The following is a 55353-nucleotide window of genomic DNA, read 5'->3' as shown; positions in this document are numbered from 1 at the left end:
ATAAGATGGATCGAAACGTTCGAGAAATTGGAAATGTCAGATCCCGGCACCCCGACCTTCGATCAGCTCCGCGTTTTCCTGACCGTGGTCGATACCGGCAGTTTCGCCGGGGCGGCGCGCAAGCTGGGGCGGGCGACCTCCGTCATCAGCTATTCCATCGCGAACCTGGAGATGCAGCTGGGCGTCTCGCTGTTCGACCGCGAGACCACCAAGCGGCCGCAGCTGACCGACGCCGGCCGCGCCGTCCTGTCGGAGGCGCGGACCATCGCCAACGGCATGGGCAGCCTGCGCGCCAAGGTGAAGGGCCTGATCGAGGGGCTGGAATCGGAGGTGCATCTGGTGCTCGACGTCATGCTGCCGGCCTGGCGGGTGGTCGATGCGCTGAAGGCCTTCCGGGAGACCTACCCGACCGTGACGTTGCGCCTGCATGTCGAAGCGCTGGGAGCGGTGACCCAGATGGTGCTCAACCGTGCGGCGACGATCGGCATCAGCGGGCCGCTGGACATGGAGATCGACGGCATCGAGCGGATCGGCGTCGGTTTCGTCGAACTGGTGCCGGTCGCCGCCCCCTCCCATCCGCTGGCGCTGGCCGGGCGCAATCCGCCCGGCGCGGGGCGCGAGCATGTGCAGTTGGTGCTGACCGACCGCTCCACCCTGACGCAGGGCTGGGAGTTCGCGGTCATCGGAACGCGCACCTGGCGGCTCGCCGATCTGGGATCCAAGCACATGCTGCTGCGCGAGGGGATCGGCTGGGGCAACATGCCCCTGCCGATGATCCAGGAGGATCTGGACACCGGACGGCTGGTGCGGCTGGACATGCCCGACTGCAAGGGCGGTCCCTATCGGCTGCAGGCCGTCCATCGCACCGACAGCCCGCCGGGGCCGGCCGCCTCCTTCCTGATTTCCCGCTTCGAAGGCCAGATGGCGGAATGAGGAACCGCCGTTGATTGTTCCTGATGTTGATTGTTCCTGATCGTGCAACGGATTTCTTCGATCTGCTTGGTTTATCGTTCGCGTAGGAACGTTTAGCGTCCTTGCATTGACCGGCACGGCAATCCGTTCTCGTCCGGCCTGATCCCGATCTCTCCCAAAGATCCAAGGACGCGGATCATGAGCCAATCCACCTCCCTCTGCGTCGCCGCCGGCGATGTCCTGTCGACCCTTTCCTGCAAGCTGCACAGCGCCGGCTGCTCCGTCGTTCGCGGGGTGCTGGACCTGTTGATGATGCCGTCGGGAAATCAGCGCCTTCTCGGCTGGCTCGGCAATCGCCTGCTGTCGATCGCCGGTCAACTCGGCAGCGGTGCGTCGGCCCTGATTCCGCTCCATTCCGACCTCCATTTCGCTGCCGTCGGCTCGTTTCTGACAGCAATCGGCTGTGCCGCGATTCTGGCGCTGCGCTCGCTCGGCACCGCGGTCGTGCTCCCGGCGTAACCAGCGAGGGCTTGCCGCCCGAGAGCGCCTATGCCGCGCTGGCCCGCGACCTGAAGGCCGCCTATGGCGAGCCCCGCCTGGGCGAGGCGAGCCGGCGCCTGACGCGCGCTGCTGGCCAAGACCGCCCGCCATCGATGCACGCTGGGGCGAAACCGCCACCTGGGCGGCGTTGCGGCGGGCCAGCCCGCCGCTGGCGGACGGTCCGGCCGCCGGGCTGATCGCAAAAACTCCCAACAACGCCGATCACCAGCATGTGCGTCCGGGCGGTCGTTATCAGGTGGAATGGGAACCGACCGACGCCATCGCGCTGCCGGTGGGTCACTGATCGACAGGACATCCGGCCGGCGGGGGAGGCGCTTTGGCGCCTCCGCACCGGCGGGCAGTTTGTTCAGCGGCGGGCATCGAGGCTGAAGCGGCCGGCACCGAAGGCGACGATCTGCAACAGGCCGCCGGCGATCGAGATGTTCTTGAAGAAGTGGAAGTACTGGTCGAGGTCGGCGAGGTTGTTGTGGAAGGTCACCGCCGTCGCGACCGTGAAGACCGCCATGGCGAGCGCCACGAGCCGGGTCTGGAAGCCGACGACCAGGGCCAAGCCGCCCGCCAGCTCGACCAGCAGCGCCATCATGTAGGACAGTTCGGGCACCGGCAGCCCAACCGCCTGGATGTAGCCGATGGTCATCGTCGGTGCGATCAGCTTGCCATAGCCGGAGACCAGGAACAGGCCCGCCAGCAGGACACGGCCGGCCAGCGGAGCGGCGTCGGCGGCGATCGAGGCCATCGGCAGGGACGAGGTCGAAGCGGTAGGAGCGGAGATGGTCATGTCAGTCATCCTTCGTTGATCGGGTTTTGGTGGTCGGGATTTCCGGATCAGCGCTCGGTCTTTTCGTCGGCGCCGGGGATGACAGAGATCTACGCATCTTCTACGTTCAGGAAAACCGGGATAAAACAGGTCGTAACGTTCGATGAAACTGAAAAGTGGCCGAGCGCTACCACCCTTGCGGAGATTGCCCGGCCGCGCCGGGCTGCGTCATACCGGAGGCTCCGGCGGAACATTGGTCGCGGAACCAGCCGCCTCAGGCAGAAAGGGGCGGCCGCTCATGGCATTGTTCGAGAGTACGTTGATCCTGCTTCTGATTGCGGTCCTGCTGCTCCAGTTCTCGCGCCGGCTTTCCGTTCCTTATCCCACCATCCTGTGCTTGTCGGGCGTGGCGGTGGCGGCGCTGCCCTGGGCGCCCGACATTCCGGCGCCCGACATCACGCTGGATCCGCAATTGGCGCTGGCGCTCTTCGTGGCGCCGGCCCTGGTCGATGTGGCTTATGACACGCCCTTCGCGGCGCTGCGGCGCAACTGGGCGCCGTTGCTGGCCCTGGCGGCTGTGGCGGTCATCCTGACGACCGTGGCGGTTGCGTGGGTCGGCATCGCGCTGGCGGGACTTCCCATCGCCGCCGCCATCGCCATGGGCGCCATCGTGGCGCCGCCCGATGCCGCGGCTGCGGCGGCCATGCTTGGGCGCTTCGCCCTGCCGCGCCGCACCGTCACCATTCTACAGGGCGAGAGCCTGCTGAATGATGCGGTCGCCCTGCTGATCTTCAGCGCCGCCGTGGCGGTCCAGTCCGGCATGGCGGGCGGCGCCATTCCGGAGCACCTGCTTCCGCAGCTCGCTTTGGCGGTGCCCGGCGGCTTGCTTGTCGGCGTTCTGATCGGCCGCATCTATGTTCTGCTGGCGCCCCGGCTTGCCGGGACGCTCAGCGGCACGATCTTCGAATTCCTGACCACATTCGGCACTTGGGTGATCGCGGAGCGCCTGCACTTCTCGGCGATTCTCGCCACCGTCGCCTTTGCCATGACGGTGGCGCAATCCGCGCCGGAGCGGCAGCCACCCCGCGACCGCGTCCATTCCTATTCCGTGTGGGAGGCGGTGGTCTTCCTGCTGAACGTCCTGGCCTTCCTTCTGATGGGCCTGCAGGCGAGGGCGATCATCGGCAGGCTGGAAGGCGACCGCTTCTGGCAGGCGGCCGGGGTTGCGGTGGCGGTGTTCCTGGCGGTGGTGGCGGTGCGCGTGGTCTGGGTGCTCGTCTACAACCGTGCCGCCGCCTTCATCCTGCGGCGCCGAGGCGGGCAAGACGTTCCGACAGTGGGGCAGGGGCTGGTGGTCGCCTGGTGCGGCATGCGCGGACTGGTGACTCTGGCGACCGCACAGGCCCTGCCGTCCGCCTTCCCCGAGCGTGACCTGATCGTGCTATGCGCCTTCGCCGTTCTGCTCGGCACCCTGGTGCTGCAAGGCTTGACTCTCGGGCCGCTGATCGTCCGCTTGCGCTTTCCGCAGGACCATTCATTTGAACGGGAGTTGTCCGCCGCCCGTATCGTCCTGGTGGATGCCGCCGTCGCGGCGCTGGAGGGACGAGACGACGAGGCCGCAAGGGCGCAGCGGGAAACCTACCGGGCGGAGCGTGCGGCCGCCGCAGCCGGACAGCATCCTCGGGAGGTCAGCGTGCGCGACCGCCTGAGGCGGGATATGATCGCCGTGAAGCGCTGCAGGCTTGCCGAGATGCGCCGTGCCGGCGCCATCGACGACGACGTGTTCCACGCGCTGGAGCAGGAACTTGACTGGGCCGAACTCGCCTCTTCCCCGCCCGAGCGTCTGCAACTGGTGGAGGGGTGAGGGAGCTCGACGTGTGCGGGGAAGAATACCGTACGGTTCCGGCTCGCTGCATGCGACAGATCGGAACCGAGATGCCGTTCAATCCGCTCTGGCGACCTCCCGGGTCTCGGCGTGATGGCGAAAATCGGGCTGTCAGCCGAGGTGGCAGCGCATGATGGCCTTTGCCCGCTCCACCACCGGACGGTCGATCATGGACCCATTGAGAGACGTGGCGCCTTGGCCTTTCTCCTGGGCTTCGTTCCACGCTTTCAGCACTTGCTTGGCCCACTCGGCGTCGCGGGGCGAGGGAGCGAAGGCTTCACGGACGACCGCCAACTGGGCAGGATGGATGCAGAGCACGCCGGACATTCCAACCGTGCGCGCCTGCGCGACCAACGCGCGATAAAGCTCCAGGTCGCGATACTCCGCCAGCGATCCCGGCACGCCCAGCGCGGCCAAGCCATGGGCTGCGGCGGTTAGCGCGACTTGGCGGCAGGGAAGCGCCAGTACCGCCTCGGTCGGTTCGACGCCGAGTGCCAGCGAGAAATCTTCGCCTCCCAACGCCAATGCCACCATCCGCGGAGTCCGGGCAATGTCCGCCATCCGCTCCAACCCCAGCGGACTTTCGATCAGGGCGACCAGACCGACTGTGCCCGGTCTCAGCCCACGCTCCGTTTCCCATTCACCGACCATTGAGGACAGCACCCGCAGAGCCCCGGCGTCCTCCACCTTGGGCACCATCAGCGCCGTCACGCCCGGACGGACGGCAGCTTCCAGGTCGGCGGCCACATCGCGCCATGCGCTGTTGATCCGGACCAGCACCGGCATGCCGAACCCGTGCAGACGATTGATCTGCTCCGACAATCCAGTGCGGCCCTCCGGCTTTCTTGCCGGCAGGACCGCGTCCTCAAGGTCAAGGATGATGGCGTCAGCACCGCACTGATGGGCTTTGGCCAGCAGCTTTGGATTGTCGGCAGGAACAAAAAGGAGGGACCGGCAAGGAAGGGACATCAGACGCTACCTCCGGTCTTCGCCGCGTTGAAATCGTCAAACTCCATGGTCAATCCTCCCGGTTTGGCAGGTTGTCAGTCGGCATCCAGTTCGGCCGACATGGCGACCGATCCCGCATGATCCGTCACCCAAAGCCGTGCACCGGTTGCGGTCGGAACACCGCACAGAGTCAGCGGATGGATGTCGAACAGCGGCCTTATCCCGCGGAAACGAAAGCCCTTCACCCGCGCCCCCGTGTGGCGCAAGAACAGGTCAACCAGCAGGGTGGCGCTGAGCGGCCCGTGAACCACCAGCCCCGGATAGCCTTCCACCTCGCGGCTGTAGGCCCGGTCGTAATGGATGCGGTGTCCGTTGAAGGTCAGCGCGGAGAAGCGGAACAGCAGCACCGGATCGATCATGAGCGGACGATGCCAGGCCGGCTGCTCGGTCGGCGGCTCGCCCGGCGGGGGGACTTGGCCGGGCGCGGCGGCTTCCCGATACACGATGTCGTCGCCTTCGGTGATGGCAAGGCCGGAGCCGGTGGCGATCTCGTGCCGGACCTTCACGAACACCATGCGGCCCGACCGTCCCTCCTTCGACACGACGTCATCGATGACGGAGCGCCGGGTGATCGCCTCACCCTCGGCGATGGGACGATGAAAGATCAGGCTGCCGCCAGCCCACATGCGCCGGGGCAAGTCGACGGGCGGCAGGAAGCCGCCCTTGTGCGGGTGACCATCCTCGGCGATGTCGCGCTGCCGGGCTCGGGGCAGAAAATAGAGCCAATGGCCCAGCGGCGGCACCTCGCCGTCACGCCATGGTGGCGTGTCATGATCGAGGATCGCCGCAAGCCTTTCGAGCGCCGCCGGGGCCGCGATATCCGAAACGCTTTCCGACCGGCCAATCCAGTCACGCAGATGCTCGAAGGTCATGCTCAAAGCTCCTGGTCGATAGGGCAGGGTGGATGGCGCCGCTGTGTGGGCTCCGCCATGCCTCCAGCTTCAGCGACTCGGCCTGCTGTGGAACTGCGCAATGCGATCCGGTGGGTCTATTGGGGCGAAGCCGGAGCGTCGGAGGACGCATCTTTGACGCTGTTTGCGGTGCCGAAGCTCGCCTTGCGGCGGCTGACGATATAGGCCTTTATTTTTTCAACGTCGGCAGGCAGAAGATACTTGCCGAAGTTCGGCATTCCCTGATCCTCGAGCGCGCCTCCAAGAACGATGGCTTCCATGGAGTCGTAGATGGTGGGATCGACCTTGCGGAGATCCGGCATCAGTCCACCGCTTACTGCCCCGACGCCGTGGCACACCAGGCAGTTGTTCGCGTAGATCACCGCACCTTCATCAACGTCTTCCTGGCGGGTGCTAGCATTAATCGCCATGGACAGCCCACTGCCCGAAAGGTCGGCGCTCTCGATCGACTTGGCTTTTGGGGGAAGAGACGCCGTTCCGCCGATCTTGAAAATCAGCAATCGGCTGATGTTTCGCCGCCCCTCGACTTGAGCCGCTTCACCCCCGACCGTGGCTGCCGCACCGCCCCAGCCTGCCATGACCGCCAGATATTGTTCTCCGTTCACCTCATAGCTCATCGGGCCGGCCACGATGCCGGTTTGGGCATCGAAATCCCACAAGGCCTCTCCCTTGTCGGCGCTGTAGGCAACCAGATGGCCGGCCGCAGTGCCTTGAAACACCAAGTTCCCTGCGGTGCTGAGCACGCCCCCGTTGTAGTGGCTCTTGTGCGGAACCCGCCAGCGCGCCTTCTGGGCAACGGGGTCCCAAGCCAGCAATGCTCCGCTGACCGCCTCCTTGGGGAATTCTCGGGCGTCAGAGAACCCATTGCCAGTGTTCAGGCGATGCGGGCGAAAAACAAACTCCTTGGCCTGGTTACGCAGGGCGCCGGGGACTTCATGGTATGGAATGTAGACCAAGCCGGTGAGCGGACTGTAAGACATGGGGTGCCAGTTGTGGGCGCCGAAACCGCTTGGCCATTGCACCACAGGTTTGTCCAGATAGCGCGCTTCCGGATGCTCCACAGGCCTTCCCGTCTTCAAATCGATGCGGTCCGCCCATGTCACTTTTCCGAATTTCTCGGCCGAGAGCAGTTCACCGGTGGCGCGATCCAAAACATAGAAGAATCCATTCTTGGGGGCGTGAAGCAGAGTGCGTCGCTTTCTGCCGTCGATCTCCAAATCAGCCAGCGTGATCTGCTGCGTGGAGGTAAAATCCCACGAATCGCCAGGCGTCTCCTGATAATACCAAACAAGTTTTCCCGTGTCGGGGCGGACGGCCAATATGGAGGAAAGATACAGATTATCGCCACCGCCAGGACTACGGACCTCGCGGTTCCAGGGGCTGCCATTTCCGGTTCCGACATACAGCAGGTCGAGGTCCGGGTCATAGGCGATGCCATCCCACGGATTGCCGCCGCCGCCATATTTCCAATAGACGTCGCCCGTCCAGGTTTTGGCCGCTTCGGCCAGTTCCGGATGCTCATAGGGCTTGGACGGGTCCCCCGGCACGACATAGAAGCGCCAGATCATCTCTCCGCTGGTCGCGTCGTAGGCGGAGAAGTATCCGCGTGTTCCGTAATCCCCACCACTGTTTCCAATGATGACCTTCCCCTTCACGACACGCGGAGCACCCGTGATCGTATAGGCCTGGGACGGGTCGGTGGTCTGCTTTTGCCAGATCAACTCGCCCGTCCTGGCATTGAGGGCGACGAGCCGCCCGTCAAGCGTCCCGATGAAAACCTTGCCTTCCCAGACCGCGACACCTCGATTTACGGAATCACAACAGGCATCGATGGCTTTTCCTTTTGGCACCTGAGGATCGTAGGTCCAGAGGACTTTCCCGGTGACCGCATCCGCCGCCATCACCTTGCTCCAGGACAGCGAGGTGAACAGCACACCATCGACCATCAGCGGCGTCGCTTCCTGGCCGCGGTTCTCCCCGAGATCGATGTAGCCTGTCAGGCCGAGCCGGCCGACGTTCGTCTCATCGATTCCTCGCAGGGGACTGAAGCGCTGTTCGGAATAATCGCGTCCATAGCTCAGCCACTCCGCACCTCCTTGCGAGAGCGCCTCGATCCGCTTCCCGGTGACGTCGAAACTCTCTGAAGCTGCGGTCGACGCGCCCCCGTAAAGCACAACAACGGGGATGATCCATTTCAGAGAAGAAAACGCGAAGGCGAGCGGTTCTTTGGTCGGCGTTCCGGGCATGTGCGTCCTCCCTGATTTGTTGGTCTGGTTCGTTGGCCTGAAAGCAGCATTCAAGGGGAATGGACGATCAGGCCCCATGCGTTCCCTCGACCGTGGCCCCTGAAGAAGGCGCTGTGCCTGTGGGACGTGAGTTGAACGCAGGCGCTGTTCTGATGAAAGAACTTAGTGCACCTATAGGAACAGTCTAGCGACTGCGCCTGGATGATGCAAGCGCTATGTCTGGCGAGGACCGTCGGCATGCGGTGCCAGCCTGCGGCCGCTTCACGAACATGCGCCGGCCTTCGCCCGATGACTTCTCTGGTTTTAATAGGTAAACTTAGTTCATAGATCGCGCAGGGCGCAGAGTGAGCGGAGCTTCGGCTCCAGCACGGGGATTGAAATGGCGAAGTCGGCATTGCGAGTTTTGGAAATCATGGAGTTTGTCGCAAGCAGCAAAAGCGGCAGCGCGACCCATACGGAAATTTCGCAGGCGCTTGGCATTCCCAAGAGCAGTCTTACTGGCCTGCTGCGGGATCTCCAGCGGCCGGGTTATCTGCAATTGGACCGGGAGACCGGGCGCTTTTCCATCGGGTCGCAGGTCATGTTTCTGGCACATGCCTACATCAAGAATCTGAACATCGTCCGGGTCGGGTCTCCGGTCGTGCACCAGCTGTTTCTCGATTTGAACGAATACACGACGATGGCCATTCCCAAGGGCGACGACGTTGTCGTCGTGTGTTCGGAAACGCTGCCATCGCCGCTGGCGCACTCCCTCAACATCGGGGAGCATCTGCCTATGCTGACCAGCGCTCTGGGGCGGGCGATCCTGGCCTTTGTCGAGGATGGCGAGCGTGAAGACTACCTGAAGCATCACAAGCCGGTTGCCCATACCGAATTCACCAAGACCAATCTCGATGACATCCGTCGGGAACTCGCGACAATCCGGGAAACCGGTCTGGCCTACGTACGCGAGGAATTTCGCCCTGGCATCACCGGCTATGCGGCGCCGGTGTTCAACATCAATGGACGCCCGATCGCCTCCATCGGCGTCGCGCTGCCGACCGGACGCATCGCGCCGGAACATGAGGCGCACATCCGCACACTCCTGCGGGAGCGGACGGCCGCCTTGTCAAAACGCCTGGGAGCCAAACTGCAAGCCTCGCCGGCGGAACTGTTCAAGGAAGACGAAGGAGACGAGGTGGAGGACGCCGAGGTGTAACTGCGGCGCCCATCCGGTCCTCAGACCAGCGGTTCGAAGCGCACCAGGGTCAAATCGGGCCGCACCGGATCGAAGCGGGCGCGGACCGGCAGGCCAATGCCGGGAGGCTCGCCGGGAGAAGCCACGAAATTGCTCATGAAACGAACCCCCTCGCGCAGTTTTACCTGAATCACGGTGTAGGGCAGCACCGCTTGGAAAGCCGGCCAGTACGCCTTGTGGAAAATGCAGAAGGACTCGATCACACCAAGGCCACTGGCCTCGATCCAGTCCCCACCGACATGGTGGCAGTGTGCGCAGGAGCGTACCGCGGGAAACCGGCATTGGCCGCATGCGGGGCAGCATTGAATCAGCAGCACTCCCCGCTTGGCCGCCTCCCAGTGCGGACGGTTTTCCGGATCGTCGGGAGGCATCGGGACGTCGATCATGCTGGTGTCCTCCCGTAAATCACTGAGGTCACCACCGGAGACGCGGCCATGTACTGGATGGTTTGAGGGTTGCTGATCTGCCGCTCGCCACACTGGCCGCGCAACTGCCGCACCGCTTCGACGTTAAGGCCCCACCCCTGCAGATAGGACTCCGACAGGTGGCCGCCGCTGGTGTTCGTCGGGAAGGCGCCCTCCAGCCGAAGGTGGCCGTCGGCGATCCAGCGCCCGCCCTCGCCGCGTGGGCAGAATCCGAAGCCTTCCAGGGTGAACAGCACCGTCGGTGTGAAGTTGTCGTAGATCATCAGTCCGTCCATGTCGTGGGGGCCGAGGCCGGCCATGGCGTAGACGTCCCGTGCCGCCTCTTGCATGGGCGCGGCCCAAAAGTCTTCAGGAGGAAAACTGGACCCGGTGAAGGACGAGGCCTGCGCCGCGCCGCGGATGTAGACCGGCGGCTGCCGCAGGTCCCGGGCGCGTTCGGCGGAGGTAATGATCATTGCCACGGCGCCGTCGTTGATCAGGCAGTAGTCGAGCAACCGCAGCGGTTCGCAGATGAACCGGGCCGCAAGATAGTCGTCGAGGCTGAAGGGTTGGCGCTTTACCGCGCCGGGATTCAGGCTGGCATGCCGGCGAAAGGTAACGGCGATCTCGCCGAGTTGTGCGGGGGTCGTGCCGTAAAGATGCCTGTGGCGCTGCATCATCAGGGCATGGAAGGCGCCCGGCGAGGTCATACCGTAGGGTGCCCAGTGCGCGTCCGTGCTGCCATACGCGCCCGCTGCACCCCCGTAGCCACTGGCGTCGCCGCCGTAGGTGGTGCCTGCCGAAGCGCCGTCATTGGCATAGACCAGCGCGACGGTGTTGACGGCGCCAGTCGTCACCAGCAGGGCCGCCGTCTGGATGCAGATGCCCGAAAAGCGGCCATGCCCGGGAGTCGCCAGCGTGTAGCGCGGGTCGAGGCCGCATAGTTCTGCGAAGCGGCCATAGCTGGGAATGCGATTGACGATCAGGCCGTCGAGGTCGGCGTAGGTGAGCCCGCTGTCATCCAGCGCCTCGCGCAAGGCCCATTGTCCGAGATCGTAGGCGTTCAGGTCTGGAAACTTGCCATAGCGTGTGGTGCCGACACCCACCACGGCGGCTTTGCCGGACAGGGTGCGACGGGAGGTCTCCGATTTGCTCATGGCCTTCGCTCAATAGGAAAGGGACGTTTCGGGCAGGCCGGCCACGTCGAGCCGAACGGCCCACAGTCCGCCGGCCTGTGGCGTGGGCCGGGCGTTTCCCTCGATGCCCCGTCGCGCGCTGGTGATGTATAGGACCCGCAGGTCGTCTCCCCCGAAGGTGCAACTCGTCGGGTGCTCGACAGGCAAGGTAATCCGAAGGTCCAGCGAGCCGTCAGGGCGGAAACGATGCACGGCGCCGCCGCCGAAGGCGGCGATCCAGACATGCCCGGCGGCGTCGACCGTCAGCCCGTCCGGAACACCATCACCATCGAGCGTCGTGAACAGGTGGCGTGTCCCGATGGCGCCGTCGACCGGGTCACGATCGTACCTGTAGACGTGCTTGGATCGGGATTCGGCAAAGTACAAAGCCCGCCCGTCCGGGCTCCAGCCCAACCCGTTGGACAGTACGAAGCCTTCGTCCATCGGCCGCAACCCGAAAGCCGGCCCGTTATCCGGCGTGAATTGGTAGAGTCGACCGATCGGGCTTTTCAGCGCGCGGTCCATGCTGCCAACCCACATCTTTCCATCCGGAGCAACCTTGCCATCGTTGAAGCGCTCGTCTCCGAGGTCGAGACCGTGTGTCTGCTCGATTGCGGCGCCGGACTGCGGTTCGTCGATCAAGGCATAGCCACGCCGGAACAGGATCAGCAGCCCGCCGGAGCGGCGCAAGGCGATGGCGGCCGGCGGCTTCGGCAAGGGCCAGTTCTCCGACGCTCCGGTGGTGGGGTCGAAGCGCCACAGCGCCGGCCGGGCAACGTCGATCCACCACAGCCGACCGGTGGTCGGGCACCAGATCGGGCATTCGCCAAGTTCGTTGTCGCAAGCGAGAACGCAGGTGGGTTGTGCATGCATAGCGGTCACCTGAGGGTAGGGATCTGTGGGAGCGGACGCTTCATTCCGCGGAGCCGGCGAGCGAGGGCGCCTCGCCGAGGCGTGCGTTCGTGATTGCGTGAGACTTGGTTCGGTCCGCGTGCCGCCCTTGGGCAAACATCGCCGCGGCGACGATCAGGGCCGGCGCCAGCAGGACGATGAAGACTTGGCTCAGCGACCAGCCCTGCGCCAGAAGCTCGCCGCCGATAAACGCGCTGATGATCGCGCCGATCCGGCCAATGCCAATCATCCAACTGGAGCCTGTTGCACGCGCCTCGGTGGGATAGACTGCGGCGGCCAGTGCATTCATGCCGACGCTGCCGCCGTTCATGCAGAATCCCACCAAGCCGGCGAACAGACAGAGAAGCACGAAATGCTGGGTGATCTGGCCGATGGCGACGACCGCCACAGCGCCGATCAGGAACACGCCGGTCAGGACACGGCATTTGTGCCAGCGGTCCATCGCCCAGCCGATGGACAAGGCGCCGACGGGGCCGCCGATCTGGAACATGGCGGTCGCAATAGCGGCCTTTGACACGCTGTAGCCGCCGCCTTCCTTGATCAGGGTGGGCAGCCAGCTGCTCAACAGGTAGACGAGGAACAACACGGAAAAATAGCCGATCCACAGCATTGCCGTGGCGAATCGGTACTGCGGCGACAGCACGATGCGGATGGCGGTGCGATCCTGCGCGGGCGCGCGGCCCAATGTGTAGCGCTGCCCCGGTTCGGTTGCACCGGGCGCCAGCTGCTCGATGATGGCGGTGACCCGCTTCGCCGGCGCACCCTGTGTGATCAGGAAGCTCACCGATTCCGGCATCTTCCATATCAAAACGGCGCCGACCAGGACCGGAGCCAACCCGCCGAGGAGCAGCAGGCTGTGCCAGCCGAACGCCGGGATCATCCAGGCTGAGATGAAGCCGCCGCCTGCGGCGCCGACGGTGAAGCCGGATAGGGTGACGGTGACCAGAAAGGAACGTGTCCGGTCTGGCGCATATTCGGAGATGAGCGTGCTCGTGTTCGGGATCGCCGCACCGAGCCCGAGCCCGGTCAAAAAGCGGAACGCAACCATCTGCGTTACGTCCGTGGCAAAGGCGGTGGCCAGCGTCCAGACACCGAACAGGATCACACTGGCGACGATGATCAGCTTGCGGCCGTAACGATCGGCCAACGGACCCGACAGCATGGCGCCAAGCGCCTGTCCGACCAAGCCGGCGCTGAGCACAGCGCCCAACGCCTGATGGCTGATGTTCCAATCCGTTTTCAGCTGGGGCGCAATAAATCCCATGATGACGGCGTCAAAGCCGTCAAGAACGATGATGATGAAGCCAAGCCCGATCAACAGCTTTTGAAAGGAACCAAGAGGCCTGCTGTTGATGAGGGCACGAACGTCAAGACAGCTTTCTTGGGGCATTCCGTTTCCTCCTTATGAAGGGCGGCCGCTTTCCCGGACTTCTGTTATCGGCACTTGCTGCTTTGGATATCCAGTCAACGGGCTGCCTGATGCGGCTGCCACGTTTTTGCGCAGTCATTGCGCTTGACGGTGTGAAGGAAATGTAGCAGCGTTAGTTCCGTTAGGCAAACTGATTTCTCATATGTGAACTACGCTCCCGATGTGAATCGGGGGAATGCGGCGATGGCAACTCTCCTCGCCACCGGGGCGCCGCAGCGGCGCGAGAAATCCAGGAGGAAAACCCGATGAACCAGATGCCTGAAAGCCGGACGCTTCCGAAGCTGGTCGGCGAACTGATCGCCCTTCATGGCGAACGGGAGGCCGTGGTCGGCAACGGTCAGCGTCTGACCTACGCGCAACTCGGCGCACAGGTTGCGACCGTCGCCCGGCGACTGATCCGGCTTGGTGTCGGCCATGGCGACAAAGTTGGAATTCTGATGGGCAACCGGCCGGAATGGATCGTCAGCGCCCTGGCGATCACGTCCATCGGCGGCGTCGCCGTTGCCATGAACTCCTGGGCGACGACCCGCGAACTGGAGCATCTGATCCTCCACTCGGATTGTCGCCTGCTGATCGCGGCCCCGCGCTTCCTGAAGCACGATTATGGGGCGATGCTGGACGGCATGGCGCCGCTGACGGAACGGTTTCCGCTGCTGCAAGGGGTGCTCGGAATCGGCGACGATCTACCGGCCGGATGGATGCCCCTGTTCGATGCGGATGGCTCCGACGCTGCGGCGGCGGATGCGGAGTTTCACCGGGCCGGCGACGCCGTCCGGCCTGAGGATCTCGCTTTCCTGCTCTACACCTCGGGCTCGACCTCAACACCCAAGGGGGTGCAGCTGGTTCATGGCTCGGTCATTGCCAACCCGTGGCAGATCGGCGAGCGACAGCATGTGGTCGCGGGCGACCGGCTATGGCTGGCCGTGTCGCTGTTCTGGGGCCTTGGCAGCGTCAACGCGATGATGAATCTGTTGACCCATGGCGGCTGCATCGTCCTCCAGGACTCGTTCGATCCCGGCGCTGCGCTGCGCCTCATTCAGGACGAACGCTGCACGCTTTTCTACGGTACGCCGAACATGGCCCAGGCGCTGCATGACCATCCGGACCGGAGCCGCTATGACCTGAGCACCCTGCGCGGCGGCGCCACGCTCGGTACGCCGGAACAGGTGATGCGGGTCGTCGAACTGGGCGCCACCCGGATCTGCAACATCTACGGCTTGACCGAAACCTACGGCAATTCGCACGTCACCGACGCCGACGACCCCCTGGAGCGGCGGCTGACATCCTGCGGCCGGCCGTTGCCGGGCGTCGTGCAGCGTATCGTGGCGCCCGATGGCGCGGATCTGCCCCCTGGCCGGATCGGTGAAGTCCGTGTGAAGGGGCATGTCACCGCCGGCTATTACAAGGACGAGGCGCTGACCCGCCAGAGCATCGACGAGCAGGGTTTCTTCCGCACAGGCGATCTCGGGTATGTCGACCAGGATGGATACCTGTATTTCTGTGGGCGTCTGAAGGAAATGGTCAAGACGGGTGGCATCAACGTGGCGCCGGCCGAAGTCGAGGCTGTGCTGATGGACCATCCCGGCATATGCGTTGCCTATGTCGTTGGCGTCCCGGACGACTCCCGCGACGAAATCCTGGGAGCCCTGGTCGTGCCTCATCCCGGCACGAACCTGTCCGTCGAACAGGTGGTCGCGCATTGCCGGGCGAATCTGGCCGCCTACAAAGTGCCGCGTGTCGTCCGTTTCGTCGAGGAAGCGTCTGTGCCGCTGACGGTCACGGGCAAGGTTCAGAAGAACAAGCTTGCCGAAACCTTCTTCGCCCCGGTGGCGGGCTGAACGCCAGTCTCTCCGCACTGGCCATCGCATGGATCACCGACATGACCACGCTTGTTGACGATCATCAGGACCTCCGCGACGCCATCCGTGCGCTGTTCGCGGATTTCCCGGACGACTATTTCCTTAAGATCGACGAGGCGCGCGCCTATCCCGAGGCCTTCGTCGATGCTCTGACCAAGGCCGGCTGGCTGGCCGCGCTGATCCCCGAGGAGTATGGCGGCTCCGGCCTTGGACTGGCCGAGGCCTCGGTGATCATGGAGGAGATCAACCGCAACGGCGGCAACTCCGGCGCCTGTCACGGCCAGATGTACAACATGAGCACCGTCTTGCGGCACGGGTCCGACGAACAGAAGGCCCGTTACCTGCCCAGGATCGCATCGGGGGAACTTCGCCTGCAGAGCATGGCGGTCACCGAGCCGACCACGGGCACCGACACCACCCGCATCCGAACCACCGCCGTCAAGAAATCCGACCGGTATGTCGTGAACGGTCAGAAGGTGTGGATTTCACGGGTCCAGCACTCCGACCTGATGATCCTGCTGGCGCGCACCACGCCGCTGAGCGAGGTGCGGAAGAAATCGGAGGGCATGTCGATCTTTATCGTCGACCTGCATGAGGCCATTGGCAAGGGCCTGTCGGTGCGGCCGATCGCCAACATGGTCAACCATGAAACCAACGAGCTGTTCTTCGACGCCCTGGAGATCCCCGAAGAAAACCTGATCGGCGAAGAAGGCCGCGGGTTCAAGTACATCCTCGACGGTCTCAACGCCGAGCGCACTCTGATCGCGGCGGAATGCATGGGTGACGGGTACTGGTTCATCGACCGTGCGCGCCGCTATGCCGGGGAACGCGAAGTCTTCGGCCGGCCCATCGGCGCCAACCAGGGCGTCCAGTTTCCTATTGCCGAAGCTTACATCGAGTTGGAGGCCGCCAATCTGATGCGCTGGGAGGCCTGTCGGCTGTTCGACGCCCGCAAACCCTGCGGCGCCCAGGCCAACATGGCAAAGCATCTGGCCGCGAAAGCGTCTTGGGAGGCCGCGAACGTCTGCCTGCAGACCCATGGCGGCTTCGGCTTCGCCACCGAATACCACGTCGAGCGCAAGTTCCGCGAGACGCGCCTCTATCAGGTGGCGCCCATCTCGACGAACCTGATCTTCGCCTATGTGGCGGAGCATGTGCTCGGGCTTCCGAAATCCTACTGACGGGAGGACTGCCCATGTCGGCCCCTGTATCGTCGGCTCTCATTCCGGCAATCGCCGAAGCCGCTGCACCCACGTCGCGTCCATTGCGCGACGGGCTTCTGCAAACCGATCCGCCTCGTCTGCTCGGTTCCGTCTGCCGCGCCTGTTCGACCCGCCTGTTTCCGGCGCGCGACTTCTGCCCGTCCTGTGGTTCCGACGACGTCGAGGGCGGGGTTCCTCTGGCCACCACCGGCACGGTGTACAGCTTCACCGTCGTGCGACAGGCGCCGCCGGGACGCGAAACGCCCTACAGCCTCGCCTACATCGACCTTGCCGACGGCGTGCGGGTTCTGGCGCAGGTTACCGGCGATCCCGACGCTCTGCACATCGGAGCGCCGGTGCGCCTGGACATCCGCACCGTCGCCCGCAGGGACGGTTGTGACCTGATCGGTTACGTCTTCGTGCCCGGCATCGAGACGGAGGTGGCGTGATGACCAGCGTTCACATCGCCGGCGCGGGCATGGTCCGCTTCGGCAAGTACGATCCTTCCGTGACGTTCGAGAAATTGGCGGTGGACGCCGCGCGCAACGCGCTGCGCGACGCCGGGGCCCATCGCCGTGACATCGAGGCGGTGTTCGTCGGCCATGTGTTCGGCGGGCCGGTGGCGGGACAGCGCGTGGCCACGGAACTCGGCCTTGGCGGCCGCCCGGTGAGCAATCACGAAAACTACTGCGCGAGCGGTGCGACGGCACTGAGGGAGGCCTGGATGGCGATCCGCGCCGGGCTTTGCGACGTGGCGCTGGTGATCGGTGCGGAGAAGATGACCGACCGGATCAAGGGCGGCGTCACGCCCGACGCCAACGACCTCGACGCCCAGCAAGGCTACGTTATGACCGCCGGACACGCACTCAGCGCGCGGCGCTACATGCATGACCATGGCGCCACGCGCGAGCAGATCGCCATGGTCGCGGTCAAGAACCATGAGCATTCCCGGCACAACCCCTACGCACAATACCAGCGGCCGGTGAGCCTGGACGAGGTGGTCAACGCCCGCCCGATCGCCGACCCGCTCGGGCTGCTCGACTGCAGCCCGATCAGCGATGGCGCGGCGGCGGCGGTGGTTTGCAGCGCGACGGGCCTCAAGCGGCTCGGCTTGCCCGCGGATCGTCCCGAAGTTCGGGCGATCGGGCTGGTCAGCGGCACCTTGCGCGCCGGGCTGGGCGACATCAACGAGGAGGATATTTCCCGCCGTGCCGGGCTGCAGGCCTATGACATGGCCGGCATCGCGCCCACGGACATCGACCTTGTGGAGATGCACGACTGCTTCACCATCGCCGAGATCGTGCGGCTGGAAGGGCTCGGCCTCGTTCCGAAAGGGCAGGGGGCGGCCTGGACCGCACAGGGCCGGACCTCCATCGGCGGGACGCTGCCGGTCAACCCGAGCGGGGGGTTGCTGTCGCGCGGCCATCCCGTCGGCGCGACCGGCATGGCGCAGGTCTGTGAACTTTACTGGCAGCTCACCGGGCAAGCCGGCCAGCGTCAGGTGGACGGCGCCCGGCTTGGGCTTGCCTACTGCAAGGGGGGCACGGTCAGCGGCACCGACGGCGCTTCCGTCACGACCGTGGTGATGTCGTCATGACGGCGCGCACGCTGGTTTTGGTTGGCAATGGCCTGGACACGCGGGGCCTTGCTGCCGCCCTGAAGCCCTTCGACATCGCGCTGGGCACGATCGAACGGGGACTTCGGCATGACGCGCCGTGCGATGAGCCGCGAGCGGCGCACCTGCTGTCCCGTTCCGGTCCGTTTGACGGGGTGTTGCTGGCCCCTGCCTTCGTCGACGGCCCGGACGGTCCCACCGTGGACGACCTCCTCGACGTCCTGACGTCCTGCTTCAGCGTCATCAAGGCGGCGATCGCGTCGTTCGAGGAGCGCGCCGTGGCCGGGCGTGTGATCGCGCTGCTGCCCGGTGGCGCGACGATGGGGGAGCCGGGCGAGGCGATCAATTCGGCGCTCGCCGGAGCGATGCTCAGTCTGTTCCGGACGGTGGCGCTGGAGATGCGGTCCACTCCGGTCACCGTCAACACGCTGGTATACGCCACGCGCGCGGCTGACGGGCCGACCGGCGGCGGGGTGTTGGGCGACCCGGAGGCACTGGCGTGCATGATCGCGTCGCTGCTCGGTTCCGGCGCGCGCGGCATCAACGGCCAGGAAATCTACGCGCTCGCGGGCGCCGATGTGGGGAGGCTGCATCCATGATCGAACTTCCTACCGGGGGAATCATCACCGGGGCTGCGGGAGGCATTGGCAAGGCGCTGACGCTGGCCCTGGCCGGCTCCGGCGTTCATCTGGTCGCCACCGATCTGGACCCGGGCGGGCTGGATGCCCTGGTCCGGGACGCGGATGGACTGCCGGGAACCGTCATTGGCATCGCCGGCGACGTGCGAGACCGGGACCTGCCGCAAGCGCTGCGGGACCGGGCGCTGGCCGCCTTCGGCGGTGTCGGGTTGCTGGTCAACTGTTCCGGCTTCCTGAGGGACAGCCGCATCCAGAAGATGCCGGTCGATCTGTTCCGCCAGCTGGTCGACATCAATCTGATCGGGCCGTTGCGACTGATCGAAGCCGTCGCCCCGGTGATGCAGATGGCCGGGCAGGGAAGGATCGTGTCCATCGCATCGCGCGCGTGGCTCGGCAATTTCGGCTCGTCCGGCTACAGTTGCGCCAAGGGCGGCATCGTCGGCGCCACCCGCGCCTTGGCTCTGGCCTTGGCGCCGCACGGGATCACGGTGAACTGCATCGCCCCGGGCTTCATCGAGACGCCGATGGCGCGTTCGCTGCCGCCGCACATCCTGGACCGGGTGCTCAAGGCCATTCCCGTGGGACGGGCAGGCACGGTCGACGACATCTCGGCACTCGTGCTGTTTCTCGCCGGGGCCGGCAGCGGCTACATCACCGGACAAACGCTGGTGGCCTGCGGCGGCCGCAGCATCAGCAACCCGATCGCCTCGTCCTGAAGGGACCATGACATGACGACCAACCCCTGGCGTGATCGCTTCTTTGAAGATTTCGCGGTCGGTGACGTTTGCAAGCACCGCCATGCGCGGACCGTGACCCCCTACGACAACATGCTCTTTACGCTCCTGACGCAAAACCCAGCCCCGCTGCACGTCAACCATGATTACGCAAAAGCGGCCGGTCACGAGCGGGTGCCGTTCAACTCCACCTTCATCCTGGCTTTGGTTACGGGGCAATCGGTGGCGGACCTGACGCCCAACGTCATGACGAACCTGGGCTGGTCGGAGGTGAAGCTTCCGGCCCCCACTTACGAAGGCGACACCATCTACAGCGAATCGGAGGTCGTGTCTCTGCGCGAGTCCGCCACGCATCCACGGGCCGGCATCATGTCGCTGAAGACCATCGGCTACAACCAGACCGGCACCGTGGTGATCGAATTCGTTCGCACGGTCATGGTCTACAAGGCCGGCCAAGCGCCAAGCCTGCCGCGCCCCGAACCACGTCGCACCGTTCGCTAACCCTCCCGAGAGACGGTTCCGCATGATGAAAATTCTTGTGCCCGTGAAACGGGTGGTCGACTACAACGTGAAGGTCCGCGTCAAGGCGGATGGCAGCGGCGTCGAGACCGCCAACGTGAAGATGAGCATGAACCCCTTCGACGAGATCGCCGTCGAAGAGGCAGTGCGCCTGAAGGAAGCCGGCACGGCGACCGAGATCGTCGTGGTCTCCGTCGGCCCGACCCAGGCCCAGGAAACCTTGCGCACCGCTCTCGCCATGGGTGCCGACCGCGCCATCCTGGTGCAGACCGACGTCGAGACCCAGCCGCTGGCCGTCGCCAAGCTGCTGAAGGCCTTGGTCGAGAAGGAGGCGCCGGGGATGGTGATCCTCGGCAAGCAGGCCATCGACGACGACTGCAACCAGACCGGCCAGATGCTGGCGGCGCTGCTCGGCTGGGGCCAGGGCACCTTCGCGTCGAAGGTCGTCGCGGGCGACGGCAAGGTCGCGGTGACGCGCGAGATCGACGGCGGGCTTGAGACGGTCGAGTTGAAGCTGCCAGCGGTGGTGACGGCCGACCTGCGCCTCAACGAGCCGCGCTATGCCTCGCTGCCCAACATCATGAAGGCGAAGAAGAAGCCGCTGGAGACCGTCACGCCGGGCGCGCTGGGTGTCGATGTGACGCCGCGGCTGACCACGGTGAAGGTGGCCGAGCCGGCCAAGCGTCAGGCCGGCATCAAGGTGCCGGACGTCGCCACGCTGGTCGACAAGCTGAAGAACGAGGCGCGGGTGATCTGAGGAGCGCCGGCCCCGGTGCCCCCACCCTAACCCTCCCCCGCTTCGCAGGGGAGGGAACTGCCGCCGAACGCCGACAAGCATCCTGCTCCCTCCCCCGCCCAGCGGGGGAGGGTCGGGGTGGGGGCAAGTGTCTGCACTGCCAACACCCCGCCCGACAGAGGAACCCGCCATGCCCATCCTGATCCTCGCCGACCACGACAACGTCACCCTGAAGCCCGCCACCGCCCATGCCGTCACCGCCGCTGCCCAGATAGCCAAGGGGCTCGGCACCGACATCCACCTCCTGGTCGCCGGCCGCAACGCCGCCCCGGCGGCGGAGCAGGCCGCCAAGCTGGCCGGCGTCGCCAAGGTGCTGCTCGCCGATGATGCCGCCTACGAGCATGCCCTGGCCGAGCCGGTCGCGGCCCTGCTGATGTCGCTTGCCTCCGGCTACAGCCATGTCCTCGCCGCCGCCACTTCGGTGGGCAAGAACGTGCTGCCGCGCGTCGCCGCCTTGCTCGACGTGGCGATGATCTCCGAGATCACCGCCGTGGTCTCCGCCGACAGTTTCGAGCGGCCGATCTATGCCGGTAACGCCATCGCCACGGTTCAGTCGTCCGATCCGGTGAAAATCCTCACCGTCCGCACCACCGCCTTCGAGGCGGCGGCAGCCACCAACAGCGCCACGGTCGAGAACATCGCAGCGGTCGCCGATCCCGCCCTGTCGAGCTTCGTCTCGGCCGAGTTGTCGAAGTCGGAGCGGCCGGAACTGACCTCCGCCCGCATCGTGATTTCCGGTGGGCGCGGCATGCAGTCGGGCGACAATTTCCACCTGCTGGAGGCCATCGCCGACAAGCTGGGCGCGGCGGTGGGCGCCAGCCGCGCCGCCGTGGACGCGGGTTTCGTGCCGAACGACTACCAAGTCGGGCAAACCGGCAAGATCGTGGCGCCGGAGCTGTACATCGCCGTCGGCATTTCGGGTGCGATCCAGCATCTGGCCGGCATGAAGGACAGCAAGGTCATCGTCGCGATCAACAAGGACGAGGAAGCGCCCATCTTCCAGGTCGCCGACTACGGCCTCGTCGCGGACCTGTTCAAGGCCGTGCCGGAGCTGACGGAAAAGCTTGGATAAGGCGTTTCAGCACGAGCATTGACGACCGTCATCCGAGGACGGGCCACTGGGAGCGCGCCGCGGAACTGGCGCTAAACCACCGGGGTTTGGGATTTAGTCTTGCAGGTGCCGCCACTTCACCATGCGGTCGCGGAGGTCGACGGTTTTGCCGCCGATCACGAAGGATCCGTCGCCCCGGTGGTGCAGCGTCCGCCGTTCCCGACGTTCGGGATCGGTCGAGATGGCGACCACCTCGAGAATGAACAGGTTGTGGGTCTCGACCAGCCGGGTGTCGGCGACACGGCACTCGAGATTGGCGAGGCACTCGCCGATCAGCGGGGGCGACACATTGCGCGCCGGCAGTGGCGTCAGCCCGAAGGTCTGAAACTTGTCAACGGTAGCACCGGAGCAGTTGCCGATGTCGACGACGGTGCGGGCGAGATCGACGGTTGGAATGGCGATGACGCACTCACCGCTGCTGCGCAGCGCACCGTAGCTGTGGTCCCAAGGACCGATGACGCAGCCGACAAGCGGTGGATCGTGCTGCACCATCATGTGGAAACCCATGGTCATGATGTTCGGCTTGCCACCGTCGATGGTGGTGACCAGGACAATCGGACCGGGCTCGAGAAATCGGTTGGCCCTGTCGACCGGTATGGACTGCATGCGCAATCTCCCGAAAAGAGTTGATTCGCCGGCGGATGTGGGGTGATGCGGATGACGGACTTGGCACGACCGCCATCCGCGGCCACGGCGCCTCGCCTTCTCCTGGAGCGGTGACTAACAATGCCACCGTCATCGGACCGTGTGTGCTCGATCGTCTCCAATCAAAGGCGAAACCGGGTTGAGGCTGGTCGTCAGCCCACCGGCACGCTCATGCCTCCGTCGGCCATCACGACGGACCCGACGATGAAGCTCGCGCGGTCTGAGGCGAGGAAGGCGACGATTTCGGCGATTTCCAGCGGATCGGCGGCACGGCCGATCGGGGCCTTTCTGCCATGCTCCGCGAGGAAGCCGCGGCCATCCTCCATGAAGTGGTTCAGCAGGTTGGTGACGACATCGCCAACCCCGATGGCGTTCACGCGGATGCCATGCTCGATGGCTTCCAGCGCCTGCGTGCGGGTCAGCTGTGCCAGTGCGCCTTTGGAGGCCGTGTAGGCCGAAATGCCGGGGAACGCGAAGTAGGAGGCGTAGGAGGCGATGTTGATGATGGCGCCCGCCTTGTGCGGCATCATGGCCTTCATCGCCTCGCGCGAGTGCAGGAAGGCACCGGTGAGGTTGGTTTCCATCTGCCAGTTCCAATCCTCGCGCGTCATCTCGACCAGCGGCTTGTACAGAATGCGTCCGGCGTTGTTGACGAGCACGTCAAGCCGGCCGAAGGCTTCCGTGGCGATGCCGACCACCCGCTCGGCACTGCCGTCCTGGGTAACGTCGGCGACGAACGGGACGAGGCCGTCGCGGGCCATCTCCTGAACCGTCGGGTCGATGTCCTCGGCGACCACCTTGGCGCCGCGGGCGTGCAGGAGTTCGGCGATGGCCCGCCCGATGCCGCTCGCGGCCCCCGTCACGATGGCGACCTTGCCTTCAACTTCGTTTACGGTCTGATCAATGTTGGTCATGATCGGAACTCTCTTGCGGTTGGAATGCGCCGGCGATCGGGCCGGCGTTGTCCGAAAAGCTAGCGGGACCAAGCCGGTGGGTTAATCGACCGAATGCCGAAAAGGGTGTTTAGGTTTGGCAATAGAATCAGCGGCATCCATGGGAATTTCTTGAATGCGGGCCAGCGGGAATACCGACCTTCGCGCCTTCGTCGCGGTGGCCGAGCAGGGCAGTTTCTCCAAGGCGGCAGAGCAACTGAACCTGTCGCCGTCCTCGCTCAGCCAGATCATCCGCAACTTCGAGGAGCGGCTGGGCGTGCGCCTGCTGCACCGGACGACGCGCAGCGTCTCCCTGACAGACGCGGGCGAACGGCTTCTGCTGCGCGTCCGCCCGGCGCTGGCGGAGCTGGACGCGGCGCTGGACGATGTTGGGCAGCTGCGTGCGCGGCCGGCTGGGGTGGTGCGCGTGCGCTGCCTGCGCGCGGCCTTCAGCGCTTATGTCGGGCCGAACCTTGCGGCCTTCCGCGAGGCCTACCCGGACGTCACCCTTGACGTGCTGGTGGACGACGCGGTGGTCGACCTGGTGGCGTCCGGCTTCGACGTTGGCTTCACGCTTGGGGAGGTGATCGAGAAGGACATGGTCGCCCTCCGGCTTGGTGGCGACATCCGGCAGATCGCCGTGGCTTCCCCCGCCTACATCGCCCGCCACGGCCGGCCGGAGACGCCGAAGGATTTGCTGTCGCACGCCTGCATCCGCTGGCGCTGGCCGGGGCGGACCACCCCCTACAACTGGGAGTTCTTCGCCAACGGTGCCTGGTTCGAGGTGGACGTGAAGGGTCCGCTGGTGTTGAGCGAGCAGAGCATGACGATCGACGCCGCCGTGAACGGCATCGGCATCGCGTTCTGGATGGAGCACCAACTGCGGCCCCTGATCGCAAAGGGCTTGCTCGTCCCGCTGTTGGAGGAGTGGTCGGCCCCGTTCTCCGGCTTCTATCTCTGCTACCCGCAGCAGCGGCAAATGGCGCCGGCGCTGCGTGCCTTCATCGACTTTATCAAGGCCAAAGCCGTCGAGCCTGGATGAGGCCGACTGTAGAGGATCCGGGGCAGCGATTCAGGCGAAGAGCGATTATTCGGCTGCGCTGAAAAGCCTATGCGGTTTCCCATCCATTGTCGGATGGGGTCGGCGCGATCAGCTTTCCTTCCATCGCAGTGGATAATGCCCCGCTGGACGGGAAAGGAAAGCGAGAATGCCCATGACCGAACATGCGAGTTTCCCCGAGACGGAACCCAGCCAGGACCCGGCGGAGCGTTTCCGGCGCGGCATTCTCCTTCTGGAACGCATCGGCGGCGTCGATTTCGATGGGCCGATCAGCCGGCTGAGCAGGCTGTCGAAGGACATGGCCCGGTTCACGGTCGAATACCCGTACGGCGACGTTCTGTCCCGTCCCGGACTCGATCTGCGCCTGCGCCAAATCTGTACCATCAGCGCCCTGATGGCGCAGGCATCCCTGCAGCCGCAGCTGAAATTTCATATGGAAGGCCTGCTGAATGTCGGAGGAACTCCTGACGACCTCGTCGAGCTGCTGTTCCTCTCGACCGCCATGCTCGGCTTTCCCATCGCGATCGACTCCATCGGTATCGTGAGGAACATCTTCAAGGAACGTGGCCTTTCCTTCTGCCCGAGGAAAACGGACGACGATGATGGGATCGACCGGTACCGGCGTGGCCTGGGCACGTTCCGTGACCTCATGGGAGCGGACCCTGCCACATTCTCTGCCGGTGTCGCCCATATGTCGCCCGAACTCGCCCGTTGGTCACTGGAATTTGTCTTCGGTGACGTGATGGCGCGCGACGGGCTGGCAAAGGAAGACAAACATCTGGCGATCATCAGCATGCTGGGGGCGACGGGCAACCGTTCGGAGTCGCTGCGGCTGCATCTCCAGGCTGCTGTCGCTGGCGGTGTTGCCCTCGCGTCCATCGCCGAGGCCATCATACAGCTCAGCGTCTATGCCGGTTTCCCGGCGGCGCTCAACGGCTTCGCTCTCTTCAGCGCTGTGCTTGAGGACCCGCTGGTCCACCATCCGACCACGGCTGAACCCCACAGTGCTCCCGAGGTGGAAGATGCGGCGTCCGAGAGCCGGCAACTCCGCCGGAGTCGCGGCTTGGCGGCGCTGGCGGCAACGTCGAGCGCGTCCGGTGAGACGGTGGTGCACAGCTTCGACGATGTCGCACCTGAAATCGGAGGTTTGATCGTCGAGTTTTGCTACGGAGACATCTTTCATAGGCCTGGCATCGATGCGAAAACACGGGAGCTGACGGCCTGTGCGGCCCTGGCGGCCCGTGGCGCCGCGACTGACGTCACGCCGCTCCGCGTCCACATCCGGGCCGCGATCAAGGCCGGCGCTCGGAAGGAGGAGATTGTCGAAACCCTTCTGAACATGTTGCCTTACAGCGGCTACCCCGCCATCCGGCAAGCCATGATCCTTGCCGGTGAAGAGTTCGCCGCAATTTAGCGGTGAGATCACCAGTCCGAACCACAGCTGTCGGCTGGCGAAATATCCTTAACTGAAGCCGCTTCAGCCGGAATCCTGGTCGCAATAACGTGAACTGGCGCGGGTCGCCGGTGCCCGTTCAACCTCAATGACCTTTACTGACCATCTCAACCAAGACCGACCAGCAGGGCACCGGCGTGGAGCAGGCGGTTTACGGCTCGCCGCAGCCCGCGATCGACGTCGTCGCCGCCCTCACCGCCTGGCTGGCGCTACGCGGCGAGGTGCCGGGCCCGCTGTTCCTCCAGGCCGACGGCGGCGGCACCATCCGTCCTGATCGCGGCAGGCTCGCCGGGCAGGCGGTGGCACGCATCGTCAAGGCGGCCGCCGCGATGCTACCGGCTCCCCTTGTCCAGTCCGGCTCCGCCAGCCTCCCCCAGGCTGGACAGGAGCCGCTATGCGGTGTTTGGCCAACATAGTCTCTGATGTCCGATGTGGGGGGCAGATCACTACCACCTGCGCACGCTAGTGGAGGCCTGCTTCAGCCGCTACAAACATGCCGTCGGAACTCTTATAGGGTTCGACACCGACGACCGCCAGCAGACCGAGATTGGCGTCGCCGTTCTGTTCCAGAAGCCGCATACTCGACCTTTTTTGTCTTCAATGTTTAGATGCGCCGCACCGCCGGCATCAGCTCTCGTCATCTCGGCGCAATAGCATCGTGGCGCATTCTTGCTAACCGGAGCGAGGTCGCATCATGGTTCAAGCCCCTTTCCAAATGGAGACTGCGGCCGAAACTGCGATCACGTTCGGTGCCTTTCGCCTCCATTCAAACCGGCATCTCCTGTTCAAGGATAACAAGCCGGTCGTATTGGGTTCGCGCGCACTCGACATCTTGATTGCGTTGACCGAACGGGCTGGAAATTTGGTTACGAAGGACGAGCTGGTCACACGCGCATGGCCGAACACAATTGTCGACGAGTCGAATCTCAGAGCGCAGATAGCTTTGATTCGCAAGGCTCTTGGTGACACCGGGAGTTCATCCCATTTTATTGTAGCTGTTCCAGGTCGCGGTTACCGCTTCGTGGCGCCAATCTCATCCTCGATCTTTTCAGATGGGGCCGAAGCTGCAGGCATCCAGAACAACCTCCCACAATTGCTGAGACCGCCAATCGGGCGAGATGAGGCTATAAAGGCCGTGCGAGGACGCTTTCAACGTTATCGTCTTACAACCATCGTGGGACCAGGCGGCATCGGCAAGACCACACTTTGCCTCGCCGTCGCTCAGCAACTCCTGCCGTCATATAAGGATGGCGTGTACTTTATCGATCTGGCTCCGCTGACGAATGCTCAACTCGTGTCAAGTGTGCTGGCGGCCACGCTCGGCCTTGCCATCAGTTCCAAGGATCCGCTTCCCGGCATCATCATGCACTTGCGTGAACGGCGGATTCTGCTTGTCTTCGACAGTTGCGAGTTGGTTGTCGATGCAACTGTGCAGTTGGCAGAAGCGCTCCTCCGACAGGCCCCGGAAATCCACATCCTTGCAACGAGCCGGGAAGGTTTGCGAGCGGAAGGCGAGAGCGTCTATCGATTGGCGCCCCTGGACCTGCCTCCGGTTTCTGCTGGATTGACCTCCAGGGAGGCACTGACCTTCTCGGCCGTGCAACTCTTCGTCGAACATGCATCGTCTCGCGGCACCGGATTTGCGTTTGATGACAGTGAGGCGCCTCTCGTTGCTGATATTTGCCGTCAACTCGACGGCATCCCCTTGGCCATCGAACTGGCGGCAGGTCGGGTCGGAGCGTTCGGCACGCGAGGCGTAGCAAAACTGCTGAACGATCGTTTTCGGCTGCTCACTGGAGGCCGGCGTGCGGCCCTTCCCAGGCATCGAACCCTGGAGGCTACGATTGATTGGAGTTATGAGGCGCTGTCGGAACCAGAGCAGACGCTCTTGCGCTGTCTGGGCGTGTTTTCGGGTGATTTCACGCTGGACGAGGTTGTCGCCGTCATAACCGGGTTCAGTGATCTTGAGACCAACATTCCTTTTCATCTTTCCAATCTGATCTCAAAATCTCTTGTCGCTGTCGATGCTCATCAGAAAGTCGCACAGTACCGATTGCTTGACACAACCCGTGCCTACGCGTTGGCCAAGCTTTTGCGGCACGATGAACTCGATGGGGTCGTACTGCGGCTGGCTGAATATCTATGTGGGGTCCTTAAACATGCGCATGGGGAAATTGAAACAATACCAGTTGGCGAATGGTTAAGTCGGTACAGCCGCCATATCAACAATGTGCGTATGGTGCTGGACTGGGCCTTTTCCCCCAAGGGTGATCCTAAAATCGGGCTTGCCATGACCGTGACCGCTATCCCGTTGTGGTATCAGCTTTCGTTGGTCGACGAATGTCTGAACTGTGTTCAACGCGCGCTGTCAAGCATCAGCCCAGGACCAGACAGGGATGCGCAGGCGCGCGAAATCATGCAGCTTTACAGAGCGCTTGGTCTGTCTCAGGCTTTCAAGGTAGGCTTCGCGCTCCAGGCACCGGCGGCATTCGCCAAAGCTCTGGAAATTGCCGAGAACCTCGGCGATGTGGATGCTCAGTCGGAAGCGCTTTGGGGACTGTGGCTTTGCCAAATCGGGATGGGTGAGTACCGATCATCACTTGGCATCGCGAAGAGATTTATGAAACTCGCGGGAAACGGCCTCGATCGCTTCATTGGCGATCGGATGATCAGCATGACGCTCTTCTGCATGGGAGATTGCAAGGGGGCTCGCATCCACGCAGATCGTATGCTTGCTCATGACACTTCCATCACGGAAACCACTTCGACCAGTTCGGTTCGTTTTCGATTTGGGCAATCAGTGGCCGCCCGCATTCAGCCTGCCCAACTCCTTTGGATGCAAGGCTTCCCCGATCAGGCAATATTGGCCGTGAAGAGTGCCGTCGACGCCGCACGGGCATCGGGTCATGCGATTTCGCTCTGCGAAGCACTGGCACGGTGGGCATGCCCTGTCTGGATCCATGTCGGCGATCTGGCGGCTGCGGATCTCTCCATCACCGACATGCTCGACTTGGCGGCCACGAATTCTCTCGGTCCGTGGGAGGTGTTCGGTCGTTGCTGGAGAGGCACACTTCTGATCAAGCAGGGTCATGTAGATCGAGGCATTCCAGTTCTTCGCACGGCTCTGGAGGAGCTTGGAAAGGGAAGGGTGTTCACGCTCTACAATGTTAGATTTCTTGGGTTTCTTGCCGAAGGTTTGGCCGCCGCGGGTCAGAGCGCAGAAGGTTTGACCTTGATCGACGCTGCCATCCGGCACAGCGAGGAAAAGGAAGAGCTTTGGTGCATGGCAGAACTCCTGCGCGTGAAAGGTGAGATCCTGCTGCGTGACGGCGCAGGTTCAGCTTCGGCCGAGCAATGCTTCCTACAGTCGGTCAAATTCGCGCGACAGCAGGATGCTCTATCCTGGGAACTCCGTACGGGCATGAGCATGTCTCGTTTGCTGTGTCAACGTGGAGAGATAACGATGGCACGTTGCTCTTTGATAAATATATACCACCGTTTCACCGAAGGCTTCGAAACCGCCGATTTGAAAGCTGCGAAGGCTCTTCTCGACGAATTCTCGCAGTGATCGATTGGGGATTCACTCCTTCGCGTCCCAGCTTGGACACACCGGAATTCACAAGGATTCACTGGCTACTCTTCGGTCTCTTGGGTCATCGTCTTCCAATGCCGATCATTCGGCAATGTGCGATTGAACCACTGTGGAGAGGAGCGGACATGACCAACGCTGTAATGGATGCGCTCGTCCTGCATGGGCCCAACGCACCCTTCACTCTTGCCAGCATCGCTCGCCCGGAACCCGTGGCCGGCCAGGTCTTGGTTCGCATAAAGGCGAGCAGCGTCAACCCGCTGGATCTCAAGATCAGAAGCGGCAACGCGGCGCACGCGAAACATCCCTTCCCCGCAATCCTGGGAATGGACTTTGCCGGAACCATCGAGGCGCTCGGTGCCGGCGAGTGCGGTTTCGCCGTCGGAGATGATGTGTATGGACTGGCCGGCGGCGTGGGCGGCCTTCAAGGGTCGCTGGCACAGTTTGCTGCCGTTGATGCCAGCCTATTGGCGCCGAAGCCATCCAATCTCAGCATGCGCGAGGCGGCCGCGCTCCCCCTTGTCTTCATCACGGCCTGGGAAGGTTTGGTCGACCGGGCCCAAGTCCAAGCCCGCCAGAAGGTGCTTGTTCTGGGCGCCGGCGGGGTTGGGCAGATGGCGATCCAGATCGCTTCGGCTTTTGGAGCCGAAGTCTTCGCTGTCGACACAGCTGCGAAGGGAGCCACCATCGAACGATTGGGCGCGACAGCAATCGACCGTGAGCAGACAACTCCTCAAGAGTATGTCGGCGATCACACCGGTGGTCTCGGTTTCGATGTCGTCTATGACACCGTGGGGGGCGCGGCACTTGATACCGCGTTCAACGTCGTTCGGCGATTCGGTCATGTGGTGAGTTGCCTCGGGTGGAGCACACATTCACTTGCTCCCCTGTCATTCCGCGCCGCGACCTATTCGGGTGTCTTCACGCTTTTGCCGATGCTGACAGGCGAGGGGCGCGCGCACCACGGCGATATCATGCGTGAGGCGACAAGGCTTGTTGAGGCGGGAAAGGTCGTGCCCTTCGTCGATCCTCGAAGCTTCAAACTCAACGCGGTCGCCGATGCTCATCGCGAGATCGAAAATCGCACAGCCGCGGGTAAGATCGTGATCGAGATCACGGATTGAAACGCGACTTCTGTCACCCTGTGCAGCGATCGGTTCCATGCCATTCCCTGACATGCAACTGATCGACGGCGTCTTTACACGACAAGCTCGTCGCCCAGGCCGAAGCCTTTCATGGCTGGATCGACATTTCCGCCACCCAATTGTCCGCGCAATCGGGCGGCACCTCGGCACTTTACCGGCGATCCGCGCCGGATTGACAAGCGGCCTTCAATTCGAAGGTGCTCTTCAAGGTCCTCCGGCCGGCGACCGTCATCGCCGTTGATCCCGACTTGCTTGCGCTCCGACCTCGTAGACAAGTCCAGGCGCGAAGCTCCGGCATTGCTGCTGGTCTTCATCGCGGCATGGAAAGATGTCGCCGATCGCGCACAGGTCGGGGCTTCCATTTCGAGACTGTCGCGAAAGCACAAAACGAAATCGAAAGGCGCACTGTCGACGGCATTCTTGCCGTCGATATCGCCGAACAGCGCAGAATCATCAACCCTCTGAAGAAAGGAGATGTCATGCCATTCGTCAATGTGAAACTGGTCGACGGCGTTTTCACGCCGGAAGAGAAACACGCCATGGCCAAGGCCCTGACCGATGTCATGGTGAAGTTCGAGGGATCGGAGGCCTTCCGGGAGGTGGTATGGGTCCTCATCGAGGAACTTCATACCGACGGCTGGCACATCGGCGGCAGGCCGTTCGAGGGTCCCAAGTCGTTGATGACGACGCTCTCGAAATCCAAGGACGTCGTCGAAATGATCGACGGCACGCCGACAACCCGCAAAGAGTGGGCCGCGGCAGCGCCAGTCTTGGGCTGACCACCTCGCACTCTCCAACACGGTGACCATGGAGAGCAGCTCGACCCAAGTCGGGCGGCTGCCGGTGGAATCGTGCCCGCCCGACGGAGGGAAAAGACATGAATGCGAGAGAAGCGTTTTCAGCACCCGGTGCGACGAGACGGGACGTCTTGATTGGCACCGCCGCCGTTCTCGCCACGACGTTGCCTCTGGAGACCTTGGCCGCCACGGTGTCATCGAACTCAACCAGAGCAACCATTGCAGATGGGAGCGAAACCATGAGCAGCATCAAAACGAAAGACGGTGCGCAGATCTTCTATAAGGACTGGGGCAGCGGCCAGCCGATCGTGTTCCATCACGGGTGGCCGCTGAGCAGCGACGACTGGGACAACCAGATGCTGTTCTTTCTCGGAAAGGGATTCCGGGTCATTGCCCACGACCGGAGAGGCCATGGCCGTTCAAGTCAGACCTCGGGCGGCAACGACATGGACACCTACGCGGCTGACGTCGCTGCACTCGCCGAAGCGCTCGACCTCCGCAATGCGATTCACATCGGCCATTCGACAGGCGGCGGGGAAGTCACCAGATACGTCGCCCGACACGGCAAAGGCCGGGTCGCCAAAGCGGTTCTCATCTCCGCCATTCCGCCCGTGATGGTCAAGTCCGCGAAGAATCCGGGAGGACTTCCCATTGAGGTCTTCGACGGCTACCGTGCGGCTCTGGCGGCCAATCGGGCGCAACTCTACCTCGATATAGCAAGCGGCCCCTTCTACGGCTTCAACCGCCCCGGTGCGGCAGTCTCCGAAGGCACGATCCGCAACTGGTGGCGTCAGGGCATGATGGGCGGCGCGCACGCGCACTATGAGTGCATCAAGGTCTTCTCGGAGACCGACTTCACCGACGACCTGCGGATCATCGACGTTCCGGTTTTGGTGATGCACGGCAGCGACGACCAAGTGGTGCCCATCGCGGACTCCGCCGAACTCTCGGTCAAGCTACTCGAGAAGGGGAAGCTCAAGATCTACGACGGCTACCCGCACGGGATGTTCACCACCCACGCCGACGTCATCAATGCGGACATCCTGGCCTTCATCAACTCGTGACGGCCCGGGCAGGCCGATATCCCGGCCCTCAAGCTTCCACACCAGATTCGACAGCTGCCGGCTCAACTGAGACCGGCTGCGGAAAGGTATGTCGTGAAATCCGAACACATGCTCTCCCGCCGTGGATTCTGCCTTTGCTGCATGGGCGCAGCGGGTCTCGCCGCCACAGGGGGCTGGCTAAGTCCACGCGAGGCCTATGCCGAGGCGCGCGGCTTGGTGAGCCTCATCAAGGACAGCGCCGCCAAGTCCGTGATCGCCACCCACGAACTGAGGAACAACATCACTATCCTCGAAGGCTCCGGCGGCAACGTGGCGGTTTCGGGGGGCAAGGACGGCCTCGTTATGGTCGATGCCGGCATCAGCGTGTCGCGCGCCCAAATGACGAAAGCACTTTCCGCGCTTTCTCCGGACCCTGTGACCCATCTCATCAACACCCACTGGCACTTCGATCACGCGGACGGCAACGCGTGGATCGGTGCGGCTGGAGCCAAAATCATCGCACACGAGAACACCCGCAAGTACCTCTCTCAAGTGCAGCGGGTGGAGGACTGGGATTACAATTTCGTTCCGCTGGAACAGAGTGGAGTGCCGAAGCACGTCTTCGCCACGGAGCATTCTCTCAAGCTGAACGGCCAGTCGCTCGCCATGAAGCATTACGGTCCGGCGCACACCGACGGGGACATTTCAGTGATGTTCGGCGAGGCGGACGTCCTCCATGTCGGCGACACCTACTGGAACGGAATATATCCGTTCATCGACTATTCGACGGGGGGCAGCATCGATGGGATGATCGCAGCCTCGGAAGCAAACCTCGCTGCGTCGACCAGCAAGACGATCATCATTCCGGGCCACGGGAATCCGGTGAGCAACCGCGCTGAGCTGCAGGATTTCCGCGACATGCTCGTCGCCATCCGCGAGAAGGTCGCCGTGCTGAAGCGCCAGGGACGCACGCGAGACGAGGCGGTTGCGGCCAAACCGACGGCGGCTTTCGACGCCAAGTGGGGCAATTTCGTCATCGATCCGGGCTTCTTCACGCGGCTGGTCTATGCGGGCGTCTAGCACGCTCCTTCGGCAATCCGGACGCTTTCCTCCCCCCGGTTTCGGCGCGTCAACGGACCCCGATCCGCCGACCATCGAACCAATTCTGGAGATGACCATGTCCGAAACAAAAAGCGCTCTGTTCATCGATATTCCGGTCGAACTGAAGGAGGTGAAGTCAGTCCACAGCATCGGCGGCCTCGAGTTCGAAGGCGACCTGCCCGCGTCGCTGTTCCATCTTCATTTGATCACCACGGACATTGCGAATTGGAAAGCGGCATCGGACGTGATCGTCGTCTTCCATACCAATGCGGGCCACGTCACGTTGAACGACGCCGCCTACAATGCTTCGCGCAATATCGCCACTGGCAACCCATACAAAAAGCTGGTGGCCGACCTCATTGACGTCGGCGTCAAGGTCGAACTCTGCGGCGCGACCGCGCAAGTGAACGGCTGGGGCAATGCCGATCTTCTCCCCAACATAAAGATCAATCTCGATGCCATGGCTCGCACGATTCAGCTTGTGCAGCAGGGCTTCGTCAAGATCACGGAGTGACGATCGGTATCCCTGATACAGGCGCTACGATGGCGCCGAAGACGCCGCCATGAACCTCCAGCGTCACACAGGCGGGCTCCGTACGCCCGGGCACCTTCGCAAGACCCCCGAGGAAGGCGCGGCGACGTCGGTGCTCCTCGCGGTTTCGCCGTTGGTCAAGGGAGCGAACGGACGCTATTTCGAAAATTGCGTGGAGGCTCCAGTCGTGCCTGGTCGCCCCCAGTCGGTATTGGAGGGCGTCGCTGCATATGCGCTCGACGCCGCCAACGCTCAAAAGCTCTGGGAAATGGGCCTCGGACTTTTGGGAAAATTCGAATGACTTTATCCCGGAATTAGGATGCATCGGTCACGGCGACCAAGGGGCTCCCATGGCGAGAAGCTATCGCGCAGGGGCATGTGCTCCATGTCTAAGCCACTCGACCTACCATCCGTCGAACCTCTGGAGAAGACTTCCGACGAGTCCGCCGTGGGGTCCCTGGATGCTCGGGCGCGGAGGCGCGCAGCCTCCACGACGTTCGCCGAGTGCCGCTGAGGCACCTGCGTTCGACGTGAGGAAGTCATCTGCACCATCGCACCGGAATCGAACGAGTGTCCGACAGCGTGATGAACGGGACATGGTCAATGGAGGACCGTCTCGTCTTCCCGCCAACCGACGACACACGGTCGGCCCACTGCACAGCTACGGGCCCCACCGCGAAGCCTGGGAGTTCACGGATGGGCCGTCGCCGGTCGGCAAGCTTGAACTTCGCCGCGCCATTCTGGAAATCACGTCAAGGAGCGCGCCCAATGACCCATGCACCGATCAGAGTTGGCATCATCGGCGTTCACCCCGACCGTGGTTGGGCCTCGACCGCCCATGTGCCTGCGTTGAGGGACCTGCCGCAGTTCCGACTCTCTGCCCTGAGCCACAGCCGGATCGAAACCGCGAGGGCGTCGGCTGAAAAGTTCGGTTTCGAACACGCGATGTCATCGACCGACGAGCTTGTGAACCATCCTGACGTCGACTTGGTGGTCGTGACCGTGAGGGTGCCGGAACACCGTGGTCTCGTGACCGCGGCGCTTCAAGCAGGAAAGTCGGTGTTTTCCGAATGGCCGCTCGGCATGAACCTTCGGGACGCCGAGACGATGAACTCGCTCGCCGGCGAAAAAGGCGTCTCGGCGATGATCGGCCTTCAAACCCGTGCCAACCCGACCCTCCGGCACATGCGCAACCTGATCAAACAGGGTTATCTCGGCGAGGTGCTCTCGGCGTCTGTCATCGGCTCGGGAATCACCTGGGGGGAGGAACTCGAGGAGGCTTTTCGCTACACCTTGGACCCGTCCAAGGGCGCGAGCATGCTGCACGTGCCGTTCGCCCATACGATCGACGCCTTGTTGTTCGTGCTCGGCGAGGACTTCCACAGCGTGTCCGGGACGCTGATTCGTCGCCGTCGGACGATAAGGATCATGGGGAGCAAGGAAGTCGTCCCGCTCGACGTCGCGGATCAAATAGCTTTCATCGGCAAGCTCACGTCCGGCGGCTTGGTGACGATCCATTTCCGCGGCGGGTTGTCGCGCGCAACCAATTTCCATGTGGAGATCAACGGCACCAAGGGCGACCTGTTGCTGACGAGTCCCATTGGCTACATAGGTCTGGGCGGATTCAAGCTCATGGGTGCACAAGCGGACGAGACCCTTCACCCGATCGCCATACCCGAAGGCTTTGGTGCCGACGACGATGTTCTGACGGGCAATGTGAGAAGGCTCTACCAACTGATCGCTTCCGACATGACGTCCGGTACTTCTCAAAGTCCAACGTTCGGAGACGCCGTCAAACTGCATCGGTTGATCGACGCGATCGAGCAAAGCGGCGGGGTGGCACGCTATGTCTGACTTGACGCGGGTGCCGTGGATGTATGTGCCCGTTGGACCTGCGGTCCTGCAGGTCCGGGGGATTCGCGCCGAGTTTCTCGGATACGCGCCGCCCCATTCAGTCAGGCTGTCCGGCGGTGGCGGGGCAATTTGCATATACACTCATCAATGAAGGATCTGGTGCAGGAAGTTGCGCGTCCGTTCGTGAAGCGGTGCATCGAAGAACTCGTCGGGTGCGGCGCACTCCACAATCCGGCCGCCGTCCATGAAGACCACCTTGTCGGCGACCCGGCGGGCGAAGCCCATCTCATGCGTCACCACGATCATGGTCATGCCGTCCTCGGCCAGGGACACCACGGTCTCCAGCACCTCCTTCACCATCTCCGGGTCGAGTGCCGAGGTCGGCTCGTCGAACAGCATCACCTGCGGTTCCATGCACAGGGCGCGGGCGATCGCCACGGCACGGCAGGTCTCGACGTCCAGCCCGCGCCAATAGCCCTTGTCGTCCGCCGCGCTGAAGCCGATGGTGCCGGAGCTGGCGGCGCAGATCACCTTGCCACGGGCCTTCACAGCGTCGAGGGTGGTGCCGGCCGTCGCCGGAAGCGTGGTCGCCGAACCGAGAGCCAGGACTGCGGCGGTTGTTGCGAGGGCGAGGCGGGCGGCGCGGCGCGGCGCCAGCCGGTTGTCTGTTTGGTCATGCGGGAAACCCCTGTTCGTCGTCTTGTTTGTTGTCCGCCCGCCATTGTCAGCGGTGCGTGTTTGCGTCCGCCGCGGCTAGGCGGCCTGCGCCCTGGCCGTCCGTGCGGCGATGTCGTCGAGGAAGGCGGCGAGGTCGTCCTGCAGGTCGGACGGATCCTCCAGCCCAACGCTGATGCGCAGGATCAGGTCCTCGCCGGCCCAGGGGCTGGCGGTGCGGTTGCGCTTGACCGACATCGGCGCCATCAGGCTGCGGGTTCCGCCCCAGGAGGCACCGATGGCGAAGGTGCGCAGCACGTCGAGGGCCGGCGAGACATGCGGCGTCGCCGCGGGTGTGAACACGACGCTGAAGACGCCGCTGGCCCCGAGGAAGTCGCGCTTCCACACCGCATGGCCGGGAGAGCCGGCGAGAGCCGGATACAGCACCTCCTCCACCAGTGGGTGGCCGGCCAGCCGTTCAACCAGCGCCATCGCCCCGTCCGACGCCTGCCGCATCCGCACGCCCAGTGTCTCCATCCCCCGCAGCACCAGCGAGGCGTCATCGGGCGAAACACCGACCCCGTAGCGGCCGAGAGCACTGCGGATTGGCGTGATCAGGGCCTCGTCCCGCACGGTGAGGGACCCCATCAGCAGATCGGAATGGCCGCTGACGTACTTCGTCAGCGCTTCGGTGACCAGATCGGCGCCATAATCCAGAGGCTAGAAGTTCAGCGGCGTGGCCCAGGTGTTGTCGCAGCCGACCAGGGCGCCATGGCGGTGCGCCACACCCGCGATGGCCGGCAGGTCCTGGACCTCCATGGTGGTGGAGCCGGGGGATTCGCACCAGACGACCTTGGTGCGTCCGTCGATCCGCCGCTCCAGGTCGGCGACGGAGGTCGGATCGTAATAGTCGACCTCAATGCCGAATTTGACCAGATCGCGGTTGGCGAAGTCGCGCACCGGTGGGTAGGAGGTGTCGGCGATCAACATCCTGTCGCCGGCCTGCAGGAAGGGCAGCACGGCAAAGCTGTTGGCGGCCTGCCCGGACGGCAGAAGGAAGGTCCAGACGCCGTTTTCAAGCGCCGTCAGCTTGGCCTCCAGCGTCCGGGTCGTTGGGGTGCCGTAAAGGCCGTAGGTATAGCCGGTGTGCCCGCGGTCGCCGCGTGTCGCGTAGCCTTCGGCATTGGCGAAGACGATTGTCGATCCACGGTGGACGGGCACGCTGAGGCTGTCGAATCCTTCGGTGGCAACCGAAGGATTCACCACGCACTGGGTGAGATCTTTCATGGGAGGCGTCCTTTGACTGACGCCCCCGATTTGACGCCACCAACCCTATTTCGTCCAATATTGATTTCCATCTAGCCTATTCTCCCAGGTTATAGGGAGGCCACCATGAATCTGCGACAGGTCGAAGTGTTCCACGCGGTGATGACCAATGGCACCGCGTCGCGTGCGGCGGAGGTGTTGCGCATTTCGCAGCCCGCCGTCAGCAAGGCGATACAGGAGTTGGAGCGGGAGATCGGCTTTTCGCTGTTCCACCGCGCGAAGGGGCGCATGATCGCGACGGAGGAGGCGCGCCTGTTCTTCCAGGAAGTGTCCTCGTCCTTTGCCGGCCTGATCCATCTGCGCGCCGCCGCCGCCCGTATCCGCGACTTCGGCTCGGGCGAAATCCGGGTTGCCTGCCAGTCGGCGATCAGCACCACCATACTTCCAAAAGCGTTGCGCGCTTTCCAGCTGCGGCACCCCGATGTCTCGATCACCGTCCAGGCCCGCATGTCGTCGGTGGTGAAGGACCTGATCGCCTCCGGCCAGTTCGATGTCGGGCTGGCGGCCGACGAGATCGACGTCACCGGGGTGGATGCGACGCTGTTCATGCAGCAGCGCCTGGTGATCGCGGTTCCGGCCGACCACCCGCTGGCGCAGCGCAAGGTTCTGCATCCCGCCGATCTTCACGGCACCCCCTTCATCGCTCTCGCTCCGGAGGACACCGCGCGCCGACGGCTGGATGGGGTGCTGGCCGCCCACGGCGTGATGCCGAAGATCGTTTTGGAACCCCCCTATTCCACGACGGTCTGCGCCATGGTGCAGGCTGGTATCGGCTGCGGTTTGGTCAGTCCGCTGACCACGGAACCCTATCTCGGCCGCGGTTTGGTCGCTTGCGCGTTTGAGCCGGTGATCCGATCCCGCACGCTGCTCCTGCTGCCGCCAAACCGCCGCCCATCCCGCATCGTCGCCGATTGCATCAAAGAGTTGATGGCGTTTTCATCGACCGGATCAGGCACAATTGATTGATAATCAATTGGTTTAACGCCGTTTCAGAGACGTTGGTGCGAAAACCGCAGAACAGATGATCGAGCAGAACCGCAGGTAAAGGTTCGGTCCCTGAGGGAGCCGAGAACTGGATGCCCTAGAAGGCGAATGTCGTTTTATGGCAGTTGATGCAAAAAGCCGGATCCTGAGGACCTGGGGGCCTCCGATGCCTCGGTTTTGCAAACCGGTTCACACAAAAAGCTGAGCGAACCCCCTCCGCATTCGCCTCAACTCATTGGAAAACAATGGCTTCCATCGGGCCTTCGAGACGTGCCCAGCAAGGTGGTGCGTGTCCGATCAACTCGTCCGGCGCTTACCGGGCGACCGTCTGGTTTGGCATCTTGTCTCGCTGCCTGCGGAGAGGATAGGGGCAGGTGCGGCGGTAAAATTTTCCCGCTGTTTTTCAACCATCCGGTTATGAGCAAGCGGTTATCGTGAAAACATGGTACGCTGGCGCAGCCGGCTGGGATTGCCTTGCTGGCTGGGAAGCCATCGCGCACAGGAATCAGCCGCCCATGGCCATCATCGGCTGCGCATGGGTCTCCACCGAGGACCAGTCGACCGAGGCGCAGTTCCTCGACCTGAAGTCATTCGGCTGCACCGAGGTCTTTCGGGAGAACGCCTCCGGCGCCGACCGCGAGCGACCGCAGCTCAAGGCGGCGCCGCGCCGCTCCAAGAAGGCGGAGGCACAGGACAGGCGGCTGGTGGAGCTGGTCGCGACCTTTCACAACGCGGCCGATGGGGAGAAGCCGACGCTCGCCCGCATCGGCCGCCAGTTGGAGCGTCAGGGCATCCCGACCAAAACCGGCGCCCGGACATGGGCGCCATCAAGCGTCAAAGCCCTCCTCGACCGAGCCCGAGAGCAGGGCTTGCTTCACCCTACCGATGACCAGACCTGACACTTGGCCAATCCGTAGAGTCTCCTGCCCCCGACATGACGGAATCAGGGCGATCTGGACACAGGCACTTGGGTCAGGGCAGCGCTTTACCGATCGAGCCGCCACCGTCGACAAACAGTGTCTGCCCGGTGATATAGCTGGCCTCTTCGGAGAGGAGAAAAGCGAGCGCCGCGGCGATCTCGTCCGGCTGGCCGAGGCGCTTCATGGGAATGAGCGAGAGGAAGCGGCGCTCCGCTTCGCTGCCGGCCGGGGTATTCTGGCGGAAAAGCTCGGTCTCGGTCGGACCGGGCGCAACTGCATTGACGGTGATGCCGGTCTCCGCCAGTTCCAGCGCCCAGGTGCGGGTAAAGCTGCCGACCGCCGCCTTTGCCGCGGCGTACGCGGTGCGCTGGGCAACGCCGAGCACGGTCAGGCTGGACAGGTTGACGATGCGGCCCCAGCCTTTGGCGCGCAGCGTCGGCAACAGCGCCTGCACGGTCAGGAGCGTCGGGTGCAGGTTGACGCGCAGGATCTCGTCCACCTCGGTCAGTTCGATGGAGCCGAGCTGGTGCAGCCGGACTAGGCCGACGTTGTTGACCACGCCGTCGAATGAGAAGCGCTCTGCCAGTTCGGCGAGCGCCGCGGCCGCCCGTTGGCTGTCGCTGAGGTCGATGGACACCAGCGTTCCGGGAAAGCTCGGGTCGCTGCCCCGGGCGATGCCGACGACCCGATGCCCGTTGGCGGCAAGGCGTGTGGCCAGAGCCCGCCCAATGCCCTTGGTGGCGCCGGTGACGAGAAAGGTCCGCTGAATCATGGTGCTCGATCTTTCATGCTGTGCCGCCACGGCGCGCGCCTTCACGGTCCGTGGCGTGACCCGGGAGCGGGCGGGAATTCGCCGCCCAGGGTGCTTTCAGGTTGGTGCTTTCAGGTTGGTGGATGCCCTGTCCGTGGCAGTCACGGCATGGGCTTCAACAGGTGGCCCTGGGATGGCTGCCTGAACGGGGCTCTGTTCTGTTCCGGGACGCCGGCGTTCCGCGGCTTCTTGCTTCGGTCAGCGCGTCCAGGGTGATGCGAGGATGACGCTGCACATATCCACCCGCTGGAACGCCGGATCCTTCGCTGCCAGGAAATCGTCGTTGAAGGTACCGAAGGTGCTGTTGGGGCGGTGCTTCATACCCTCATAGAAAGCGTCGATGATCCCATGCTTGAAGTCGGCTTCGCGGGGGAAGGCTGCGACAACGGCGTCACGTTCGCCATCCGTAAACTGGTCGTAGCCGCGGCCAGCCACGTCCATACCGGCGCCCGCCTGCACCAGCGCGATCTCCGGACGCATGAATTCCGGGATGCCGGGCGTCGTGTGAAGGGCAACGGCGTTCCAAACCGTTTCGATGTCGCCGTCCGAAATGCCCTGCGCCCGCAGGAAATCCCGCGCGGCGTTGGCGCCGTCCACTTCGAACCGCAGTTGGCTGTTCTTGTAGGTCGCGGTGAGGCCGATGTCGTGGAACATGGAGGCCGTATAGAGCAGCTCCGGATCGAAGCTCATGCGCCGTCGCGTTCCCGCTATGGCTCCCCAGAAATAAACCCGGACCGAATGATGGAAGAGCAGATCGCTCTCGGTGTCCCGGATGAACCGGGTCACCTCACGGGCCAGTTTGCTGTCGGGAATTCTCACATCCGAAATGTCATTGGCCACCATGGTCTGTACTCCTTCCCAAGCTGGGCCTTGCATCGGAGTCGTGGCGTGTTCAGCTCTCCAGAACGGCCTGCGGCGTGTTGCGGAAGCTGATGGCCATGCGATTGTAGCTGTTCATCAGGCTGATTGCGATCGTGAGGTCGACGAGCTGCTTCTCGTCGAACACCTCACGTGCAGCGTTGTAGGCGTCGTCCGGAACACCGGTCTCGGCAACGAGCGTCACGGTCTCGGCCCAGGCAAGCGCGGCGCGCTCGGTCCGGCTGAAGAGAGGACCGCCTTCCTTCCAGGCCTGCACCAGTGCGAGCTTTTCGACCTTCACGCCTCTTTTGATGAGTTCGCGCGTGTGCATGTCGAGACAGAAGGCACAGTTGTTGATCTGTGAAACCCGCAGGTAGACGAGATCCACCAGCTCTCCGGGCAGACCGCTCTGCATGACATAGCCATAGACACCGCCCAGCGCCTTGGCGCCGTTGGGGGCGATTTGATTGTAGTCGAGCCTGTTGGTCATTGGTCAGGTTCCTTCTTTCACTTGATGGGGAAGGTGAGCTTGTCCTCACCGGAGTCGACGACAAAGACGGCAAGCAGCTTCGCAGGTGTGGTCTTGCTGGCATTGCGGCTGACGGAATGGACCGCGCCCGGCACTTCGGACCAACCCTCACCCGCCTTGTAGAGGCGGGTTTCACCGTCGTTCACGCTCGACTCGATCTCGCCGGACAGCACGTAGGCGTAGATGAAGGCGGACTTTGCGTGGGTGTGCGGCAGGGAAGCGGCGCCGGGCGCATAGTCCACTTCGACGACGCGGAGCGACTTGCCCGGGATGTTGGCAATGGCCTGATCGAACTTGGCCGTCACCGTTTCGGTTTGAGCGTCGTGAGCCGGGGCAGGACCGGCGAAGGTCGCAGCAAGCACGGCCATGACAGCAGGGGCAATGATGCGGTTCTTCATGGGTTTTCTCCTGTGACGCCCTGAAGATGCGGCTTTTCTGAGCCAGGAAAAAGGCCCAAGAATGCGATGAAATCATGTACCATGACGGCATGAACAAGCCGCTCGACCTGACCCTCGACCGTTCGGCCAAGGCCTCCCTGTCGGAGCAGATCCGCAGGGGGGTTGCCAAAGCCATCGAAGACGGCGTGCTGGAACCCGGCGCACGGCTGCCGTCCTGGCAGGATCTTGCGGCCCAGCTCGGCGTCGCGCGCGGAACGGTGCGGACCGCCTATGAGAATCTCGCCGCCGCCCAGCTGATCGAGGCCTCGCGCGCCATGGGCACGCGCGTCGCCCAACGCCCGCGCACCGCCACAAGGAGCGAACCACCGCCGGACGCGGGGTCGTTTCTGGAGACCTACCTGGAAATGACGCGGGGGCCTGCGTTCTTTCAGATGGGCGTGCCGGCGGCGGAGACTTTCCCGGCAACCTTGTTCGCGCGCATTCGCGCGAATGCCGTCCGCGCCGAGGCGAGCGTTCCCCCGTCATATCCCGACCCCCGCGGCGAGCATGAGTTGAGGCGGGAGATCGCAGCCTATCTGGCTGTCGCCCGCGGCATCAGCTGCTCGCCGTCGCAGGTCGTCGTCACCGGGGGGTTCGGCGCCGGACTCGGTCTGGCGCTCAGCGTTCTCGGCTTGGGCGGGCAGTCGGCCTGGTTCGAAAACCCGGGCTTTCCATGGACGAGGAAAGGACTTGAACTCGCAGGTTTGGCGGTGGCCCCGGTTCCCGTCGATGCGGACGGGATCGATGTCGATCATGGGCTGCGGCATCATCCCGACGCGAAGCTCGTCGTCGTGACCCCCGGACAGCAGGCGCCGCTTGGGCCGACCTTGTCGCTGGAGCGGCGCCTTCGTCTTCTTGAATGGGCGGACGCGAACCGGGTCTGGGTGATCGAGGACGATTATCTGAGCGAACTGCAATTGGCGGGAAGGGCCGCGCCGGCGCTCGCCTCGCTCGATCGGGGCGGGCGCGTCATCCACATCGGCTCATTCAGCAAGACGATCAGCCCGACCCTCCGATTGGGCTTCGTCGTCGCCCCGGTCGGGTTGGTCTCCCGGTTCGCCGAGGTGGCGGCATGCCTAGCACCGCCGCCTGGACCCGCGGTGCAGATCGCGACCGCCGAGTTCATCCGCGAAGGACATTACATGCGCCATCTCCGGCGCACCAAGCGTGCTTACGCGGCCAAGCGGCAGGCGGTTTTGGATTGTCTTCACGCCTCCGTCGGCGCGGAGCTTGTTGCCGCTCCCGGTTTGGCGGTGCTGCTCAGATTGCCGAAGGGAACGCCGGATGTCGCCATCGCGCGCGAAGCCTTGACGTTCGGCATGTTTCCGGCACCGCTTTCGCCCTGGTATGCGCCGCCGGACGACGCCGAGTCCGGGCTTCTGCTGGGCGTCGCGACGGCGCCGACCAGGAATCTTGCGCGATCCTGCGACCGACTCCTGGAAACGATCCGGCGGTTCCAGTGAGAAGGGGACCAACGCCGCCGTTCAGGTGGATGGCCTTGGCGGGGTTCGGAAAGCCGGTCAGGTCGGCCACGCCGAATTGAGGATGATTGAACAGAAGTTCGTCCGCTGGAACCCCGGCTTCTTCAGCGCGAGAACATCCGCCTTGACGTTGCCGAAAGTGGTCTGAGGCTTCCTGGTGATGCCCTGGGCGAAGTGGTCGATGATGTTTTCCTTGAAGTCGGCCTCGCGCGGATGATGGGCGCAGACGTGATGGCGCTGCTCATGCGTGAAATCGTGATAGGCGATCCCCAGCACGTCCATCTCCACACCGGCCGTCACCAGGGCGACCGTGGGCCGCATGTGCTCGGGGATGCCCGGCGTGGTGTGGAGCGCGATCGCGGTCCAGACATCCTCGATGTCGCGTTCGGCGACGCCGTACCCCTTGAGGAATTCGCGGGCTGCATTCGCGCCGTCGACCTCGAACCGGAGATCCGCGCTCGAATGGCGGTCGGTCAGCCCCATATCGTGGAACATCGCGCCCACATAGAGCAGTTCGGCGTCGTAGGCGAGTCCACGGCGATTGCCGGTGAGCGCGCCCCAGAGGAACACCCGCCGGCTGTGATTGTACAGCAGGTCATCCTCCGTATCGCGGACAAGCTGGGTCGCCGCGCGGGCAATCTCACTGTCGGGAATGGTGATTCCGGCGATGACTTCGGACATGATTGCACTCCATGAAAGAAATTCAGGTTTCCTCGCTGTGTATTCATATGCTGAGGATTTCCCCATTACGGTCGAGATGGCGGTTCATGCTGAATGAGAATACGGTCCACGGCGCGACCGCCGATCTATTTCTGACAAATCATGGCTCGACACCGCAATGCCGGCTGACCTATAGATCAGGACAATGGCACGTCGGTTCGTGCCAGCACCGAATGGAGCGGCGGTGGCTGTTCAAAAGGTTGCGATCGTGATCCATGAGGGCGTCCAGGCGCTGGACGTCGCCGGACCCGTCGACGTTTTCGCTGAAGCCAACACTTACGTCCCGGCGGAGGACCGCTATGAAACGGTCCTCATCGCTGCCGACCGGAGACCATTGCGCGCATCAAACCGGATGCAGATGATTGCGGATGTGAGCTTCGAGGACGCATCCGGGGACTTCGACATCCTGCTGGTCGCCGGCGGCCCCCATTTGCCCGACGCCGGTCCGGACACGCGGCTTACCGACTGGCTGCGCTCGGCACCGGAACGCGCGGAGGTCTACGGCTCCATCTGCACGGGAGCCTTCGCGCTCGGCGGTGCCGGGCTGCTCGATGGGCACACGGTGACCACCCACTGGCAGAACGCACAGGCCCTCGCTGCGCGCTTTCCAGACGCCAAGGTGGAGCCGGACCGCATTTATGTTCGTGATGGGCGGCTGGTCACATCCGCAGGCGTGACCGCAGGCATCGATCTCGCACTGGCGCTCGTGGCCCAGCGCCACGGGGCCGGCGTTGCCCTAACGGTCGCGAAACGGCTGGTGGTGGTGGCCCAACGCCAAGGAGGGCAGTCGCAGTTCAGCCCCTATCTGACTGTGCCGGCCGACCCGGCGTCGGTCAGCGCGCGCATCCGGGACCATGTCATGGCCAACCTGGAGAAGCCTCATACGCTTCGGTCGCTCGCCGACAAGGTGGGCATGAGTTCCCGCAATCTTGCCCGCCACTTCGTGCAGGAAACCGGCATCACGCCGCACGACTTCGTCCAGGGCGCCCGGATCGACGCCGCCCGCATGCTGCTTGAGGCAACCGAGCGCCCGCTCAAGACTGTGGCGCACGACTGCGGCTTCGGCACGACTGACCGGATGCGCATCGTGTTCAGCGAAAAGCTTGGGGTATCGCCCGCCCAATACCGGGCAAGCTTTCGCCGGGGAGGATAAGGGGTTCCGCCCCTGTCGCCGCGGCATCCAGGATGGCCGCCTCGCCCCATCATCCCATGGATCAGGAGGCTGTCGTCGTGCGGAAGCGCTTCCGGTAGTCGGCCGGAGTGGTGCCGAGAGTGCGGACGAATGCGCGCCTCATGGTGCCGGCGTCACCGAAACCGCAGATATAGGCGATCCGCTGGAGCGGCGTGGAGGAATCGACCAGCATCCGGCGTGCCGCGTCTAGCCGCGCGGCCTCAACGAACTCAGCAGGCGGGTGGCCGACGTCGCGCTTGAACACCCGGGCAAAATTCCGCGGACTCATACCGGCGTGGGCGGCCAAGGCGTCCACGGACAAATCGGCGGAAAGGTTGTCCAGCACATACTCCTGGATCTTCTGGATTCCGGTCCGGCTCGATGCTTGTGCGGCGAGATGGGCGCTGAATTGCGACTGCCCGCCGGGCCGCTTCAGGAACATCACCATGTAGCGGGCGACCAGCAGCGCCAGCTCCCGCCCGTGATCCTCCTCCAGGAGGGACAGCGCCAGGTCGATGCCCGACGTGACGCCGGCGGCGGTACAGACCTTGCCATCGCGAATGAAGATCTGGTCCGGATCGACGGTCAGGGCTGGAAAATCGGTGCGAAGCTTGTCGGCGCATTCCCAATGGGTGGTGACGCGCCGGCCATCCAGCAGCCCGGTCGCTGCCAGAAGGAACACCCCCGTGCAGATCGAGCCATAGCGGCGGGCTTGCGGCGCGCGACGCCTGAGCCAGTCGATCACCGCCGGATCGACGGCCTTGAACGACGGGTCACCGGCGATCAGCAACGTGTCGATCGGCTGGTCCGGATCGTGGATGGAACGATCGGCCAGGAACCGCAGGTTGCCGGTCCCGCAGACCGGCCCCTCCGCGGTGCCCATCACCTGCACCTCGTAGGCCTTCGGGTCTCCGAGACGGCGCGCCGCCTCCCAGAACACCTCCGCCGGGCCCACCACATCCAACGCCTGAACCCCCGGAGGGGCGAGAAGCACAATCCGCATGAAAAATGCTCATCCTGCAGTCGGGCGGCCGAATTGTCCCGGCCGCCCGATCGTATTCGGCATGCCGATTATCCGGCAAGGGCAGGGCTGCGGAACGTGGTGACGCGAAGCAGCGGATTGCCGGCGTCCAACCGGCCCAGCGCCCGCAGCAGCCCGCAACTGATCGCCGGCTCGCACAGCACGACTGGCAGATAGGCGGCGGCGAAAACCACCCAGTCCACGAACGGCGTCGCCTCCTCGCCCAACATCAGCCAGAAGCCGACCATGGCGACCACACCGCTGTAGTAGACGGCATCGAAGCGCAGAACCGATGACCAGCGGATCGAGCTTAGCCCGCCGGCGTCCAACAGGCGCCTTCCGCCCATGGCGTGAGCGGCGACCAGTGGCACCATCAGCGACAGCGAGTTCACGGCGAGATGCACAAGATCCTGGGGTTCGAACAGCAGGCCCTGCAGCGCAAGGCCGATGCCGAACCCGAACAGCGTCGCCCGGAAGCCGAAGACGAAATAGATGGCGGAGGCGCCGATGAAGTGCAGCTCCGATGGACCGACCGGCTGGTGCCAGACCTCCATGAGGACCGAGAAGAAGGCGGCCGCCAGGAGTGCTTTGATCCATTCCTGCGGTCGGCGCAGGAAGGCCGGAACATGCGTGGCGAGAAGGCTGAGTACGGCGGCATCGGCGCCGACGATCTTGGCGGCGGACAGCATGCCGGGTTCGATATGCATGGACGTCTCCCGATGTTTGACTATGGAATCAGGCCGATTGCGTGTCGGCGGGCGCAGTGGCGGCGGCTATGCGTGCCGACAGTTCGTCGGACGTCGCGAGACCGGATTGGAGGATCGTCGCCTCCAGGGCGCTCAACCACTGTTCGTAGTAGTTCCACGAGGGGTCGCCGGGGGTCTGAGCCCGCTCCCAGTCGCCGATGGCGGCGATCAGGTTCCGGCGGAAATCCTCCCATTCGAAATGACCTTCCCGCGCCAGGGCGAGCGCCACCCCGAAGGCCGACCGCTCCCACTCCTCGGCGAAGCAGAGAGAGCCGTTGGCGCGGGGCGGGGAATCCCCGGACCCGGCCATGCTGGTCAAGGCGAAATGTTCGAAGCGGGTCAGCATGCCCGTTTCTCCTGCCGGTTCGGGGGTCAGGGGGACGTCGCCACCGCCACGCCCATCATGGCTTCCGGCGTGACCAGGGCGGCGAGTTCGCTTTCGCTCATGCCCTCGGTCCCGGCGGGGCGTTCGGGAATGACGAACCAGCGGATCTGCGCGCTGCTGTCCCAGACCTTGACCTCCGTGCTTTCGGGAACAGCCAGCCCGAATTCCTTCAGCACGGCACGCGGCTCGCGGGCGGCGCGGCTGCGGAAGGTCGGATCCTTGTACCAGTAGGGTGGCAGCCCCAGCACCGGCCAAGGATAGCAGGAGCAGAGCGTGCAGATGACCAGATTGTGAACCCCCTCGCCATTCGCCACGGCGCGCATGTGTTCGCCCTCGGCACCGGCCATGCCTTCCGGCAGGTCCGTCATCTCGGCGATGGCAGCCGGCGCATCCTCGATCAGCCGCTTCTTGAAGGCCGGATCGACCCAGGCCCGGGCAACGATCCTGGCGCCGTTGAACGGACCCATCTTCGTCTCGAAGACATCCAGCACCGTGTCTACGGTCTTACTGGTAATGATGCCCTTTTCGATGAGCAGTGCTTCGAGGGCGCGGACGCGCGCAGCGCTTCGGGCTTCGCGGTCATCGGGATGGTGGAAACGATCGGTCATTCTCGACGACTCCGGTCAGGCGGCAGGTTTGGCGACATAGGCGGCATAGAGATCGGCGTAGAGCGTGACGTTCGGCTCCGTGTTGCCGGGCCACAGCTCCTCGGCCTCGAAGCGCACGCAATAGACCGCCATCGGTGCGCCGACGCCGTCGGTCCCGGTATCGGTCAGATAGCCGTAGGCTCCCGGATAGACCGTCTCGACCACGCCGCTGTGGTTTCGCAAAAAGCCGGGCAGGCGGGTGTGGTCGACCGTCGGCACATTCCTGACGGTAACGGTATCGCCTTCCTGGAAGTCGGGCCGGACCGCGACGTCGCGCTTTGGCGAATCCCCTGTCGCCAGATAGCGTTCGACGCGCCGGTCGATCTCCGGCGCGCCGCCCTGCGGCAGCGGCTTGTCCGGTTCGGCAAGATACTCGGCCGTGCGTGCGTCCAGCTCCTCGACCGTGATGTAGCCGTTGTCGATCAGGTAGCCGCAAATGCCGCCAAGCCACTTCTCGTAGTACCGGTACTTGAAGTAATCGAAGGGGTTCAGGGCTTCCGCGCCGGTGCGCAGATGAGCCCAGGTCCAAACGGTGTGAAAAGCGCTCGGCGTGGTGCGGAAGGGCAACTGCGGGCTGAGCGCCATCATGGCCGTGTGAATGCCGAAGATGCGCTTTTCCCACTCCTCCACGAACACACGTTTTTCGACCGTGATGGGGCCCAAGCCTTCCAGGCCCCCGAGATAATGTTGCAGCTTCATTGGGCTGTTCCTGAGATGGGGAACGGAATCGGAAACATCAGAGAACAGGATCGTCCACCCGGACCTTGCAGCCGCGGAGCCCCTCCAGAAGCGCTCCGGCATCAAGGTGGCGGCCGATGAAGACGAGTTGGTTCAGGCGTTCCTCGCTGGGCGTCCACGGCCGGCTCGGTCGACCGTCCAACGTCATGTGGACGCTGTGGAAGACGAAGCGGCGCCCCTGTCTGTCGAGATTCAGCACGCCCTTGGCGCGCAGCAGGTCGCGTCCCTTGTCCTGCACGAGTTGATTGAGCCAGCGATCCACCGCCGCCGGATCGAGCCTCCCGGCCTCGCGCAAGGCCACACAGCCGATGTCGGCATCGTGCTCGTGCTCGTGCTCATGGTCCTCAAGGATGCCCGGGTCGAGACGCAGGATGTTCGCAAGATCGAAGGCACCGATCCCAAGGATCTGGGAGAGAGGCAGGGCACAGGCTTCGGTCCGGTGGATGCGGGCCAAGGGGTTGAGCCGGCGGATATCGCGCTCCACGGAGTCGAGTGCCGCGGTGGGCTCCAAATCGATCTTGTTCAGCAGGATCACGTCGGCGAAGGCAATCTGTTCGCGTGCCTCGTCATGGCCCAGTTGCAAGGGCAGGTGACGGGCATCGGCCACGGTGACGATGGCATCGAGCGCGAAGCGGCGGCGCAGCCCGTCGTCCAACACGAAGGACTGGATGACGGGTGCCGGATCGGCGAGGCCGCTCGTCTCGATCACCACCCGATCGAACCCGCACTCATCCTCGACCAACCTCATCAGCGCTTCGATCAGATCGCCGCGGACGATGCAGCAAACGCAGCCATTGTTGAGCTCAACAACCGTCTCGCTCGTCGCCGTCACCAGCAGTCCATCGATGCCGAGTTCGCCGTATTCGTTGACAATGACGGCGGTTCGCTCTCCCCCGTGTTCGGCCAGGATGCGGTTGAGCAGGGTCGTCTTGCCGGCCCCGAGAAATCCGGTCAGCACGGTCACCGGAATCGGTCGCATGGCGATGCTCCGTTGCTTCAGGTTGCGAAGGGCGGCCTTGGCCTTGCAGCGTGCCAAGGGGATTGGCCGATCTGCTTCGGCGCCCCGTGGTATACATTGCACCGCATACCGTCCGCTGACTCAACATGTGGCAGCGGGCAATTCCGGACAAAGCACCTATCAGAATCGGCCAACCGCTTTGCGGCCACGGCTGCGACGGCGGGCGAGTGGGCGAACGGGAGGGCGAACTAACCCGGATATCATTGGTGGTGCCCTACGGGTTGGTGCAGGAGCGGCTGTGGGGAACCGGCCCGCCGTAGCGCCCTCTGATGGCTGGCGTAGGCGGGCCGGTTATCCACAGCGGGCGGTCATCGTGGTTCTTCGGTAGCGGCTGGTCCAGCGTAACGGCTACCGGGATCGCGACTGGGAGACCCGGGCCGGCACGGTCGAGCTGCGCAAGCGACGCACCGAGGTTGTCGGCATATTTCCGAATGAGGAGGCGATTACGCGCCTCATCGGTGCCATCCTCTTGGAGCAGAACGAAGAATGGGCTGTCCAGAGGGCGCGCTATATGACGCTGGAAACCATCGCCCCGCTCGGCGATGATCCCCTCGTCAGCCTGCCCGCTGTGGCCGCCTGACAATCCCGGCCAGACCAGCCGGAGACCATGAGCGCCTCTCCGCTCCTACACCACGGCCAGGGACACGATCGGATCGCCACATGGGACTTTTGACCTTCAGCATGAACGTAACCTTGGACGGCTGCGTCGACCACCAGGAGGGAATCGCTGACGACGAGACCCACGCGTTTTTCACCGGCCTCATGGACGAGGGCGGGGCGATGCTCTGGGGCCGCCTCACCTACGAGATGATGGAGGGCTACTGGCCGGCGGTCGCGCGCGGGGAGGTGGAGGCGCCGCCGGCGATACGCGAGTGGGCGGTCAAGCTGGAAGCCAAGCCGAAGTACGTGGTGTCATCGACACGAAAGGACTTCCCTTGGACCAACAGCCACCACATCGCCGGCGACCTGCGGACAGGCGTGCAAAGGCTTAAGGACGCGACTCCGGCGGGCGTACTCGTTGGTAGCGGCAAACTCGCAACTGAGCTGGATCGGCTTGATCTGATCGACGAGTATAAGTTCCTCGTTCATCCCAGGATCGCCGGCCACGGGCCGACCTTGTACCAGGGCGGGCTGCCCAGTTCGCGACGGCTCGAGTTGGTCTCGGTGAAGTCGCTCCGTAACGGCGCCGTCGCCATGCACTACCGGCGCGAACGCTGACTCAAAGACGCCTTGACGCGCCTAGATGCCGTAATGGGCCGTATGCCGAGCGCGGGCTTGGCAGGGCGGCGGTCACCACCGTGATGGTGTGAAGCGGGGTCTGAGTAGACCGGCTCCAAGCATCAAGGGGGCGTTTTCTGGAAATGCTGGAGGGCGTTAGCTGCTGCTCCAGGGGTTGAACAGCGGAACGCCCATCGGCTCGAAACCACGCACGTTGCGGGTCACGACGGTCAAGCGATGAACCAGCGCGGTGGCCGCGATCAGGCTGTCGCCCTGTGGCCGAGGATCAGGAACGTGGAGCGTCGCGCAGCGCCGAGCCACATCCGCATCGACCGGCAGGATACGGCCCCTGAAGGTCGGCATCACCTGGGTGTCGATCCAGTTGCGCAGCACTACCCCTTGCGCGGCGTCCCTACGGCCGATCTGCCCGGCACCCAGCTCGATCTCGAACAGGGTGATGGCGGAGATGAACAGGTCAGCCGGCGGCACGCCGCCCGCCCAGGCGAGAAGGCCGGCATTGGCCCGCGCCGGCCGCCTCAGTTCAGAAATGGCGTTGGTATCGAGCAGGAACATCAGTCCAGCACCGCCGGCCGGGCAATGTCGCCGATCCGCGGCGGCTCGAAGTCGAAATCGGCCCCGGCGTCATCTTGGCGCAGCATCTCGACGATGGAACCACCCTGTTCGCCCGACAAGCGCTGATAGGTGTCGTAACGCAGAAGCACATAGGCCGGCTCGCCGCGATCTGTGACGATCACCGGTCCATCCTCGGCCGCACGCTTCGCTTCGCTGGGATTCTGGTTGAACTCTCTGCTGGACATCATTCGGCCCATGTCATGCACTCCAGCCATTATGATGATACTACAATACTACATGAAGTGAGAACTGCAAATCGATATGTAGGCACAATCCTACAAAGTGGAAACTTCTGGATCAGTCGTTGTTGCGAGTTATCGCCAGTCCCGGCCCAGCACCTGCGAAAGCTGATGTTGGATGCGACCGAGGTAGAGCAGCAGCACGGCCTCCCTCGACGGTTCCGTCAGGTGTCGCGCCAAGTCTGAGCTGACGACGCCCAGGGTCGGGCGGACCTCACGAATTACGCGACGGTAAGCATGCGGCGTGCATCACCGGCTCTCGGTGGAAACGGTCTCAATCGAATGGCCGGTCCGCCCGTCCGCGGCGGCAAGATCGCCCAGAAAAACGTCAAGCTCCAGCCCATAGGCCTCGGCCGCCTCGCGCACCGTCATGAAGGGCGCCATGGCGCAGCCGGGGCAGGCGAGGCCATGGCGCAGCAGCACCGGCACCACCGCCGGCCGGCCGCTCATCAGCTCGGCCATCGTCAGATCGGCAAGGGTGGGTGGGGCGGCCATCTCGGCATGCTCCTGCACGGGGGGAAAGGCCGCCACCTTATCGACCCCGCCGCCGATGCTCTTTGTGCCACCGCAACCCTGCCTTCAGTCACTCCCGTTTCGGCACCGGCGGCAGATCCTCGGCGATGGCGACCAGCGCGTGGGGCTTGCGGATCACCACCTGCTGCCGGCCGCTCTCGACGATGCCCTGGCTTTCCCAGGCCGACAGGGTGCGGCTGACCGTGTGCAGGGTCGTCCCCGTCATCTCCGCCACATCCTGCCTGGACAGCGGAAAGTCGATCTCCACCCCCGCCTCCACCCGCCGTCCGGCCTGCCGCACCAGCCGCAGCAGGGCATGGGCGATGCGGCGCTCCACCCGTTCGGTCGCCACCTCGCGCAGGCGGTTCTGCAGTTCGCGCAGCCGGCCGCCGATGATCGACAGCGCGTTGCGGGCGATGACGGGATGGCGGTCCATCAGCTCGGTCATCGTCGCCGCCGGCCAGGACAGCTCGACGCAATCGGCCACGGCCACCGCATCGGCCGGATAAAGTCCGTCGGTGAAGATCGCCAGCGTCCCGAACATCTCGCCGGGGCCGATGAAGCGCATCACCACCTGCTGCCCGTCCGGGCCGGTCTGCACGATCTTCACCCGCCCGTCGATCAGCGCATGGCCGGCCGCCGCCGGCTCCCCCTGGGTGAAGACGGCGGTGCCGCGGGGATGCAGCCGGGGCCGCGCCAACGCCACCGCGTCGGCCAGCGCACCGGCGTCGAGGCCGGCGAACAGCGGCATGCCGCGCAGAACGGCGGGATCGGGGGGCGGGGGCATGGCGGTCGTCCTGGCTCGCGGTGCATGATCTCTATCCATTCGTGCACGACTTTGTTGCCGCTCAAAGCGCGAAATCCCGCCGGCCGCCAGTATGGCCCCGCCACACCACCTCCCGCCACACCATCGCCCTGCAGACCATCGAAAGCCGCCGACCATGCCCGCTCCCGTCACCAGCGCCCACCGGCTGATGTATCCGGCCGCGTCCCTCTTCGCCGCGCTGGCCGTCCCGCTGTGGCTGGCGCAGATCGGCGGCCTGCTGCCGCTCGGCTGGTCCCCGGCGATCCATGCGCACGAGATGACGCTGGGCTATGCGCTGGCGGTGGTCGGCGGCTTCCTGATGACGCGGCTGTCCCGCCCGATGCTGGCGGTCGCAGTCCTGTCCTGGCTCGCCGGCCGGCTGGCCCTGCTGGCCGGGCTGCCGGCGGCGCTGGCCCTGCCGCTCAGCTTCGCCTATCCCGTCCTGCTGTTCGTGGTTGCCGGCCTGCCCTTCCTGCGCACCAGCCGCAGCGGCCACAACGCGGTGTTCGGCCCGCTGATCGGCGCCTTCCTGCTTGCCGAGGCGCTGTTCTGGGCCGGAGAGCTTGGCATCTTGTCAAGCAGCACCCAGCCGGTCGCCCTGTTGCTGATCGCCACGCTGCTGCTGACCATGGGCGGGCGCGTCATCCCCGCCGCGACCGCCGGCGCCCTGCGCCGCCAGGGGATCACCCTGACCCGGCGCGTCCAACCGAGGCTGGAGGCGATGGGCATCGCCGGTGCCGCGCTTTGCCTGCTGTCGGCCGCCACCGGCCTGCTGCCGCTGCTGGGCGGCGCCGGTGCCGCGATGGCGGGGGCAAGCGCGCTCCTCCGCCTCGCCCGCTGGAAGCCCCATCGATTGCTGCGCCAGCCGGAGATCGCCAGCCTGCATCTGGGATATCTCTGCCTCGGCGCCGGCTGGCTGCTGGTGGCAGGCGCGACGCTGTCCGGCCTGCCGCCCGCCGCCGGCTGGCACATGCTGGGGATCGGCGCGCTCGGCATCCTCGCCAGCGCCATGACCATCCGCACCACCTTGCAGCGGGAGGCGGAGCCGGAGCGTTTTCCCCCCGCCGCCACCGTCGCCGTCGCGCTGATGGCGACCGCCGCCGCTCTCCGCGTGGCGGCGGTCTGGTGGCCGTCGATGCCCCTGCTGACCGCCGCGGCGACCGCCTGGACCCTGGCCCAGCTTCTGACCGCCGCCGTGCTGCTCACCCGACCGAGACGCTACGGCATGCATCAGCCTTCGGAACTGGGCAACTCTCCCTCTCCCCCCCGGGGAGAGGGTCGGGGTGAGGGGGATGCACTGCGTGGCCATCCCGAGAATCCTCGCTGTGCGTCCCCCCCCCCCCCACCCCCTCCCCCCCCGGGGGGGGGGGGGGTTCTCCTGCGCGGGGGGGGGAGGGGGGCCGCACCCCCCCCCCCCCCCCCCCCCCCCCCCCCCGC

Annotated in this window: 56 protein-coding genes and 3 pseudogenes; 32 read left to right on the top strand and 27 right to left on the bottom strand. The window is 64.3% G+C overall.

What is annotated here, in order from left to right:
- Positions 1-33: 33 nt before the first annotated feature.
- From FZ029_RS26560 to FZ029_RS33165, 3 genes are all read left to right on the top strand, one after another.
- A complete protein-coding gene (locus FZ029_RS26560) occupies positions 34-933 on the top strand; it encodes a LysR family transcriptional regulator (RefSeq protein WP_149272671.1) in 900 nt (299 codons plus the stop codon).
- A gap of 177 nt (positions 934-1110) precedes the next feature.
- On the top strand, positions 1111-1431 hold the full coding sequence (locus FZ029_RS26555; RefSeq protein ID WP_149272670.1) for a hypothetical protein: 321 nt from the start codon (positions 1111-1113) through the stop codon (positions 1429-1431).
- A gap of 169 nt (positions 1432-1600) precedes the next feature.
- Positions 1601-1756: a hypothetical protein gene (locus tag FZ029_RS33165; protein WP_188052060.1), complete on the top strand. Its 156-nt coding sequence runs from the start codon at positions 1601-1603 to the stop codon at positions 1754-1756.
- Positions 1757-1819: 63 nt separating this feature from the next.
- On the opposite strand, the gene FZ029_RS26550 is transcribed toward FZ029_RS33165, so the two are convergent.
- Positions 1820-2251: a DoxX family protein gene (locus tag FZ029_RS26550; RefSeq protein WP_149272669.1), complete on the bottom strand. Its 432-nt coding sequence runs from the start codon at positions 2249-2251 to the stop codon at positions 1820-1822.
- 277 nt (positions 2252-2528) lie between these two features.
- Between FZ029_RS26550 and FZ029_RS26545 the strand changes: the two genes are divergently transcribed.
- The gene (locus FZ029_RS26545; protein WP_149272668.1) at positions 2529-4094 is read left to right on the top strand and encodes a cation:proton antiporter; all 1566 of its coding nucleotides are present in this window, start codon (positions 2529-2531) and stop codon (positions 4092-4094) included.
- A gap of 132 nt (positions 4095-4226) precedes the next feature.
- On the opposite strand, the gene FZ029_RS26540 is transcribed toward FZ029_RS26545, so the two are convergent.
- From FZ029_RS26540 to FZ029_RS26530, 3 genes are all read right to left on the bottom strand, one after another.
- Positions 4227-5084 (bottom strand): CoA ester lyase, encoded by an 858-nt coding sequence (locus FZ029_RS26540; protein ID WP_149272667.1) that lies wholly within the window; start codon positions 5082-5084, stop codon positions 4227-4229.
- A gap of 74 nt (positions 5085-5158) precedes the next feature.
- Entirely contained in the window at positions 5159-5995 is an 837-nt protein-coding gene (locus tag FZ029_RS26535) for a MaoC family dehydratase N-terminal domain-containing protein (protein ID WP_149272666.1), read from the bottom strand.
- Positions 5996-6111: 116 nt separating this feature from the next.
- On the bottom strand, positions 6112-8280 hold the full coding sequence (locus FZ029_RS26530; RefSeq protein ID WP_149272665.1) for a PQQ-dependent dehydrogenase, methanol/ethanol family: 2169 nt from the start codon (positions 8278-8280) through the stop codon (positions 6112-6114).
- 379 nt (positions 8281-8659) lie between these two features.
- Here FZ029_RS26530 and FZ029_RS26525 point away from each other — a divergent pair, with 379 nt between their 5' ends.
- Positions 8660-9478 carry an IclR family transcriptional regulator gene (locus tag FZ029_RS26525; protein WP_149272664.1) on the top strand — a complete coding sequence of 273 codons (819 nt, stop codon included), beginning with the start codon at positions 8660-8662 and terminating at the stop codon, positions 9476-9478.
- A gap of 20 nt (positions 9479-9498) precedes the next feature.
- Here FZ029_RS26525 and FZ029_RS26520 read toward each other — a convergent pair whose 3' ends face one another.
- Genes FZ029_RS26520 through FZ029_RS26505 form a run of 4 tightly spaced genes read right to left on the bottom strand, consistent with a single transcriptional unit; the run spans position 9499 to position 13398 of the window.
- Positions 9499-9903, bottom strand: coding sequence for an OB-fold domain-containing protein (locus FZ029_RS26520; RefSeq protein ID WP_149272663.1), 405 nt, complete (start codon positions 9901-9903; stop codon positions 9499-9501).
- Positions 9900-11078: a thiolase family protein gene (locus FZ029_RS26515; RefSeq protein WP_149272662.1), complete on the bottom strand. Its 1179-nt coding sequence runs from the start codon at positions 11076-11078 to the stop codon at positions 9900-9902. The genes FZ029_RS26520 and FZ029_RS26515 overlap by 4 nt, the downstream gene beginning before the upstream one ends.
- 9 nt (positions 11079-11087) lie before the next feature.
- Positions 11088-11969, bottom strand: coding sequence for an SMP-30/gluconolactonase/LRE family protein (locus FZ029_RS26510; RefSeq protein WP_149272661.1), 882 nt, complete (start codon positions 11967-11969; stop codon positions 11088-11090).
- A 40-nt stretch (positions 11970-12009) separates the two neighbouring features.
- Positions 12010-13398 carry an MFS transporter gene (locus FZ029_RS26505; RefSeq protein ID WP_149272660.1) on the bottom strand — a complete coding sequence of 463 codons (1389 nt, stop codon included), beginning with the start codon at positions 13396-13398 and terminating at the stop codon, positions 12010-12012.
- A gap of 284 nt (positions 13399-13682) precedes the next feature.
- Here FZ029_RS26505 and FZ029_RS26500 point away from each other — a divergent pair, with 284 nt between their 5' ends.
- The 9 genes from FZ029_RS26500 to FZ029_RS26460 all read left to right on the top strand — a co-directional run bounded on the left by FZ029_RS26500 (position 13683) and on the right by FZ029_RS26460 (position 21872).
- Positions 13683-15275, top strand: a complete 1593-nt coding sequence (locus tag FZ029_RS26500) for an AMP-binding protein (RefSeq protein ID WP_149272659.1) — start codon at positions 13683-13685, stop codon at positions 15273-15275.
- 41 nt (positions 15276-15316) lie between these two features.
- Positions 15317-16477: an acyl-CoA dehydrogenase family protein gene (locus tag FZ029_RS26495; protein WP_149272658.1), complete on the top strand. Its 1161-nt coding sequence runs from the start codon at positions 15317-15319 to the stop codon at positions 16475-16477.
- A gap of 14 nt (positions 16478-16491) precedes the next feature.
- Positions 16492-16947 (top strand): Zn-ribbon domain-containing OB-fold protein, encoded by a 456-nt coding sequence (locus tag FZ029_RS26490; RefSeq protein ID WP_149272657.1) that lies wholly within the window; start codon positions 16492-16494, stop codon positions 16945-16947.
- Entirely contained in the window at positions 16947-18095 is a 1149-nt protein-coding gene (locus FZ029_RS26485) for a thiolase family protein (protein ID WP_149272656.1), read from the top strand. The genes FZ029_RS26490 and FZ029_RS26485 overlap by 1 nt, the downstream gene beginning before the upstream one ends.
- The gene (locus FZ029_RS26480; RefSeq protein WP_149272655.1) at positions 18092-18712 is read left to right on the top strand and encodes an SDR family oxidoreductase; all 621 of its coding nucleotides are present in this window, start codon (positions 18092-18094) and stop codon (positions 18710-18712) included. Before FZ029_RS26485 ends, FZ029_RS26480 begins: the two co-directional genes overlap by 4 nt.
- Positions 18709-19467, top strand: a complete 759-nt coding sequence (locus FZ029_RS26475) for an SDR family NAD(P)-dependent oxidoreductase (protein WP_149272654.1) — start codon at positions 18709-18711, stop codon at positions 19465-19467. Before FZ029_RS26480 ends, FZ029_RS26475 begins: the two co-directional genes overlap by 4 nt.
- 12 nt (positions 19468-19479) lie before the next feature.
- Positions 19480-19986 carry a MaoC family dehydratase gene (locus tag FZ029_RS26470; protein ID WP_149272653.1) on the top strand — a complete coding sequence of 169 codons (507 nt, stop codon included), beginning with the start codon at positions 19480-19482 and terminating at the stop codon, positions 19984-19986.
- 25 nt (positions 19987-20011) lie between these two features.
- Positions 20012-20761 carry an electron transfer flavoprotein subunit beta/FixA family protein gene (locus tag FZ029_RS26465; RefSeq protein WP_149272685.1) on the top strand — a complete coding sequence of 250 codons (750 nt, stop codon included), beginning with the start codon at positions 20012-20014 and terminating at the stop codon, positions 20759-20761.
- Between the two features lie 169 nt (positions 20762-20930).
- A complete protein-coding gene (locus FZ029_RS26460) occupies positions 20931-21872 on the top strand; it encodes an FAD-binding protein (RefSeq protein ID WP_149272652.1) in 942 nt (313 codons plus the stop codon).
- A gap of 93 nt (positions 21873-21965) precedes the next feature.
- On the opposite strand, the gene FZ029_RS26455 is transcribed toward FZ029_RS26460, so the two are convergent.
- Positions 21966-22517, bottom strand: coding sequence for a flavin reductase family protein (locus FZ029_RS26455; protein WP_149272651.1), 552 nt, complete (start codon positions 22515-22517; stop codon positions 21966-21968).
- Positions 22518-22708: 191 nt separating this feature from the next.
- Positions 22709-23470, bottom strand: a complete 762-nt coding sequence (locus FZ029_RS26450; protein WP_149272650.1) for an SDR family oxidoreductase — start codon at positions 23468-23470, stop codon at positions 22709-22711.
- Positions 23471-23624: 154 nt separating this feature from the next.
- Between FZ029_RS26450 and FZ029_RS26445 the strand changes: the two genes are divergently transcribed.
- The 11 genes from FZ029_RS26445 to FZ029_RS26395 all read left to right on the top strand — a co-directional run bounded on the left by FZ029_RS26445 (position 23625) and on the right by FZ029_RS26395 (position 36062).
- Positions 23625-24530 (top strand): LysR substrate-binding domain-containing protein, encoded by a 906-nt coding sequence (locus FZ029_RS26445; protein WP_149272649.1) that lies wholly within the window; start codon positions 23625-23627, stop codon positions 24528-24530.
- 166 nt (positions 24531-24696) lie between these two features.
- Positions 24697-25962: a carboxymuconolactone decarboxylase family protein gene (locus FZ029_RS26440; protein WP_211104221.1), complete on the top strand. Its 1266-nt coding sequence runs from the start codon at positions 24697-24699 to the stop codon at positions 25960-25962.
- 176 nt (positions 25963-26138) lie between these two features.
- Positions 26139-26417, top strand: coding sequence for a hypothetical protein (locus tag FZ029_RS26435; protein ID WP_149272648.1), 279 nt, complete (start codon positions 26139-26141; stop codon positions 26415-26417).
- A gap of 278 nt (positions 26418-26695) precedes the next feature.
- Positions 26696-29569 carry a winged helix-turn-helix domain-containing protein gene (locus FZ029_RS26430; RefSeq protein WP_149272647.1) on the top strand — a complete coding sequence of 958 codons (2874 nt, stop codon included), beginning with the start codon at positions 26696-26698 and terminating at the stop codon, positions 29567-29569.
- 149 nt (positions 29570-29718) lie between these two features.
- Complete coding sequence (locus tag FZ029_RS26425; RefSeq protein ID WP_247892512.1) at positions 29719-30714, top strand: zinc-dependent alcohol dehydrogenase family protein; 996 nt, start codon at positions 29719-29721, stop codon at positions 30712-30714.
- Positions 30715-30932: 218 nt separating this feature from the next.
- Positions 30933-31514 (top strand): tautomerase family protein, encoded by a 582-nt coding sequence (locus FZ029_RS33350; RefSeq protein WP_211104220.1) that lies wholly within the window; start codon positions 30933-30935, stop codon positions 31512-31514.
- Positions 31515-31771: 257 nt separating this feature from the next.
- A complete protein-coding gene (locus FZ029_RS26415) occupies positions 31772-32596 on the top strand; it encodes an alpha/beta hydrolase (protein WP_211104219.1) in 825 nt (274 codons plus the stop codon).
- Between the two features lie 93 nt (positions 32597-32689).
- Entirely contained in the window at positions 32690-33655 is a 966-nt protein-coding gene (locus FZ029_RS26410; protein ID WP_149272645.1) for an MBL fold metallo-hydrolase, read from the top strand.
- A 97-nt stretch (positions 33656-33752) separates the two neighbouring features.
- Positions 33753-34190 (top strand): DsrE family protein, encoded by a 438-nt coding sequence (locus FZ029_RS26405; protein ID WP_149272681.1) that lies wholly within the window; start codon positions 33753-33755, stop codon positions 34188-34190.
- A 49-nt stretch (positions 34191-34239) separates the two neighbouring features.
- Positions 34240-34509, top strand: coding sequence for a hypothetical protein (locus tag FZ029_RS26400; RefSeq protein WP_211104218.1), 270 nt, complete (start codon positions 34240-34242; stop codon positions 34507-34509).
- 467 nt (positions 34510-34976) lie between these two features.
- Positions 34977-36062, top strand: a complete 1086-nt coding sequence (locus tag FZ029_RS26395) for a Gfo/Idh/MocA family oxidoreductase (protein ID WP_149272644.1) — start codon at positions 34977-34979, stop codon at positions 36060-36062.
- 144 nt (positions 36063-36206) lie between these two features.
- Here the strand turns inward: FZ029_RS26395 and FZ029_RS26390 are convergent.
- Together FZ029_RS26390 and FZ029_RS33700 are read right to left on the bottom strand one after the other, a co-directional pair.
- Positions 36207-36500, bottom strand: a pseudogene (locus FZ029_RS26390) (amino acid ABC transporter ATP-binding protein); the annotation flags it as partial.
- Positions 36501-36815: 315 nt separating this feature from the next.
- Positions 36816-38003, bottom strand: a pseudogene (locus tag FZ029_RS33700) (PLP-dependent transferase).
- A gap of 105 nt (positions 38004-38108) precedes the next feature.
- On the opposite strand from FZ029_RS33700, the gene FZ029_RS26380 reads away from it, so the two are divergent.
- Together FZ029_RS26380 and FZ029_RS26375 are read left to right on the top strand one after the other, a co-directional pair.
- Positions 38109-39008, top strand: coding sequence for a LysR substrate-binding domain-containing protein (locus tag FZ029_RS26380; RefSeq protein ID WP_149272643.1), 900 nt, complete (start codon positions 38109-38111; stop codon positions 39006-39008).
- A 533-nt stretch (positions 39009-39541) separates the two neighbouring features.
- Positions 39542-39925, top strand: coding sequence for a recombinase family protein (locus FZ029_RS26375; protein ID WP_149272642.1), 384 nt, complete (start codon positions 39542-39544; stop codon positions 39923-39925).
- Between the two features lie 73 nt (positions 39926-39998).
- Here the strand turns inward: FZ029_RS26375 and FZ029_RS26370 are convergent, their stop codons facing one another.
- From FZ029_RS26370 to FZ029_RS26355, 4 genes are all read right to left on the bottom strand, one after another.
- The gene (locus FZ029_RS26370; RefSeq protein ID WP_149272641.1) at positions 39999-40718 is read right to left on the bottom strand and encodes an SDR family oxidoreductase; all 720 of its coding nucleotides are present in this window, start codon (positions 40716-40718) and stop codon (positions 39999-40001) included.
- 237 nt (positions 40719-40955) lie between these two features.
- Positions 40956-41600, bottom strand: a complete 645-nt coding sequence (locus FZ029_RS26365) for an HD domain-containing protein (RefSeq protein WP_149272640.1) — start codon at positions 41598-41600, stop codon at positions 40956-40958.
- Between the two features lie 49 nt (positions 41601-41649).
- Positions 41650-42105, bottom strand: coding sequence for a carboxymuconolactone decarboxylase family protein (locus FZ029_RS26360; protein WP_098735044.1), 456 nt, complete (start codon positions 42103-42105; stop codon positions 41650-41652).
- 17 nt (positions 42106-42122) lie between these two features.
- On the bottom strand, positions 42123-42542 hold the full coding sequence (locus tag FZ029_RS26355; protein WP_149272639.1) for a cupin domain-containing protein: 420 nt from the start codon (positions 42540-42542) through the stop codon (positions 42123-42125).
- 74 nt (positions 42543-42616) lie between these two features.
- Between FZ029_RS26355 and FZ029_RS26350 the strand changes: the two genes are divergently transcribed.
- Positions 42617-44044 (top strand): PLP-dependent aminotransferase family protein, encoded by a 1428-nt coding sequence (locus tag FZ029_RS26350; RefSeq protein WP_211104216.1) that lies wholly within the window; start codon positions 42617-42619, stop codon positions 44042-44044.
- A 57-nt stretch (positions 44045-44101) separates the two neighbouring features.
- Here the strand turns inward: FZ029_RS26350 and FZ029_RS26345 are convergent, their stop codons facing one another.
- Positions 44102-44743, bottom strand: coding sequence for an HD domain-containing protein (locus tag FZ029_RS26345; protein WP_149272638.1), 642 nt, complete (start codon positions 44741-44743; stop codon positions 44102-44104).
- A gap of 223 nt (positions 44744-44966) precedes the next feature.
- Here FZ029_RS26345 and FZ029_RS26340 point away from each other — a divergent pair, with 223 nt between their 5' ends.
- A complete protein-coding gene (locus FZ029_RS26340) occupies positions 44967-45935 on the top strand; it encodes a GlxA family transcriptional regulator (protein WP_149272637.1) in 969 nt (322 codons plus the stop codon).
- Between the two features lie 61 nt (positions 45936-45996).
- Here the strand turns inward: FZ029_RS26340 and FZ029_RS26335 are convergent, their stop codons facing one another.
- From FZ029_RS26335 to FZ029_RS26310, 6 genes are all read right to left on the bottom strand, one after another.
- Positions 45997-46956 carry a GlxA family transcriptional regulator gene (locus tag FZ029_RS26335; protein ID WP_149272636.1) on the bottom strand — a complete coding sequence of 320 codons (960 nt, stop codon included), beginning with the start codon at positions 46954-46956 and terminating at the stop codon, positions 45997-45999.
- Positions 46957-47024: 68 nt separating this feature from the next.
- Complete coding sequence (locus FZ029_RS26330; RefSeq protein WP_149272635.1) at positions 47025-47681, bottom strand: energy-coupling factor ABC transporter permease; 657 nt, start codon at positions 47679-47681, stop codon at positions 47025-47027.
- 28 nt (positions 47682-47709) lie between these two features.
- A complete protein-coding gene (locus tag FZ029_RS26325; protein ID WP_149272634.1) occupies positions 47710-48066 on the bottom strand; it encodes a nitrile hydratase accessory protein in 357 nt (118 codons plus the stop codon).
- A 26-nt stretch (positions 48067-48092) separates the two neighbouring features.
- Positions 48093-48713 carry a nitrile hydratase subunit alpha gene (gene nthA, locus FZ029_RS26320; RefSeq protein ID WP_149272633.1) on the bottom strand — a complete coding sequence of 207 codons (621 nt, stop codon included), beginning with the start codon at positions 48711-48713 and terminating at the stop codon, positions 48093-48095.
- 15 nt (positions 48714-48728) lie between these two features.
- A complete protein-coding gene (nthB, locus tag FZ029_RS26315) occupies positions 48729-49451 on the bottom strand; it encodes a nitrile hydratase subunit beta (RefSeq protein ID WP_149272632.1) in 723 nt (240 codons plus the stop codon).
- A gap of 37 nt (positions 49452-49488) precedes the next feature.
- Positions 49489-50469: a GTP-binding protein gene (locus FZ029_RS26310; RefSeq protein WP_149272631.1), complete on the bottom strand. Its 981-nt coding sequence runs from the start codon at positions 50467-50469 to the stop codon at positions 49489-49491.
- Between the two features lie 436 nt (positions 50470-50905).
- On the opposite strand from FZ029_RS26310, the pseudogene FZ029_RS26305 reads away from it, so the two are divergent.
- Positions 50906-51088: pseudogene (locus FZ029_RS26305) on the top strand (transposase); the annotation flags it as partial.
- 80 nt (positions 51089-51168) lie between these two features.
- Entirely contained in the window at positions 51169-51726 is a 558-nt protein-coding gene (locus FZ029_RS26300; RefSeq protein ID WP_149272630.1) for a dihydrofolate reductase family protein, read from the top strand.
- Between the two features lie 156 nt (positions 51727-51882).
- Here FZ029_RS26300 and FZ029_RS26295 read toward each other — a convergent pair whose 3' ends face one another.
- From FZ029_RS26295 to FZ029_RS26280, 4 genes are all read right to left on the bottom strand, one after another.
- Entirely contained in the window at positions 51883-52299 is a 417-nt protein-coding gene (locus FZ029_RS26295) for a type II toxin-antitoxin system VapC family toxin (protein ID WP_149272629.1), read from the bottom strand.
- A complete protein-coding gene (locus FZ029_RS26290) occupies positions 52299-52547 on the bottom strand; it encodes a type II toxin-antitoxin system Phd/YefM family antitoxin (protein WP_247892511.1) in 249 nt (82 codons plus the stop codon). The genes FZ029_RS26295 and FZ029_RS26290 overlap by 1 nt, the downstream gene beginning before the upstream one ends.
- 300 nt (positions 52548-52847) lie before the next feature.
- Positions 52848-53093 (bottom strand): DUF1858 domain-containing protein, encoded by a 246-nt coding sequence (locus FZ029_RS26285; protein WP_149272627.1) that lies wholly within the window; start codon positions 53091-53093, stop codon positions 52848-52850.
- 88 nt (positions 53094-53181) lie between these two features.
- Positions 53182-53898, bottom strand: a complete 717-nt coding sequence (locus FZ029_RS26280) for a Crp/Fnr family transcriptional regulator (RefSeq protein ID WP_149272626.1) — start codon at positions 53896-53898, stop codon at positions 53182-53184.
- Positions 53899-54052: 154 nt separating this feature from the next.
- Between FZ029_RS26280 and FZ029_RS26275 the strand changes: the two genes are divergently transcribed.
- A partial coding sequence (locus FZ029_RS26275) for an NnrS family protein (RefSeq protein WP_247892510.1) occupies positions 54053-55353 on the top strand: 1301 nt, incomplete at its 3' end.

It is taken from the genome of Azospirillum sp. Sh1, from assembly GCF_008365135.1.
Lineage (GTDB): Bacteria > Pseudomonadota > Alphaproteobacteria > Azospirillales > Azospirillaceae > Azospirillum > Azospirillum oryzae.
This window is presented reverse-complemented; position numbering and strand designations above follow the sequence as displayed.

Coding starts and splice junctions, on each gene's coding strand:
- FZ029_RS26560 (WP_149272671.1), top strand. CDS start 34: ATGTCAGATCCCGGCACCCCGACCTTCGATCAGCTCCGCGTTTTCCTG.
- FZ029_RS26555 (WP_149272670.1), top strand. CDS start 1,111: ATGAGCCAATCCACCTCCCTCTGCGTCGCCGCCGGCGATGTCCTGTCG.
- FZ029_RS26550 (WP_149272669.1), bottom strand. CDS start 2,251: ATGACCATCTCCGCTCCTACCGCTTCGACCTCGTCCCTGCCGATGGCC.
- FZ029_RS26545 (WP_149272668.1), top strand. CDS start 2,529: ATGGCATTGTTCGAGAGTACGTTGATCCTGCTTCTGATTGCGGTCCTG.
- FZ029_RS26540 (WP_149272667.1), bottom strand. CDS start 5,084: ATGTCCCTTCCTTGCCGGTCCCTCCTTTTTGTTCCTGCCGACAATCCA.
- FZ029_RS26535 (WP_149272666.1), bottom strand. CDS start 5,995: ATGACCTTCGAGCATCTGCGTGACTGGATTGGCCGGTCGGAAAGCGTT.
- FZ029_RS26530 (WP_149272665.1), bottom strand. CDS start 8,280: ATGCCCGGAACGCCGACCAAAGAACCGCTCGCCTTCGCGTTTTCTTCT.
- FZ029_RS26525 (WP_149272664.1), top strand. CDS start 8,660: ATGGCGAAGTCGGCATTGCGAGTTTTGGAAATCATGGAGTTTGTCGCA.
- FZ029_RS26520 (WP_149272663.1), bottom strand. CDS start 9,903: ATGATCGACGTCCCGATGCCTCCCGACGATCCGGAAAACCGTCCGCAC.
- FZ029_RS26515 (WP_149272662.1), bottom strand. CDS start 11,078: ATGAGCAAATCGGAGACCTCCCGTCGCACCCTGTCCGGCAAAGCCGCC.
- FZ029_RS26510 (WP_149272661.1), bottom strand. CDS start 11,969: ATGCATGCACAACCCACCTGCGTTCTCGCTTGCGACAACGAACTTGGC.
- FZ029_RS26505 (WP_149272660.1), bottom strand. CDS start 13,398: ATGCCCCAAGAAAGCTGTCTTGACGTTCGTGCCCTCATCAACAGCAGG.
- FZ029_RS26500 (WP_149272659.1), top strand. CDS start 13,683: ATGAACCAGATGCCTGAAAGCCGGACGCTTCCGAAGCTGGTCGGCGAA.
- FZ029_RS26495 (WP_149272658.1), top strand. CDS start 15,317: ATGACCACGCTTGTTGACGATCATCAGGACCTCCGCGACGCCATCCGT.
- FZ029_RS26490 (WP_149272657.1), top strand. CDS start 16,492: ATGTCGGCCCCTGTATCGTCGGCTCTCATTCCGGCAATCGCCGAAGCC.
- FZ029_RS26485 (WP_149272656.1), top strand. CDS start 16,947: ATGACCAGCGTTCACATCGCCGGCGCGGGCATGGTCCGCTTCGGCAAG.
- FZ029_RS26480 (WP_149272655.1), top strand. CDS start 18,092: ATGACGGCGCGCACGCTGGTTTTGGTTGGCAATGGCCTGGACACGCGG.
- FZ029_RS26475 (WP_149272654.1), top strand. CDS start 18,709: ATGATCGAACTTCCTACCGGGGGAATCATCACCGGGGCTGCGGGAGGC.
- FZ029_RS26470 (WP_149272653.1), top strand. CDS start 19,480: ATGACGACCAACCCCTGGCGTGATCGCTTCTTTGAAGATTTCGCGGTC.
- FZ029_RS26465 (WP_149272685.1), top strand. CDS start 20,012: ATGAAAATTCTTGTGCCCGTGAAACGGGTGGTCGACTACAACGTGAAG.
- FZ029_RS26460 (WP_149272652.1), top strand. CDS start 20,931: ATGCCCATCCTGATCCTCGCCGACCACGACAACGTCACCCTGAAGCCC.
- FZ029_RS26455 (WP_149272651.1), bottom strand. CDS start 22,517: ATGCAGTCCATACCGGTCGACAGGGCCAACCGATTTCTCGAGCCCGGT.
- FZ029_RS26450 (WP_149272650.1), bottom strand. CDS start 23,470: ATGACCAACATTGATCAGACCGTAAACGAAGTTGAAGGCAAGGTCGCC.
- FZ029_RS26445 (WP_149272649.1), top strand. CDS start 23,625: ATGCGGGCCAGCGGGAATACCGACCTTCGCGCCTTCGTCGCGGTGGCC.
- FZ029_RS26440 (WP_211104221.1), top strand. CDS start 24,697: ATGCCCATGACCGAACATGCGAGTTTCCCCGAGACGGAACCCAGCCAG.
- FZ029_RS26430 (WP_149272647.1), top strand. CDS start 26,696: ATGGTTCAAGCCCCTTTCCAAATGGAGACTGCGGCCGAAACTGCGATC.
- FZ029_RS26425 (WP_247892512.1), top strand. CDS start 29,719: ATGACCAACGCTGTAATGGATGCGCTCGTCCTGCATGGGCCCAACGCA.
- FZ029_RS26415 (WP_211104219.1), top strand. CDS start 31,772: ATGAGCAGCATCAAAACGAAAGACGGTGCGCAGATCTTCTATAAGGAC.
- FZ029_RS26405 (WP_149272681.1), top strand. CDS start 33,753: ATGTCCGAAACAAAAAGCGCTCTGTTCATCGATATTCCGGTCGAACTG.
- FZ029_RS26400 (WP_211104218.1), top strand. CDS start 34,240: ATGAACCTCCAGCGTCACACAGGCGGGCTCCGTACGCCCGGGCACCTT.
- FZ029_RS26395 (WP_149272644.1), top strand. CDS start 34,977: ATGACCCATGCACCGATCAGAGTTGGCATCATCGGCGTTCACCCCGAC.
- FZ029_RS26380 (WP_149272643.1), top strand. CDS start 38,109: ATGAATCTGCGACAGGTCGAAGTGTTCCACGCGGTGATGACCAATGGC.
- FZ029_RS26375 (WP_149272642.1), top strand. CDS start 39,542: ATGGCCATCATCGGCTGCGCATGGGTCTCCACCGAGGACCAGTCGACC.
- FZ029_RS26370 (WP_149272641.1), bottom strand. CDS start 40,718: ATGATTCAGCGGACCTTTCTCGTCACCGGCGCCACCAAGGGCATTGGG.
- FZ029_RS26365 (WP_149272640.1), bottom strand. CDS start 41,600: ATGGTGGCCAATGACATTTCGGATGTGAGAATTCCCGACAGCAAACTG.
- FZ029_RS26360 (WP_098735044.1), bottom strand. CDS start 42,105: ATGACCAACAGGCTCGACTACAATCAAATCGCCCCCAACGGCGCCAAG.
- FZ029_RS26355 (WP_149272639.1), bottom strand. CDS start 42,542: ATGAAGAACCGCATCATTGCCCCTGCTGTCATGGCCGTGCTTGCTGCG.
- FZ029_RS26350 (WP_211104216.1), top strand. CDS start 42,617: ATGTACCATGACGGCATGAACAAGCCGCTCGACCTGACCCTCGACCGT.
- FZ029_RS26345 (WP_149272638.1), bottom strand. CDS start 44,743: ATGTCCGAAGTCATCGCCGGAATCACCATTCCCGACAGTGAGATTGCC.
- FZ029_RS26335 (WP_149272636.1), bottom strand. CDS start 46,956: ATGCGGATTGTGCTTCTCGCCCCTCCGGGGGTTCAGGCGTTGGATGTG.
- FZ029_RS26330 (WP_149272635.1), bottom strand. CDS start 47,681: ATGCATATCGAACCCGGCATGCTGTCCGCCGCCAAGATCGTCGGCGCC.
- FZ029_RS26325 (WP_149272634.1), bottom strand. CDS start 48,066: ATGCTGACCCGCTTCGAACATTTCGCCTTGACCAGCATGGCCGGGTCC.
- nthA (WP_149272633.1), bottom strand. CDS start 48,713: ATGACCGATCGTTTCCACCATCCCGATGACCGCGAAGCCCGAAGCGCT.
- nthB (WP_149272632.1), bottom strand. CDS start 49,451: ATGAAGCTGCAACATTATCTCGGGGGCCTGGAAGGCTTGGGCCCCATC.
- FZ029_RS26310 (WP_149272631.1), bottom strand. CDS start 50,469: ATGCGACCGATTCCGGTGACCGTGCTGACCGGATTTCTCGGGGCCGGC.
- FZ029_RS26300 (WP_149272630.1), top strand. CDS start 51,169: ATGGGACTTTTGACCTTCAGCATGAACGTAACCTTGGACGGCTGCGTC.
- FZ029_RS26295 (WP_149272629.1), bottom strand. CDS start 52,299: ATGTTCCTGCTCGATACCAACGCCATTTCTGAACTGAGGCGGCCGGCG.
- FZ029_RS26290 (WP_247892511.1), bottom strand. CDS start 52,547: ATGATGTCCAGCAGAGAGTTCAACCAGAATCCCAGCGAAGCGAAGCGT.
- FZ029_RS26285 (WP_149272627.1), bottom strand. CDS start 53,093: ATGGCCGCCCCACCCACCCTTGCCGATCTGACGATGGCCGAGCTGATG.
- FZ029_RS26280 (WP_149272626.1), bottom strand. CDS start 53,898: ATGCCCCCGCCCCCCGATCCCGCCGTTCTGCGCGGCATGCCGCTGTTC.